The sequence below is a fragment of the Bacillus sp. FSL M7-1345 genome, from assembly GCF_038006985.1.
In the GTDB taxonomy this organism is placed as follows: Bacteria; Bacillota; Bacilli; order Bacillales; family Bacillaceae_G; genus Bacillus_A; species Bacillus_A cereus_U.
Map to the genome: position 1 here is coordinate 766544 of NZ_JBBOWG010000001.1, position 57671 is coordinate 824214.

Sequence of the window (57671 nt, forward strand, 5' to 3'; positions counted from 1 at the left end):
AATCACAAAGGGGGAATGGGTACGAACTAGAAATTATACAAACTAAGAAGTTTGAAGATTTTTGCTTAAATGTATTTCAAAAACAGACGGAAAAGATTCCAACTTCTTATGAAGAAAGAGTAGCGTATATTTTACAACGTATTTTAACGACAGATGGGTATATGAAGCTTTCACAGCTAGCGGAAGAGATTTATGTGAGTAAATCTACTGTAAACTTAATTATGAAAGATGTTACGGATATTTGTAGTCGCTATGAGTTACAGATTGAAAAAAGACCATATTATGGTATACGTATTGTGGGAGAAGAATTTAATATTCGCTCTTGTTTATCACAATATGGTTTACCACGTTATGACCATACTCCGTTTCATGAGAACTATGAGCAGACGGACACATATTTATCGTTACCCCATATTTCTCTCATCCGCTCGGTTATACTAAAGTATATCGAGGGAGGAACGATATATTTATCAGATATAGAAATTGATAATTTATCAATTCATATTGCGATTGCTTTAAAGAGATGCAGGGATGATCATTACATTCAAGCACTGCATGTGGAGGAATCTGAACTTATAATAAAGAAAGAATATAAAATTGCGAAACAGATTTTAGGGAATTTAGGGGAAGAGCTAAAACTTCAATTTCCAGAAGAAGAAATTCTATATGTGACGATGCATTTATTAAGTACAGCTGTTACAGCTAGAGATCGCTATGAAAATGTGGAAGAACTATTAGGGAAAGACGTATATGCATTCATGCAGCATATTCTTTTCAAAGTAGCGGAAGAACGGAATCTTACTTTTTATTATGATGAAGAATTATTATTTGGTTTTGGTGTTCATTTAAAAACGTTATTAAATCGTTTGAAATATAAATTAAATACGAGAAATCCTCTTTTAGCAGAAGTGAAAAAAAATTATCCATATGCTTTTGAAATTGCAGTTCTCGTTGGAGATATAATTGGTGAATATACGGGTGAATCCATTCCAGAGAGTGAAATTGGTTATATTGCCATTCACTTTGGAGGGGCGATGAGCCGTTTACAAGAAAATAATCAAAAGAAAAGATGTTTATTAGTTTGTGCGACTGGTCAAGGGAGTGCACAGCTACTGAAATATAAAATTCTATCACAGTTTCGAGATAAATTAGAGATTGTAGGTATTACAGGCTATTATCAATTGAAAGTAGAAGACCTTTATAAAGATAAAGTAGATTGTATTATTAGTACGATTCATATACCGAGTGGTTTGCCTGTGCCAGTTATAAAAGTGAATTCAATATTTGATGATAAAGAGATTAAATCGATTGGTCAGCAGTTATTTACGCATGTGAATAATAGTGTGCAGCAATATATTAAGGAAGATTTGATCTTCTTAAATCGTAGTGCTTCTACGAAAGAAGAGGTTATCCAGTTTTTATGTGAGAAAGCTGCTGCGAAAAGTTATGTACCCGCAAACTTTTATGCTTCTGTTATGGAGAGAGAGAGAACACATCTCCTACAGCGGTTGGGAATTTAGTTGCGATTCCACACCCGATGCAGTTATTAAGTGAGCAAACATTTTTGATGTTTTGTACACTTGAAAAGGCTGTTGACTGGGGAGATAAGAAAGTACAAGTTATTATTTTATTTAGTGTGAAGCGCAATAATAATGAAGATTTACAAAAGCTTTATGATTTTTTATATGATATTATGTCTAGCCAGAATACGATAGAGAACTTAACTCAGGCTGAAGTAATTGAAGATTTCCAAGAGATATTATTATCTTTATAAGAAAAGTATATAAAAACTTCCGTTACATAACGGAAGTTTTTTATGTTTAATTGTATGCGTTTTCATAATAAGATAAGAATATAGAAAAAACATAGCTTGGAGGAATTTTAAATGACTGATATGCAAACTCCATTTGCATTAATTTTACATGGTGGCAACGCTAGAAGCGCGGCACTTGAAGCGATCGCTTTTGCAAGACAAGGAGATTTTCAGAATGCGAGTGAAAAGATGGAACTTGCTAGTGAGGAAATATCATCCGCTCATCGTATTCAAACGGATTTAATTCAAGAGGAAGCAAGAGGAAACCATGCAGAAATAAGTTTATTATTAGTGCATGCACAAGATCATTTAATGAATGCCATTACAGTGAAAGAACTTGCTGAGGAATTTATTACTCTTCATAAACGAGTGGAAGAGAAAGTGACAGTATAATATGTACATTTTATTATGTTGTGCAGCAGGCATGTCAACGAGTATGGTTGTAAGAAAAATGCAAGAAGAGGCAAAGAAACAAGGGAAGGATTATAAAATTAAAGCAGTCGATTCGGAACTTGTGAAACTGGAAATAAAAAATGCTGATGTTGTTTTAATTGGACCACAGGTGAAGTATTTGTTTCCAGCGGTAGAGTTTCTTGCGAAGTCATATGATATACCAGTTGCAATTATAGAACAACGAGATTATGGCATGTGTGATGGTTTGAAAGTACTTAAGCAAGCTGAACAGTTAGTTTTAGCGTAATTATATTTTTTTAAATATAAACATTATAATGTTATAACTTTTGTTTTCGACAGATTGAACATAGGGAGGGTTATCGATGAATGGTTTTATGAGTTTTATGGAACAGAAGATTATGCCGACAACGCAAAAGATTGCAGGGCAACGACATTTATTAGCAATTCGGAATGGAGTTATTTCTACATTACCGTTAACGATTGTCGGGTCATTTTTCGTTATCTTTTTAAATTTACCAATTGATGCATATATGGAGTGGATTGCACCGTTTCGCCATATTTTAGATATTCCATTCCGATTTACAGTAGGTTTAATGGCTTTATACGCAGCATTTGGGGTAGGGGCCTCACTCGCGAACTTTTATCAGCTCAATCAGTTAAGTGCAGGATTATTATCTGTACTCGCCTTTTTACTAGCATCAGTTGAACCAATTCAAATAACAAAAGCTGTACCAGGTGTTATTGATGCAGGAAGATATATTTCAGTAGGGACATTAAGTGCTACGTCTTTATTTGGAGCTATTGTGACAGCATTAATTGCAGTTGAAATTTATCATTTCATGATTAAGCATAATATCTCGATTAAATTACCAGATAGTGTACCACCAGCAGTTGCAAATTCATTTGCAGCATTAATTCCAACTTTAGTAGTTATTCTTTTATTCTGGGGTATTCGTTACGGTTTGAAATTTGATGTAAATACAACGATCACATATTTAATTGCACCATTAAAGTCAGTATTAGTAGGAAATAATTTATTCGGTGGTTTATTAACAGTACTCCTAATCGTATTCTTCTGGTCGTTCGGTATACATGGTCCAGCGATTTTAGGACCAATCATTCGTCCGATGTGGGATTCAGCAATTCTTGAAAATATGGAAGTATTCACGGCTACAGGAAATGCACATCAATTACCAAACTTATTCACAGAGCAATTTATTCAATGGTTCGTATGGATTGGCGGATCGGGCTCAACGTTAGCTTTAGTTATTATGTTTATGTTCTCTAAATCTAAGTTCTTAAAAGAGTTAGGTAGACTATCATTCGTACCAGGTTTGTTCAATATTAACGAACCAATTATTTTCGGGGCACCAATTGTAATGAACCCGATCTTAATTATTCCATTCGTTATTACACCGTTAGTTACAACGACAGTATCATATTTCGCAGTTGTTTCAGGTATGATTCCGATGATGATGGCAAAGCTGCCATTTACGATGTTAGCGCCAATTGCAGCTATTATTAGTACGGACTGGACAATTATGGCTGGTGTACTTGTACTTATTAACTTTGTTATCTCATTCGTTATTTACTATCCATTCTTCAAAATGTATGAGAAACAACAATTAGCAGGAGAGGAGAAAACAGAATGCTCGGAGCAATTATCATCTTAATTACATTCGTAGCAGGGCAGTGCATTGCGCATTATTCAAAATGGGTACAAAGTAAATCGTTATTAGTTTTACTACTTGTGTCGATATTGTTTATCGGATGTTCAATGGGAGCTTATGTAGCATTTAGCTTACAATCACCATTCTTTATCATCGTACCAACGATTTTATGTGCGACATGTTTATCTGCAAAATATAGATTTACGAGCATGGCATTAATACAACGTGTGAAGGAGATGCAAAAGCATGGAGCGTAAATTAGGAATTTCACTTTATCCAGAGCATTCAACGAAAGAACAAGATATGGCATACATTTCAGCAGCGGCACGTCACGGTTTTTCAAGAATATTCACTTGTTTACTATCTGTTAATCGTCCGAAAGAGGAAATCGTAGCTGAATTTAAAGAAATTATTAATCATGCAAAAGAGCACGATATGGAAGTTATTTTAGATGTAGCTCCGGCTGTATTCGATCAACTTGGTATTAGTTATAGTGATCTATCATTCTTTGCAGAGTTAGGTGCAGACGGTATTCGTTTAGATGTAGGATTTGACGGATTAACAGAAGCGAAAATGACGAATAATCCATATGGTTTAAAAATTGAGCTAAACGTAAGTAACGATATTGCATACTTAGAAAATATTCTTTCGCATCAAGCGAATAAATCAGCTTTAATTGGTTGCCATAACTTCTATCCGCAAAAATTTACTGGTCTTCCGTACGACTATTTCATTCGCTGTAGTGAACGTTTTAAAAAGCACGGAATTCGCAGTGCAGCCTTTATTACGTCACATGCTGCTAACATCGGTCCATGGGATATTAACGACGGATTATGTACATTAGAAGAGCATCGTAATCTTCCAATTGAAGTACAAGCGAAACATTTATGGGCAACAGGGCTAATCGATGATGTCATTATCGGAAATGCTTATGCGAGCGAAGAAGAGTTAGAGAAACTAGGAAACTTAAATCGTTACATGTTGCAGCTGAAAGTACAATTTGTAGATGAAGCGACTGAAGTAGAGAAGAGAGCGACTCTGCAAGAATTACACGTAAGACGCGGCGACATAACAGAATATATGGTACGTTCTACAGAAGTACGTAAAAAGTACAAAGACTATGACTTCCCAGTACGCGAAAGTGTACTGCAGGAAAGAGGGCAAGTGGTGATTGGTAATAACCTATTCGGAAAGTATAAAGGTGAGCTACAAATCATTTTGAAAGAAATGCCGATAGATGAACGGAAAAATATTGTCGGTACGATTGCTGAAGAGGAGTTGTTCTTACTAGATTATGTAGGGGCTTGGACGCAGTTTACTTGTGTGGAATAGGGAAGAAAAGGAGGGGATGCGATGGCATCCTCTCCTTTTCTGTTGAAATAGTAGTCTATCGTATATAGAATTCAAAGGGATAGATTTAATTTGGACGGGAGAGAAGGAGAAAGAATGTAAGAATAATAAAAAAGAGTCAGCCTCAACAACGAGACTGACTCTTTTTTTATTAACTAGTTTAAAACTTTCACTGTAACTGTTTTACGTCCCCAGTTACTTGATGTACCTTTATCTGGCATTAAAACGTCAATTTTATTTCCTTTAATAGCTCCACCAGTATCACCAGCGATTGCTACTCCGTAACCTTCAACCCATACTTTTGAACCTAATGGAATTACACTTGGATCAACTGCAATAAGTTTCATGTTTGGATTAGCTGTTAAGTTATGGCCTAAAGCTGATTTTACTTGGTCGCCTGCTTTATAACCATTTTCAAGTGGATCTGCTGTGTAAGCTGTTGCTACAACTTGGAACTCGCGAGAAGAAGATTGTGTGTTTTTCTCAGTTTCTTTTGCAACAGGTTGTTGTGTAGCTGGTTTTTGAGCCTTATTAGCCGCTTCACGATCAGCTGCCTCTTGAGCCTTAGCTGCTTTACGAGCTTCAGCTGCTGCCTCTTGAGCCTTAGCTGCTTCACGAGCTTCAGCATCTGCCTGAGCTTTAGCCGCTTCACGAGCTTTAGCTGCTTCTTGAGCTTTAGCCGCTGCTTGAGCTTCAGCTGCTTCCTGAGCTTTAGCTGCTTCACGAGCTTTAGCTGCTTCTTGAGCTTTAGCTTCTGCTTGAGCTTCAGCATCTGCCTGAGCTTTAGTTTCTGCTTGAGCCTTAGCTGCTTCACGAGCTTTAGCTGCTTCCTGAGCTTTAACTTCTGCTTGAGCTTCAGCTGCTTCACGAGCTTTAGTTGCTTCTTGAGCTTTAGCTTTTGCTTGAGTTTCAGCTACTTCTCCAGCTTTAACTGCTTCACGAACTTTAGCTGTGTCTTGAACTTTAATTGCTTTTTCAACTTTAACTGCTGGTTGAACTTTAACTGGTGCTTTACCTGTTAAGTAAGGAACATGAACATAAGCTGTTTTTCCGTTATATTCAAATTGAATCCAGTCATTTTGCACTTCGTGTGTTGTTTCGATTACATCATCTTGTTTCAACTTACCAAGAATTTCTGAGTCTGTGTTTGCACCAGCACGTACGTTTAATACGTTTGCTGTTACGTAGTAAGTATCTTTTGTGTAGTCAGCGCTTATGAAAGCCTCTTTACCACTATTTAATTTAACTTTTGACCATCCGTTTTCTGTATGTAAAACGTTAACTTTATATCCATCTAATAACTTTCCGACAACTTGTGATTCAGTAGTTGGGTTTTCTCGTACATTTAGTACATCAGTCGTTACGATTGTTTCTGCTTTAGCAGATGTTGTGAAAATCCCAAGACCAAAAACCGCTGCTGTTGCTATACCCATAAATTTTTTCATAATAGCCTCCATTGCATTTGTTTTCGTTGACCTCATTATAGCAACCATTATTTTCTTATTTGCGAAAAACATAGAATTACAAAGCTTTCGTAACGGGGTATTAATATTCTGTAATAATTCCAGTAATATCCTGTTAACGCTTCCTTTGCGTTTTTTAGGGGATTAGAACATATGATTCATAAAATCAACACTATTTTAATTACTAATAGATTAATAATGTATCGTAAGTGTTACTAAATTGTTTCTGTAACGTTACGAAATAGGGGGATTTAACTGTTTGAATCGCAATCTAGTTATAAAAATATAATATTTTTTTGTGTGAAGTCATATATATAGGGTGAATTTTAATGAAATAGAGATATAATTGTTACAAAATAAGTTGTAGTATGGAAAAAATTACGCCTTGAATTTGTTCTTTTACATATTATTTTTGTAATAATAGGATTGCTTGATAGCTTTCGCGAGAAATGAAAGTTTAAATGATAAAAAGATATTCGTAACATGAAACATATATAATAGAAGAAACATGATTTAAAGGGACGATATCGTTATGAATTGGTTCACGAATTGCAGTAGAATTATCCCGCTATTTGTGGGCAGTAAAACTCCCATCTCAAAATTTGGCTGGAGCAAAGAAGTTAGGTGGGAGACTAACTGCCCGTAAACGCCCGATTGGTGAAGGCTAATACTCAGAGGGGGATGAACAAAACTCCCACTGAGTATAGTTTTACTTTATATAATAGAAGTTAGAGGTTCTTATTTTTGTCAAAACGTCGATAAAATTACATTTGCCTTCAATAAAATAAAAAACGTAGGAATGTAAACTCCTACGTTTTTTATTTACTCATATCGTAAACATTCAATTGGATCAAGTTTAGCAGCTTTGTTAGCTGGTAGTAGTCCGAATGCAATACCGATTAGCATTGAGATACCTACTGAAAGAAGTCCAAGTTCTTTTGAGATAACGAGTGGCCATCCGGCAAAGATTGAGACGATCCAAGCGAAGAAGATACCGAGCATGAATCCGATGAAACCACCGAGTCCTGTTAAAATACAAGATTCAATTAAGAATTGCGTTAATACTTTACCGCGCGTTGCACCAAGTGCTTTACGAATACCGATCTCACGTGTACGTTCTGTTACAGATACAAGCATGATATTCATTACACCGATACCACCAACAAGTAAGGAGATAGCAGCGATACCACCGAATACCATTTTCATCATACCGATTGATTCATCTAGTTGCTTCGTAAATTCACCCATATCTTGAGCTTCGAATTTATGCTCAAATTTAGGAGCTTTCATTTCGTTTAGAACAGAAGCGGCTTGTTTTTCTACACTTTTACGTTCTGCTGGCGAAGTTAATATTAATCTTACAGAGTCATACTCAGTTACTCCTGAGATTACAGGAGCGTTTTCAAGTGATGTATAGCCTTCTGACATCGCCATTCCGAAATCATTTTTCGTTTCATACACACCGACTACTTTATATGGCTTTCCTTTTATGTCAGTGTATAAATTTGATTCCCAGCCGTTAAATAATTTATTGAAAGCTTCTTCATTTAAAATAACAGCAGGGATTGCTTGGTTTAATTCGCTATCGTTTAATTCACGACCGTGAACTAATTTTATCTTCGAATCTGTCATAAAGGCGCCTGTTCCACCTTTTAAATCAAGAGAGACATCTTTTGAACCAGAAGATGCTTTTACTTTCATACTTACATCTGGATAAACATCTTTAACGCCTGGTACAGTTTGAAGACGTTTTAGCATATCAGGTGTGATTTTGGCACTATCAGTTCCATAATCAGGGTTGTTGTAGTAAATCGTTACTTCAGTATCTTTTCCTTGGCCTAACTCTTTTTTAAACTTTGCGTTTGTACCATCACCCATTGAAATGATAGTAATAATGGCACTAATACCAATAATAATACCTAACATCGTTAATATAGAACGCATTTTATGAGCAAAGATAGAGGAAAGGGCCATGCGTATATTTTCACTCGTGTTCAAAATTAACCTCTCCAATCTTGGACGATATTTCCGTCACGAATTACAATTTGGCGCGCTGCTGCTTCCCCGATTTCGCGGTCATGGGTAATCATAATGATTGTTGAGCCTTGTTCGTTTAGTTCGTAAAAGAGGTCCATAATTTGTGTGCTTGTTTTCGTATCAAGTGCACCCGTCGGTTCATCTGCTAAGAGAAATTTCGGGTTATTTACGATTGCACGTGCGACTGCGACACGCTGCTTTTGTCCACCTGACAATTCATTTGGTAAGTGAGTAGCACGATCAGCTAAACCTACTTTTGTTAAAGCTGCTAGTGAACGTTCACGTCGCTCTTTTTTATCAACACCTGCATAAATAAGAGGTAATTCAACATTTTGTAGTGCTGTAAGTCTTGGTAGTAACATAAAGTTTTGGAATATGAATCCGATCTCTTTATTACGAACGTGTGCAAGTTCTGTCTCAGACATGTTTGAAATGTTTTGACCAGCTAGTTCGTACGTACCTGTCGTTGGTTTATCTAAGCAACCGATAATGTTCATTAATGTTGATTTACCAGAACCAGATGGTCCCATAATAGAAGTGAATTCTCCTTGGTTCAGTGTTACATCAATTCCATGTAATATTTGAACTGATTCTGCACCGTTTTGAAAGGATTTCGTGATGCCTTTTAAGTTAATCATTCAACGACAACCTCCATACCATCTTTTAAGTCTTTTTCAGGTTTAGAGATAATTTGCTCTCCTTTTTTCACTCCAGAAACTTTTGCTTCGCTATCTGTCTCGAATTCAACAGTAACCGCTTGTTCTTTCGCTTTACCATCTTTTACAACGAAGACAACATTTTTGTCACCTTTTTTCACAATACTGCTTTTCGGAACAATCGTACCAGTTGCTTCGCCAGATTTACTTGTTACGTAAACGTGGAAGCCGTTTTGTAATTCTTCACTATTATCTAATGTGACAGTGAATTGATAGTTAGAAACAGTTTTATTTTCGTCCATGCTCTTTAATGGTGTAGAACCGATTTCTGTTACTTTCCCTGTCCAAGTCTTACCAGCGACCGTTTTTGATGAAACAGTTACTTCTTGCCCAACCTTCATACTAGCAAGTTCATATTCAGAAAGTTGACCTTTTACTTTAAATTGACCAGCGTGACGAAGAGTAATGCCACTCATACCTGTTTTTTCATCAGCAGTTTTTACGATATCGTCAATTACACCATCAGCAGGGCTTGTTACAGAAAGTGTGTTTACTTTCTCTTTTGCTACTTTAATCATTTCATCAGCTTTTTCTACTTCAAACTTCTTCATTTCAAGTTGTGATTCTAATTGTTGCACTTCGATTTCCGATGCTTTTAATGCTTCCTGAGGAAGGCCGGCATTTTTATCTTTTTGTAATTTTTGTTTCGCTGCATCAATTTGTTTTTGATATAATGTTACTTCTTTTTGTGCGATTTTCTTCTGCATTTCTGCTTCCGTTACACCTTGTTTAGCGGTAGGGTCATTATATTTAAACAGAAGCTGACCTTTTTTTACTTCATCACCTTTTTTAACAGCTAATTCATACGTACCTTTTGTTGGATCGAATGAAATTGTTTCAATTCCATTTGGAATAACTTCGCCGCCAAATTTTTGTGCATTTTCAATTTGTTTTTCCGTAACTTTATAACCGCCATATGCCATTGCTACTTCTGAACTACCGCCAGCTAAAGCAAAATATGATCCAGCTGCAATTCCGATTGCTACTACACTAGTAATTAACACTTTATTTTTCTTCTTCATCTATTTATCACCTTTTCGTTCGTTTTAGTATCTACATTAAGTATAGAAGAGGTGAAGAATCTGACAAATCGTTTTAGCTTACAATAACCTTACAGTTTTGTAAGGTATGGATATGCAAATGTAAGGTAGAGGTTGTCCTAGTGAAACTTATGCTTTAAGCAGATGAATTGACTCGTTGTTTCTTTCTTACAATAATATTGTATGAAGGAGAGGAGGAAGGAAGATGGAAGCTTATTTTAGTGCGTATCCATTAAAACCATTTATTCCATACTCAAGACAACATGCCATTATATTATTTATTGTGTTGGTGGGGATAATTTTTCTGTATCAATACCAAGATGTATTACGTCAAAGTGAGTGGAATATAACGGTTCGATATGCGATTGCATTTCTATTTGTAGGAAGTGAGATTGGACTTCATATGTGGGAATGGAAAGCGGGTATTTTTGAGCTAGGCACTTCATTACCATTTGAGTTATGTACGATAAGTTTATTGTTAGCATCGATTATGATTGTAACGAAAAGTTATAGAATATATGAGATTGTGTTTTTTACAGGAATTATCGGTGCATCACAAGCTATTTTAACGCCAAACTTGCAATACGCTTTTCCACATTTTCGCTTTATAGAATTCTTCATTGCACATGTATTACTCATTTGGGCACCGCTCTTTATGACGTGGGTAGAAGGATATAGACCGACCTTGCAATCGATTAAGCGTACGATGATATTTTTAAACATAGTAATTCCAATCGTTTCATTCGTGAATTATAAAACGGGCGGTAATTATATGTTTTTAGCTCATAAGCCAGAAACTGCTTCATTACTCGATATGCTAGGGCCGTATCCTTATTATATTATTTCATTAGAAATTGCAGCGCTTATTGGATGTTTCATTTTGTATATGCCGTTTGCGAAAAGAGAAGAGCATGTGCATAAAGAATCGCTAGGATCATAACCTAGCGATTTTTTTACGTTTAAAATATTTACAATTCAGAAAATTAAGAATAAAATTAGAGGGTAAATTATATATAGAGAGAAGGGAAAATGTGGTCAAAAAAGTTTTTCTGAATGGGATGGAAGTGACGATTCAATTTATTATTTCGATTTTGGGTATTATTTGTTTAGGGGCACTGCCGAAATTATTTTATGGATTTGAGCTGCATGTATCAAAGTACATAAAGAGTTTAAAAGAAGTATTTGCGAACTTAATGGATATCTCCAATTTGCAATATGTGAGAGATAAATTTTTATTTCCACAGTTGTTTGTCCATTATAAAGAAACGATTGTTATTTTTTTAGCTGCATTTTGCATTTCGTTATTTGTAGCATTTTGTATCGTTTATATGATTATGAGTAGTTCACCGCGTATACAACACCGAATTAAATCATTTCTCATCTTCCTAGAATCAATTCCAGACATTCTTCTTATTTTAGGATCACAAATTTTAGTTATATGGTTTTTTAAACAAACAGGTTTTTTACCTTTTCAAATTGCGTCAATCGGAGGCGAGTCGATTAGAGGATTGCCAATATTTTGTTTGAGTATACCGACTACGATTATGTTTGTAAAAATGTTAGTGCTTCGTTTTGAAAATGAGCTGGAAAAAGATTATGTACTATTTGCTAAGGCGAAAGGGCTGGATCGTTTTCATATTTTAAATCGTCATATTTTACGAAATGTGTTGCTTAGTACACTTTTCTTTGCGAAAACGAATGTTTTTTTTATGTTATCTAATTTATATATTATAGAATGGATTTTTAATACGGGTGGTATTTTTATGTTTTTGAAATCGTATGAGGGTATTAGGGTTGAGGTTTTCATCGTTAGTGTGCTGCTTATTTATATTCCGATTTTTATTTTATTCAAATTGTTTCATTATCTCATTCCAGCTGCGATGAAGGAGAGATTATAATATGTGGACGTATATAAAACGCGATAAAAGGTTTTGGATAAGCATTGGGTTTCTTCTCATATTAGTTCTTTTGAGCATCGGAAATATGATATGGAATGATGGACAGATTAAAAAAGTTACACTGCAATATGATGCGTCAGGAAACCCAGAAGTGCCACCATTTTCACCTTCATTACAATTTTTACTCGGGACAGACCGGAAAGGATATGACCTTTTACATTTAGTCATTGAAGGCGCGAAGTGGACGATTGGTATATCTATTTTAATTGCGGCACTTAGAATGGTAATAGGTGTGTTTTTCGGTGTTGTACTCGGAACATATATAAAAAGAGGCTTTTCAAAGATTGAGGCTTTTTTTGATAGTTTCACAGTTATTCCGACGGTTATGATTGCGTATTTCTTTCTTCAATCTGTGAATAGATTTGGAAGTGGAGAGGAAACAACAACTTTTTTTGAAAGGGCTTCGTTTCAAGTTGTATTACTTGTAATGCTTGTGATGCCAGTTATTGCACTGTATGTTGCGAAGGAAGTTCGTAAATTACAAACGGAAGAATTTATTGATGCCGCGCGCATATTAGGTGGATCAAGAAGACATATTGTTATAAAGCATATTTTTCCGCACCTATATATGACGTTTATACTTGTATTTCTTCAGCAGTTTACGCAGACTCTTACTATTTTACTGCACTTAGGGTTACTGGAAGTATTCTTTGGCGGAACTGTTAAGTTTTTAGGACCGGTAGAAGAAATAGACTCTTACACACATGAATGGTCAGGTTTAATTGGAGTTTATTTTAGATCATTAACAGTGCATCCGTGGATTCCTCTCGTTCCAATTACATTTTTTGGACTTACTATCTTTTCAGGAAATATGATTGTGAAAAGCATAGAAGAAGCGATGATGAAAGTAAGGTTAGGCGGTGAGATAAAGAAGACAGATGTAGAAAAGGAACAACCTGCTGTGCAGTCAAAAGAAGAGCTATTTACGTTTAAACATACGATGTGAAAATAAAAAAGAAGCAAGCATAATCAATGCTTGCTTCTTTCTATTTTGCAGAAACTTCACCTTCAGCTTCTGTTTGCGGAATAAAGTATCCGATTATACCACCGATTATTGCCGGAACGATCCAGCCGATTCCTAAGTTATAAAAAGGAATAGTGTGTACGATATTAGCGATAAAGTTTGGAATCATTCCCACATTATCAAGTGCATGAATACAGCTAATAATGAATGCCGCGATCATCGCTCCGATATAGACAGAAGGTTTACGTTTCGTATATTTATCAATAAATGATACGAAAATTAAAATGATGGTAATTGGATATAAAATAATTAATACAGGTAATGTAATTTTAATTAATAAGCTTAAGCCTAAGTTTGAAATGATGAAGCTAAAGATACAAACGTATAGTACCAGTTTCTTGTATGAAACATTCGTTAACACTGTTGCGAAATAGTTTGCGAATGCACTTACAACACCGATTGCAGTCGTTAAACAAGCGAAAATAATTGCGATACTTAATAAAACATTACCGCTTGTCCCAAAGAATTGATACATAATAGTAGCTAATAGCTGACCACCGTTTTCGAATTGTCCTAAGTTTCCGTTTGAAGCGCCAATATAACCGAGTAAGAAATAAACAATTGTTAAGAATAGGGCAGCAATGCTTCCGCAAATAATTGTATATTTCGCAATCGATTTCTTATCTTGTATACCGTTTTGACGAATTGCATTTACAACAATCGTTGATAATACGAGTGCTCCAATTGCATCTAAAGTTAAAAATCCTTCAAGAAATCCTTTGAAAAACGGGATGTCTTTGTAGTCACCGATAGGCTCAGCGAATGATCCTGGTGAAAGAATTGCTTTTGTTGCCATAATTGCAATAATTACAAGTAAAATTGGCGTTAATATTTTACCGATATGATCTACTAATTTGGATGGATTTAATGATAGGAAGTAAACGACTGTAAAGAAAATAGCGCTAAAAACTAACATAGAATACCATTGATCTGGGAAAAGTGGTGCGATTCCAATTTCGTAAGATACAGTTCCAGTTCGTGGAATAACAAATAGTGGGCCGATTGAAAGATAAATAATGATAGCGAATACTGCTGCGAATTTTGGATGAACACGGCTTGCTAAAGTATTAAAACTACCACCGGCAAGGGCAACAGCGACGATAGCAAGTAAAGATAAACCGACATCTGTAATAATAAATCCTGTAATGGAAATCCACATGTTTTCTCCGGAAGAAAGGCCGAGAAGGGGCGGGAAAATCATATTACCAGCACCGAAGAAAACTGCGAATAGCAATAAACTAATCGAAAGTATTTGCGCTGGTTTTAAAGTTGTACGCATATAAAGAAAATCCTCCTAATGAGTGTTTTTGTCGAAAATTCAAATAATTTGTCGAGTGACTGTTATTATTTTAAAGGTCTGATGACTAGAAAGCAAGAGGGAATTTTAAAAATATTTTAAAATAATGCGTAAAATTGAATAAATATACTATTTATATGTTAATGAAGGAAGGATTTGACTTTTAACGTAAAAAAACACATATCGCTAGGATATGTGTATTAAAAATAAATTTGCCTATCACGTTCTTCTTTTAAAATTTCTACAGCCTCTCGGAAACGTTGAGAATGGACAATTTCTCGTTCGCGTAAAAAGCGTAAGCTATCATTTATATCGGGATCGTCTGATAAATCAATTAGCCATTGATAAGTCGCTCGTGCTTTTTCTTCAGCTGCAATATCCTCGTATAAATCTGCGATAGGATCTCCTTTCGCTTGAATGTAAGTGGCAGTAAAAGGAACACCACCTGCATTATGATAAAACAAAGCGCTGTCATGATTCGCATAATGCGCGTCTAATCCGGCAGCTTTCATTTGTTCAGGTGTTGCATCTTTTGTTAATTTATAAATCATTGTAGCAATCATTTCTAAATGGGCGAACTCTTCTGTACCAATATCAGTTAGTAAGCCAACGACTTTGTCAGGAATAGTATAACGCTGATTTAAGTAGCGAAGAGCAGCAGCTAGTTCGCCGTCCGCACCACCGTACTGTTCAACTAATAATCTTGCGAGTGCTGGATTACAAGTACTCACTTTAACAGGATATTGTAATTTTTTTTCATAAATCCACATAGTTTCTCTCCTTTATCCCACTATTTGCGGGCAGTAAGACTCCCACCTCAAAATTCGGCTGGGGCAAAGAAGTTGGGTGGAAGCCCTGCTGCCCGTAAACGCTCGATTGGTGAAGGCTAATAATCAGTGGGGGATGAACAAAACCCCTACTGATTAAAGTTTCACTTTATATTTGCCATGGCCAAGGGCCTTTGCTCCATTCCCATGGAGCGTTAGAATAACTGTTTCCAAACTGCTGAAGTGGTCCGTATCTTTCTTCAATTTTTTGTTTTAATACTCTTCGTTTATAAGAAAAATCGTTGAATTGATTTATAGCTGCAGTATCGTCGGGATGCGTATCTAAATAGAGAGTAAGTTCAACTAATACAAAGTCTAATTCTTGCAGCTCTTCAATCCATTTGTAATATTCATCAGGCAATGTTTGTGTCACGTTTTTATTCACCGTCCTTTTTTGTAAGGATTTTCATAATAATCATAAAAAGCAGGCCATAAAGTCCCTTTTCTTAAAGCTTCTTTTGGTGTGAATTGGGGTAAATTAGTTGGTTGAAAACCCATATATAGGTGCGGGGGAGTTGAATAATATTTCTTTCCAATTGGAGGACAAGGATCGTTTGGACCATGATAAGGTATGTAGGATTTCATGAATTTATCCATGTTACACGCCTCCTTTATAAATGAAATATTCATCACTACGTATTATATTCGTACATAATTGCAAATTATGACTCATATAGAAAACTAATAGAGACAGGGGGAGTGCGGATGGGAAGTATTACAACATGCATTGTATTAGAATCCAAAAACTTAAAGGAAACATTATATTTTTATGAAGGAATTTTAGGTTTTAAACCGAGCGAGGAGAGACCACAATTACGTGTAACAGGTGTTTGGTATGATGTTGGTTCAACGAGAATTTGTTTTGTGGTAAATCGGAATTTACGAGGGCGAGAGAAGGTTGCTAATTCTTCGTGTGAATTAATAACCTTTTCAATTCTTGATATGGAAAAAGTAAAGAGAAAATTACAGTTTTACAAAATATCTTTTGCGGAAGAACAGCATGCGGATGGGGTGGTAATTACTCTTTATGATCCAGATTGCTATAAGCTTCAAATTTCATCAGAGGCATGAGTAACCATAGGGGGGATAGCGTGGATAGAATGTATGAAGAAAGCGCACTGTTTGAACATAAATTTTGGCTCAAAGTTCTCGGGGATCATGCTCAGTTTTTACTAGATGCTTTAGCTCCACAGGAGAAAGAAGATATACAGAAAGCCACCTATTTTGTAGGGGAATTCACGAAATTTTTAAATGAAATTCATACTGTAAATTTTATTGCATTTTCAAAAGATGCAGAACAAGCTGCAGAGGAGATTCGAGCATTTAAATTAAATATTATACAAAAGCAATTGGAAGGTAAAATTGTAATTCATTTTACTCCGACTTTTATTAATCATATGGTAAATGAAGTGGAGGAATATATAACAGTATTAGAATACTTAGGGAGGGGAGAAGTCCCGCCCATTTTTCATGAACTACACTATCATCTCGCGTGGTTAACGGATGCAGCAGGGCATGCTGGTTCTATTTCAGGCGGATTAGATGTTGTGGAAAAAAGATTGAAGGAGAAAAGTGATTTGTTCGCTAAACATTTTGAACAATTTTATTTAAAAGCAGTTGAAATGACAGGTTATTTACGGGCAGAACTGAAACATTTTCCAGCTTTGAAGAAGTTTACAAAAGACGTTTCACTAGAGCTAAAGTTATTCTCGCATTTCCTTCGAGAAGTAGAAGAATTAGAGTTGTCTGAGCAAATATTAAGTTCATTATCAGCCAGGATGGCGGATCATATGGCGAGGGAGGAGTGTTACTATTTATTGAAGTTAGCACAATCCTCAGGGTTAGAGATACCGAAATGTAATCCGCTTTAAAAATAGATTATAGGGAAGATTAAGCAGACAAATTGTAACAGTGATAGAAGTATGTGAACAGGTTTCATTATGAAAAAAATATTGACAAGCCCCTCCAAATATCTTAATGTGATTGTATAAAATTGTGTATCTAAAGGGGAGTAACTTATTACAGTAAAGTCGTCATTACAGGGAGAAACCCTCGGCTTTATTGGCAACGTTTTGTTGTTAGTGAGACCTTTACCAGCAATGGTAAAGGCCCCTTATTGTCTTTTTTAGGACCCTTACCATATTTGGTAGGGTCCTTTTTGTATACAAAGAGAGGAGCTAGAAAATGAAAAAACTTATTAGTAGATTAAGAGTTGTATTTCATGTCCGCCGTTTTGTTCCATTCCTATTTGACTTTTTTACTTCAAAAGAGGTTTCCATAAAGAAGAAAATTTTATCTATTGCTTTTTTAGTTGGGTATGTTGCGATGCCACTCGACTTCATTCCAGACTTCTTGCCGTTTATTGGTATTTTAGATGATATTGGAATTGTGTTATTCATTTTGAATCGAATCGTAAAGATGGCACCAGTTCAATTGCAAGAAAAGCATAATGTGAATATAGGATAGGGGGTTAAAAGTATGGAGCAAATTATTTTAGATATAATTGAGTATTTAAAGCAGTTTTCTTATTTTGGAGTTGTGTTAGCTTTAACTTTTGAGTTTATTCCAGCAGAGGTAGTTTTGCCGCTTGTTGGGTATTGGGTGTACGAGGGAGATATGAATTTTTGGCTTGCGGTGTTAGCCGGAACACTTGGTGGAACGACAGGACCATTAACGTTATATGCGCTCGGTTATTACGGCGGGCGCCCTGTATTGGTGAAATACGGTAAATATTTCTTCATTAAAGAAGAACAAATTCAAAAAGCAGATGATTTCTTTGAGAAATATGGACCGGTTGTAGCATTTGTTGGACGCTTCGTCCCGGGAGTTCGAACGCTTATTTCCATTCCATGTGGTATGGCGAAAATGAACATATGGAAATTTAGCATATATACATTTGTAGCAATGTTCCCGTTAACGACTTTGTATATTTATTTTGGAATGAAATTAGGTCCGCATTGGGAAAAAGCAGCGGGTGTTGTTGGACAATATATGTTACCGATATTACTAGTCGTGGTTATCGTTGTAGGTGGTATATTAATCTATAAATTTATGAAAAAACGAAACAGAACGGAATCTATCTAGTCATTAGCGCTATGGTTTGATTATTTTTTGAAAATAGATGAATAGTACAGGCAAAAGACTCTGAAGGACATACACATATAGGGAGTATAAAAGAGAGAGGGGAAACAACTATGTCTTGTGAGTGCTCAGGGTCAGCGTTAACTTGCTGTCCAGATAAAAATTATGTGCAAGATAAAGTGTGTAGTCCGTGGTCTGCTACTGTAGCTACAACAGCAATTGATAATGTTCTCTATACAAATAATATTAACCAAAATGTAATTGGTACTGGCTTTGTTAAATATGATGTTGGACCAGGCGCGATTACCGTAGAAGCACTTGATTCTGCTGGGAATACAATTGATACACAAACGTTAAACCCAGGAACGAGTATTGCTTTTACGTATCGCCGCTTTGATAGTATACAAGTTGTATTACCTGCAACACCTGCTGGAACGTATCAGGGAGAATTTTGTATTACGACACGCTATTCACTTTCGTAGAAGAATAGGAGAGGATCGAAATGGGAATGAGAAGCTCCAGTTTGTCTTGTTGTTCTAATAAAACACTTGTGCAAGATCAAGTATGTGCAGACTGGTCAATTACAGGTGCGGGTACTCAAATTGTATATACGAATAATCTTACACAAGAAATATACGGTTCAGGTTATGTAAAATATGATACAGGTGCGAATCCAATTACAGTGGATTTTTTAGTAGGTGCTACAGTAGTCGATACGATTACTGTACAACCGCAAAGTAGTGGTACTTTCACAGTGAGGCACTTTACTACTGTTCGAATTACAACGACGGGAACGACTGTTAATCAAGGAGAGTTTTGTATTACAGTACGTTACTCAATTTCATAAAAAGGCATACCTTAAATGGTATGCTTTTTTGAATAGAGGGAGTAATGAAATATTTATTTTATAAGCAACATGTAAATTGGCAACAGTACTTGCCTTCTAAATATAGAGAAGGATTACTTTGTATATTAATAATACTGACGGATTGTAAATCTTTACCCATATAAGATATTGTATTACCAGGAAATACAGTGAAAATATTGGTTACTGCTCCGACGATTTGAATTGTAATTACTTCGGTGCTACTAGTACTATTGTAAAACGAGACAGTACCTGATATAAGTAGTATCCCATCACTTTGCCACAGTATCATCGATTGTGATGCATCTTTAGTAGAGAGAATGGTGTCATTAGTTATGAGGAAGTTCCCAGCAAATTCATTTGTTACTAGTTCACAATGGGGATTCGGAGGAGGGGATGGTGGACAAGGGTCTGGGCAAATGATAGATAAGGGAGCGAAACAGCCGATATTTTTTTTGTTTTTCAAACGAACCCCTCCTTTGCAAGTTTTTCTTTTACTATTATTAAATGTAAAAGCATGGCCGATGTGTTAAGAATGGCCGAAAAAATTAAAAATTATGATTGTCTAATAAGCTTAAAACCTTATATTAGTTTTTATTATATAGAAAAGATTATATGTAAAGGGACATTAGAAAAGAATGATTATACTCTTTTAGACAAAATGTGGTTGTTTACAATAATACAAGTAATGTTGGAGTTAATGATTAATTAACTGTATATTTACAAAAGTCTAATAAAATTAATTTGTCATTCAAACGGAGTTAATATGTTTTCGTTACAATAACCCTTGTAATTAATCAATTATTATGAGGAGGATTTACGTGGAAAGAACTGCTTTAAGAAAAGTAAAAGGACTTATTGGATTATTAATGGTTTTTGTATTAGCATTCGTGTCATTTCCGTGGAGTGCGTCGGTTAAAGCGGAAGATAAAAAGCAAGAAAAGGCACCAAGTGAGAAGAAAATCGTTTTTCCAGTTGTAAGTGATGTGCATATTAAAGATAGTGGAACAGATGATACGTTCCGCTGGAAACGAGCGATTGAGCAATTTAATACGCTTGCACCAAAGCAAGATGCGTTTGTCATTGTAGGTGATTTTACTGATTCGGGTTCAGTAAAGCAATATGATCGTTTCATGCAAGTGTATAACGAAAATGCAAATAAAGATGCGGTACGAATGAATTCTCTTGGTAATCATGATTATTGGAACGGCTTATCTGTAGAGGGAGCACAGAAGCGTTTCTTAGAAAAGACAGGAATGGAATCGATTTATTATCATAAAGTGGTAAAAGGGTATCATTTCCTTGTTATGTCTCCAGAGGATGGTACAACACATGGCTATTATTCGGACAAGCAAATTAATTGGTTAAAAGAAGAAATGGCAAAGGCACAAAAAGATGATCCAGAAAAACCGATTTTTGTGTTTTTACATCAACATATTAAAGATACAGTGTACGGTAGTCAAGAATGGGGAACGAAAGATAGTGCAAAAATTAATGCGGTATTAAAAGAATACCCACAAGTAATTACGTTTTCAGGTCATTCACATTATCCGTTAGATGATCCGAGATCGATTCATCAAAAAGACTTTACGTCTGTTGGAACATCTTCTGTAAGCTATATGGAAGTTGAAGGCGGTAAAGTACAAGGGAATATCCCCCCAGGAGCTAGCACATTAAGTCAAGGTTTATTAGTAGAAGTAGATGATAAAGAAGTAACAATTAATCGCCGTGATTTCCATACAAATTCTTGGACAGGCGAGCCATGGAAAATTCAGTTGCCATCAAAGAAAGAAACATTTACGCATGTAGAAGATCGTGATAAAGAAAAGCCATCTTTTGCGAAAGATGCGAAATTGTCAGTATCAAATGTAACGGAAAACGCAGCAACAGTAACATTCCCACAAGCGGTGGACAACCTTCTTGTTCATTCTTATCGTGTACAAGCGAAGGATAAACAAACAGGTGAGATTAAAAATAAGTTATTAGCATTCTCAGAGTTTTATCGTGATCCAGTTCCAAAAGAACTTACATTTACACTTGCAGGATTAGATGGCGGGAAATCATATACACTTGAAGTAGTTGCGATTGATTCGTTTGGCAATGAAAGCGCGCAGCCGTTAACGGCTGAAATTACTACGAAAAAAGATAATATTGATCCGAATGTAAAAGTGCCAAAGGCAGACGTTTTTGATGTGAATTTCTTAGATGGTACATTTAAAGATAACTCACCGTTTGGAACAAAAGGTGATGTGAAAGGGAATGTATCTATTGAATATGATAAAGCGTTGAAAACAAATGTAATGAAATTAAATGGAAAAGCAAATACATTTGGGTATCTTCCATTTTCAGCAGCACAAAAAGAAAAAGTAGCAAATTCATTTACGTTAGAAACTGTATTTTCAATGAATGAAATTCGCGGACAAGGTATTTTGCAAAATACAGAGAGTGGTGGAATTGGTTTTGAGTCTACAGGAAGTGGCTATGTAGAATTATGGGCTCATATTGGCGGAAGCTATAAACGTGTTGGCGTTCAATTAGAAGCAAACAAAACGTATCATTTAACAGGAACGTATAACGGAAGTGAAGTAGCAATTTATGTAGATGGTAAAAAAGTAAATAGTCAGCCAGCTAGTGGGAAAGTGTATCATCCGAACGTGCCATTTGCACTTGGTGCAGATCCAGACAGCAACGGAAATGGTGGTATTCCGTTAAACGGACAAATTGCATTAGCAAAATTATATAGTAAAGCATTAAGTTCTTCAGAAGTAGTAGCAGCATATAACGAGTTTTCTAATCGTACAAAATTAGAGCAAGTAAATGCGTTATATGAAGAGATTGCGAAAGTGAAAGAAGTATTGGCAGGTACTTATGAATTTGGTGAAAAGCCAGGTCAATATTCACAAGAAGCTTTCAAAGAATTACAAAAAAACTATGACAATGCTAAGAAAGTGTTTGGGAATATGACAAGTACAGGAGAACAAATTGTTCAAACGTATAATGAATTAAAAACAGCAAACCAAACATTTGTACAATCAAAAGTGGCAGAAGAACAGCCAAAAACACCGAAAGAAAAATTACAAGTGAATGTAGAATTTGCAAAAGCTTTAGTAAAGAAAGCGCAAGATGGAAATATAAAAGACGGTTCAGCTAAATCATTAAGCCAAAAAATTACAGTTGCAGAAGCTGTATTAAAAGATGTGAAAGTAAAAGATGCACAGGTAGAAACGATGAATCGTACGTTAGAGCACGCTATTTCACTGGTTGAAAAAAGTATCAACAAGTAAGGTATAAGAAAAAGAAGCTTATCATGATAGGCTTCTTTTTTGTTATACTAAAAGTAGTATAGAAAAAGGGAGCGAATAATTTGGAAGAGAAAAAGCTAAAAAGAATTCTTGAATATGTATGGATCGCCGTTGTGCTCCTTGTAGGATATTATTTATTAAAAGATAAAAGTATATGGGTTCTATTTTTAATGACATTTTTATTAGCGGGATTAGGAACGTTATTTATTAACTTTTTCTTTGATAGTGTAAACGCATGGAGAAAGAAAAAGAAAGAGGCGAAGTAAGGGGGAAGAAGTATACAAAAGTTGCAGGTTATGTACGAACTTGCATCGGTATATTTTTCCCGCTATTAACGGGCAGTAAGACTCCCACCTCAAAATTTGGTGAATACGAGGAAGGTAGTGGGGAGACAACTGCCCGTAAGAGCCCGATTGGTGAGGGTTAATAATTAGTGGGGGATGGACAAAACCCCTCGCTGATTAAAGTTTCACTTTATCATTTTCCAGTCGTTAACGAAAAAACATAATAGAACGTGAAAATAGCTCGCCTTTATTATAGGCGAGCTATTTTTTATGCTTCTTTTTTCTCATCATTTGTTTTTTCAGTAGCTAAATGACTATGTTTTCTAGAGTAGAAGAAGTAGACGCATAAACCGACTATAAGCCAGACTGCAAAGCTGATCCATGTCGTTTTAGACAAATTAAGCATTAAATATAAACAACAAATAATAGCGACAACTGGTAGTGCAGGTACGAGTGGTGTACGAAAGCCTCGTTTTAAATCAGGATGAGTTTTCCGTAAAATAAGTACAGCAAAACAAACGAATGAGAAGGCTGTTAACGTACCGATGTTTACTAAATTTGCTAGTAAATGTAGGTCTAAAAGTCCTGCTAATAAAGCTGCAAATACCCCAGTAATCCATGTGTTTAGTAAAGGGATTTTTACTTTTTTATTTACGCGTGATAACGCTTTTGGGAGTAAGCCGTCTCGGCTCATTGCATAAGAAACACGAACTTGTCCATACATAACGACCAAAAGAACGGTTGTCATTCCTGTCATCGCACCAACTGCAAGCAGCCCCGCAATAGTATCTTCGCCAACGAAATGTAGTGCAAATGCAACTGGATCAGAAACATCTAATTGCGTATAAGGAACCATACCTGTTAAAACGAAAGATACGATCATGTATAAAACTGTACAAATAAGAAGGGAACCGATAATGCCAATTGGTAAATCACGCTGCGGTTTTTTCGTTTCTTCTGCCGCAGTTGCGATTGCATCAAAACCTAAAAAGGCGAAGAAGACAGTGGCAGCACCAGTAATAATACCGTCGTACCCGAATGGAATGAACGGTGTCCAATTTTCAGGCTTTACATATTTTGCGCCTGCTACGATAAAGGCGATAATAACTGCTAATTTTATAAGGACCATAATATTATTAATGCGTGCGCTTTCGCGTATACCAAAACTTAAAAGACCAGTAATGAGAAGTAAAATACAAACAGCCGGTAAATCAATGAGACCACCTTTTCCTGTTCCAGGGGCCGAGGAAATAATGGCGGGAAGGTGTATATTGAACCCTTGAAGCAATGATTGTAAATATCCAGACCAGCCAACAGCTACCGCTGCAACTGCGAGTAAATATTCGAGCATTAAACACCAACCAACGATGAAGGCGACAACTTCTCCTACGGTCATGTATGCATAAGTATAAACACTTCCTGAGACTGGTATAGAAGAAGCGAATTCGGCATAACAAAAAGCTACACAAGCACAAGTAAATGCAGCAATAAGGAATGATAGCATAATACCAGGACCAGAATGTTTTGCTGCTACAATACCTGTTAATACAAAAATCCCTGTTCCAATTACGGCGCCGATTCCTAAAAACGTTAAATCGAGTGCCGTTAATGTTCTATCTAGCTGCCGTGGTGATTCAGTACTAAGCGCTTTTTTTCGTAATAATGACTTCACTTTGAACTCTCCTCCTTTAGTTTTCATCTCCATAACTGCGAATATAGTACGAGCCCATCGGAAAAGAGTACGTAAGTGAATGTAGGTACAGTTATGGTATGTAATTTTTTGAAATTTCTGGATTAATTTTATTATAATTCAGAATATTTTGTCAAATAAAACTTTAACAAATAAAATGCCGGTTGTAAGGAGAAACTATGTGCAGACATAGATGCAGGTTAACAAAAAGATTTACTTTATATAGTAGGAGAAGATGCTATGTTATTTTATTTTGAACTTGTCGTCATTTTACTTTGTACGAAATTAGCTGGTGATATTAGCGTTAGACTCGGTCAGCCTTCTGTACTGGGTAAATTAATTGTTGGTATTATTATCGGTCCTGCGGTGCTAGGTATTATTAATAGTTCAGAACTTATTGATGAGCTTAGTGAAATTGGTGTTTTGCTACTTATGTTTATGGCGGGACTCGAAACAGATTTAGAAGAGTTAAATCGGAATTTAAAATCATCATTTGCAGTAGCGGCTGGTGGAATTATTTTTCCTTTCATCGGTGGTTATGTGGCAGGGTTGTTGTTTGGATTAATGCAATCTCATGCAATTTTTATAGGGTTATTACTTTGCGCAACATCGGTTAGTATTACAGTGCAAACGTTACGTGATTTAGGGAAGATGAATACGAGAGAAAGTACTACGATTTTAGGTGCTGCCGTATTTGATGATGTAATTGTCGTTATTTTATTAGCGTTTGTTATGAGCTTTTTAGGAACGCAAGATGTGAATATAACACTGGTTATCGCAAAGAAACTTATTTTCTTTGTAAGTATTGTTTTTATCGCATGGAAAGTTGTTCCGTGGATTATGAAAATGCTCGTCCCGCTTCGCGTGTCGGAAGCGTTAATTAGTGCGGCTCTTATTATTTGTTTTTCATTTGCTTATTACAGTGAACAAATGGGGATCGCCGGTATTATTGGGGCATTTGTAGCAGGAATTGCAATTTCTCAAACAGAGTATAAGCATGAAGTAGAACATAAAATTGAACCGATTGCTTATGCGATATTTGTACCAGTGTTCTTCGTAAGTATCGGAATGGAAATTACATTTCAAGGTATCGGAAGTCAACTTTGGTTCATTATCATTATGACGCTCATTGCAATATTCACAAAGTTAATTGGATCAGGTTTAGGAGCAAGATTAACAGGGTTTAATTTACAATCTTCTATTAGTATTGGTGCAGGGATGGTGTCGCGCGGAGAAGTAGCGCTTATTATCGCAGCAAATGGATTAACTGCGAATTTATTAGCGAAAGAAAATTTCACAGCTATTGTCATTGTTGTTATATTGACAACGATTATTACGCCGCCACTTTTGAAGAAGTACTTTGTATAGAAAGGGCTTATCTGATGTAGGTAAGCTCTTTTTTTTATCGCAAAAAAGCAATGGTTATGCAGCATGAACAGGTTGTAATTATGGTAAAATCTACGTATATGCTAGGGTAAGGAGAGAAATACATGAAGATTACGAGGGGAAAAGTTATAGGTGTAGTCATACTTCTTATACTTTGCATACCATTTGTTGTAGGAAAAGAATCAAAAGTGAAAGGTTTTCCGGTTTCTATTTTTTCTTCCTATGTGGAAGGGGATAATCCGAAAGAACATAAGTACACCGCATTTTTACCTGACTTCGCAATTTGGATAGACGGATGGGAAAAACAGAGATCTGAAGGTGAAATAACTGCATATAAAAAAGGGAATCGAACTGTAATTGTTCATCATCCTCCTGGTGATGATGGCTATTATCTCCATGAAGAAGAATATGCGAAATAAAAAGCAGCTGTAAGAAGTGGAGGTTAAATGGTGAAAGCTTCAACATTACTATTTAAAATTGAAAATAATATGGATCAATTTTCACCAGCTGAAAAGAAGGTTGCCATGTACATAATGGAGAACGCAGAGATTGTTCCAAATTTAACGACAAAAGAAGTGTCTACAAATGCGGGATCGAGTGAGGCGAGTGTTGTACGTTTTTGTAAAACAATCGGTATTGGAAGCTTTAAAGCATTTAAGATAGCGCTCGTTCGTGAATTAACAATTGTTGATTATAATATTAACGATTTTTCAGTGATGAATACAGAAGATGGACCGTACGATTTGTTTAATAAAGTTACATATGTGAATAAAGCTGCAATTGAGGCGAGTGTTACTGCGATAGATAAGAAGGAACTTGAGAAAGCTGCAGATAGTATTGTAAATGCTAATAAGATCATATTTTATGGTGTAGGTGGATCAGCTACACCGGCGATGGACGGAGCTTATAAATTTACTAGGCTTGGATTTACTGCAATGATGCTATCCGATTTTCATATGATGTTGCCACTCGTAACAAATTTAAAAGAGGGAGATATATTTGTGGCGATTTCAACTTCTGGGAGGACGAAAGATGTGCTTGAAATGGCGCAATATGCGAAAAGACAAGGTGCTACAGTTATTGCGATTACGAAGCTAGATCAATCATCTCCTCTATATAAAGCGGCAGACATTCGCCTTTGTATGCCGGATGTAGAGCAAGATCATCGCATTGCAAGCATTGCTTCACGAATGACGCAACTGAATATGATTGATGCTTTATACGTTATTACTTTTAACCGTATTGGCAATAATGTGATAGATCAATTTATGGAGACGAGAGAAGAAGCTCTGCGGTTACGGAAGTTAAAGTGAAAAGATGGGGCAACCCATCTTTTTTGTGTGGCTGGACATAAATTTGTCATGAAAAGAAATAAAATTTCATAAAATAAGAGAGTAATATTGATTTTTAATTTCTTAAAGTTATAATGAAAGTATGAAATTAAATTTCAAAGAAGGTGACAATATGTTAGAAAATTTATCTACAGAACATCGTAATGAGAAGACGATGAATTTAGATGAGATGAGCATAAAAGAAGTTTTACAAAGTATGAATCAAGAAGATCGAACTGTTGCGTTAGCAGTTGAAAATGAAATAGAAGAAATTGAAAAGGTTGTACAGATTGTTATTAAATCTTTTGAAGAAGATGGACGATTAATTTATATTGGGGCTGGTACGAGTGGTCGTTTAGGCATTTTAGACGCAGTGGAATGTCCCCCGACATTTGGAACAGATGACAAAATGGTTCAAGGATTTATAGCAGGTGGATTGAAAGCGTTTACTAAAGCGGTGGAAGGCGCCGAAGATCGTGAAGAGTTAGCAGAAGAAGATTTAAAAAGTATTGGATTAAACGAGAAAGATACGGTTATTGGAATTGCAGCAAGTGGTAGAACACCTTATGTAATTGGCGGATTGAAATACGCAAGTAGCGTGGGAGCGAGTACAGCTAGCATTTCCTGTAATAAAAATGCTGAAATAAGTAAATATGCAAAACTAAATGTGGAAGTGGAGACAGGCGCAGAAATATTAACAGGCTCAACACGATTGAAGGCTGGCACAGCGCAAAAGTTAGTACTGAATATGATTTCTACAGCGTCTATGATTGGTGTAGGGAAAGTATATAAAAACTTAATGGTAGATGTTCAATCTACAAATGCAAAATTGGTAGAACGCTCAAAACGAATTATTGTGGAAGCGACAGGCGCTAGTTATGAAGTAGCTACAGAGTATTATGAGAAAGCAAATCGAAATGTGAAAGTTGCAATCGTTATGATATTACTACAGTGTGAATATGGGGAAGCACTAGAAAAATTAAAAGATGCGAAAGGATTTGTGAAGAAGGCACTTTAAACTATGGGGAGGGGGATTCTATTATGAAGAAAGAAGAGATAATGGCGAGTAGGATTACGGAGCAACTTGGGGGAGTAAAAAATATTCGTGGCATTGCTCATTGTATGACGAGGTTACGACTAACGCTTCATGATGAAAGTAAAGTGAACATGGACCTTTTGAAAAAGGTTGAAGGCGTTATGGGTGTGATTGAAGATGAAACACTTCAAGTTGTCGTTGGTCCAGGAACGGTAAATAAAGTAGCAGCAGAAATGGAAGTTTTAACAGGACTCAGAATTGGTGAAGTGGCAGATCATCACCTTGAAGATCTTGGGCAAGAGATGAAGTCAGAGATTAAGAAGAAAAATAATACACCAGTGAAAAACTTTTTAAGAAAAATAGGAAGTATTTTCATTCCGTTAATACCTGGTCTTGTCGCATCAGGAATTATAAATGGGGTCGCTAACTTTGCGAAAAATGCAGGTGCTGACCCGAATGCAACATGGCTGCAAATGTTACTTTTAATTGGCGGCGGTATCTTTACATTCTTAGGTATTTTAGTCGGCTGGAATACAGCGAAAGAATTTGGCGGGACGCCAGTTCTTGGGGCAATTGCTGGTATTTTAATTTTCAACCCGGCGATGGCGAATGTAAAATTATTTGGTGAAGCGCTAGTACCCGGACGGGGCGGATTATTTGCAGTTATTTTTGCAGCATGGCTTATGGTTGTAGTTGAGAGACGAGTACGAAAAGCGGTGCCAAATGCAGTTGATATTATCGTAACACCACTTATTACTGTATTAGCTGTAAGTATAGTAACGATGTTAGCGATTCAGCCAGTAGCGGGATTCTTATCTGATGGTATTACGAGTGGTATTAATGCAATTTTAAATGTTGGTGGAGCGTTTGCGGGAGCTGTGCTTGCAGGAACATTTTTACCTCTCGTTATGGTCGGGTTACATCATGGTTTAACACCAATTCATATGGAATTCATTAATCAAACACATGTAACACCTTTATTACCAGTACTCGCAATGGCTGGCGCTGGGCAAGTAGGAGCAGCGATTGCGATTTATGTAAAAACAAAAAATAAACGACTTCGTAATGTGATTAAAGGTGGATTGCCAGTTGGATTTTTAGGAATTGGCGAACCGTTATTATATGGGGTTACATTACCACTTGGGAAACCATTTATTACTGCTTGTTTAGGAGCGGCTGTCGGTGGTGCATTCCAGGCAGTAATGAAAACGGCTTCACTCGGAATCGGTGTATCAGGATTATCTTTAATTCCGTTAATTGCTGATAATAAATATTTATTATATTTCTTAGGGTTAGTGATTGCATATACTTTCGGATTTATCTTTACGTACTTCTTCGGCTTTAAAGAAGAAATGGCAGAAAACATATAGAGAAAGGGATTCCTTTCTCTTTTTTTTATATTAGTAGAAGGAGAGATTTATATGTTAGGAGTTTCAATTTATCTTTCAAAAGAGCGAGTGGACAAACAAGAAGCATGGTTAAAAATAGCGAAAGAAAACGGATTTTCATCTATTTTTACATCTCTTCACATTCCAGAAGATGATCCGAATACGTATAAAGAGTTAATTCAAATACTTGGGAAACAAGCTCTCGAAAATGAAATGGAATTAATGGTCGATGTCTCTCCAAAGTCGTTACATCATTTAGGAATAACGTATGAAAATGTGGAAGAATTATTGGAGTGGGGCATTACTGGTTTACGAATGGATTACGGCATCGCGCCCAAAGAAATTGCGAGTGTATCTCATAAGATGAAGGTAGCGTTAAACGCAAGTACGATTACAGAATCATTTTGGAAAGAGTTAATTGCGGAAAATATACGAGTAGATCGTGTAGAAGCGTGGCATAATTTTTACCCGCGTCCAGAAACAGGACTAGCAAAGTCATTTTTACAAAAACAAAATAAGTATTTACATGATTGCGGAATAAAAACGATGGCATTTATTCCGGGAGATGGTGAAAAACGAGGTCCTTTATATGAAGGTTTACCAACGTTAGAAAAGCACCGCTATATGCGTCCGCTTGAAGCGTATTTAGAACTTGTTCAAGAGTGTGACGTCGATAAAGTGCTAATTGGAGACATAAGCGCGAGTCTAGAAAGTGTACAAGAAATCGCGATGGCGAGTAATGGGATTATTCCGCTGCGATATGAGCCATTTACAAATGAAATGGAAGTATTGAAAGTGGTAGAGAAAGTGCATACGAATCGGCTTGATCCAGCTCGTGATGCCATTCGTTCTGTAGAATCGCGCGAAGAAAATAAAGTTGTATTACAGCCGATGAATACAATTTCAAGAAAACGAGGCAGTATTACAATTGATAATGAATTGTACGGTAGATATGCTGGCGAAATGCAAATTGTTATAAATGATTTGCCTGAAGATAAGAAAGTAAATGTTGTTGGAATGGTGATGGAAGAAGATGTGTCTTTATTGTCTTATATAGGCGCTGGGAAAAATTTTCAACTTATTCTAAGTAATAGAGCGAAAGCTTGAATTAGCACTATTTTGTAAAAAACATTATCCGTAAAGGGGATAATGTTTTTTGGTTTCTTTAAAAAAGTATTTGACGAATGAAAAGAAATACCGTATTGTTTTGTCTTGTGAATAAATGTTCACCATAACAAAACAAGTGAGGAGAGTTCAGAATGAATCAATATATTGGTAATGTAATTATTCGTATCGTGTTAGGAGTTACGTTTTTTGCACACGGTTTAGCAAAGTTTCAATCAGGTATCGATAACGTAGCAGGATGGTTTACAAGCATCGGCTTACCAGGTGGTCTTGCATACGGCGTAGCAACAGTTGAATTAGTAGGTGGTATATTATTAATCATCGGTTTAGGTGTACGATATGTAGGATTGTTATTCGCTTTTATTTTAGCTGGAGCTATCGTAAAGGTAAATGGAGCAGCAGGCTTATTAGGAGATGGAAAGAATCCGGGATATGAATTAGATCTTGCATTATTGTCAATGGGTGCGTATTTATTCGTTGTAAAAGCAGAAGGATATGTAGATCGTTTTTTAAAAGAGAAAGTAATGAAAACGAAGTAAATCTCATTTTTTAAGTGTTGACTTGACGACTTAGTGTAACTATAATGATTACACTAAGTCGATTAGTAATAAAATGATTCGTATATTTTTTTATTCTAGTTGTAACTAAAATAGTTACAACTAGAATAAAGCTTAAAGAATAAAGGAATATAAAAGAGTAAATAAAAAGTGGAGGAAATAACATGTCAAAATTACATTTAGAGGTTTTTACAGGATCTGAGCAAGCATTTCAAGTTACATCCACAATTGTATACGGAGAAAAAGATGCAATTCTTATCGATGCACAATTTTTATTAAGTGATGCACATCGTTTAGCAGCTCAAATTATTGAAACAGGAAAGAATTTAGCTCATATTTATGTAACTCATTTCCATCCAGATCATTATTTTGGATTAAATGTATTACATGAAGCATTTCCAAAAGCGAAAATTGTAGCGTTGCGAAATACAGTAGAAGATATTCGCAATACGTTTGAAAAGAAAGTGGAACAATGGAAACCATCTATTGGGCATAATGTTCCTCATCAACCAATTGTTCCAGATGAATTAACAGAAGAGAAATTGATTTTAGAGGGAAATGACTTAATCATTAAAGGTGGTCTACAAGGTGATACACCTAATAATAGTTACGTATGGATTCCGTCATTAAAAGCAGTAGTTACAGGAGATATCGTGTATAACAATACTTTCGCATGGACGTTAGAAACAGATGCTGAAGCTCGTCATAAATGGTTAGAAACATTAAGTGAAATTGAAAATCTTCATCCTGAAATTGTTGTAGCTGGACATCGTGATTATGATGCACCAAATACAGCAGATGCGATTAAGCATACTCGTAAATATTTAGTAGCATTTGATGAAGTTCTTGCAGGAAATCCTTCAAGTGAAGAAATTCAAACGGCAATAAAGGAACGATTCCCGCACGTTAAAGCGTTAGAAATTGGACTTGTTTTAGCGGCAAACGCATTTGGGGTGAAAAAATAATGGTACAAAAAACAAATTTAGAAATTGTTCGAAGCACATATGAAGGACCATCTTCTTCAAATGCAAAACATTTAGCGGAAGCCCTCTCTGAAAAAGTAGAATGGACAGAGGCAGAAGGTTTCCCATACGGCGGAACGTATATAGGTACAGAAGCTATAATGGAAAATGTATTTAGTCGTTTAGGATCAGAATGGGATAATTATAAAGCGAGTGTAAATACGTACCATGAAGTAAACGGAAAAGATGTAATCATTGCTGAAGGTATGTATTCTGGAGTTTATAAAGAAACGGGAAAATCATTTGAAGCAGAATTCGTTCATATATGGCAGCTTGAAAATGGAAAAATCGTAAAATTCAAGCAATATGTGGATAGTTATATTGTGCGAGCAGCGATGAAGGTTTAAAATGAAATAAGGAAACAAATGGAATCGGCTGTGCGCAGGCGATTCCATTTATTTATGTGATTATTAGGGGAATGGGGAATACATAATATGAAAAAATGGATTATAGGGACAATTACAATGATTGTAATTGCGATAGGAGCTGTATTCGGTGTTACTAAACTGCTTAATTATATAGAAGAAGAGGAGAAGAGTCTTAAAGCACAAAATGTAATGGGGCAACAAGGGAAGAAAGCAAAGGAAGAGAAGCAACAAGCTAGTGAAGATGAAATTATTTCTACAATGCATAGGATGGTACATCAAAAAGTGAAATCCTCTGAAAAATGGGGATTTATTGAAATGACAAATAAGGAAATTCGTAGTGCGAAGAACGCAGTAGAAAGCAGTACGAATTTTAAACATAAATCAAAGCTACTTTCTACTTTGGAGCGTTGGGAGAAAGGAGACTTTTCACAAACGGTTGAGGAGCATAACTTTTTGTGGGAAATTCAAGGTGGTGATACCGGAAAGGCAACAGAACGCTTATCGCCAGAAGAAGAAAAACAGTATGTGAAAGAAATGAAAGGGAAATAAAAACATCGCCACTCTGGTGGCGATGTTTTTTCATTAAGAATGCTTTCGCACGAAAGTTCTAGTCGGCTGAGAAGCAACGGTTTTAAAATGAGAAAATAAATAACATCCTGTCACGACGATAATTGTCCCGGAAATTTGAATCCATGTTAGTTCTTCTCCAAGGAAAATAAATGCTAAAATAGCTGTGAAAATTGGATTGAAATTTAGAAAAATACCCGATGTAGTAGCTCCTAATTTCTGTACACCAATGTTCCAAAATACCATACAAAGGACCGTTGAAACGAGTCCTGTATATAAAAGTGATGTTATGAAGGAAGAATTAATATTGGAAACAGTGAAGTTGCCTATGTTAAATGGAAGCAATAAAATGACGCCGAAAATACCAGAATATAACGTCGCCATTAGCGGTGTAACTGTTTTTGTCGCCCATTTACTGCAAACAGAGTAAATACCCCAAATACATACTGCCGCCATCATCCATAAATCTCCGCTATTAAAATGTAGTGAAAATAAAAGTGCGAAATTTCCTTTTAAAAGGACGAGCATAACCCCGAAAAATGAAAGAATCATAGAAAGAATTTGAAGTGTATTTACTTTTTCTTTTAGAAATAGCACAGAAAATAATGCAATCGAAATAGCGTTCAATGTAGAAATAAGACCTACATTCGTTGCGGATGTTTTTTCTAGTGCTAAGAATTGAAAAATGTTAAAAAGAACGACTCCTGAAATTCCCATAAGTATTAACGGAAGTATTGCAGAGCGTGGTGGAATGATTTTCTTCTCTTTAAACCATACCATTGGTAATAAACAAATGATCGCAATTAGCCATCTTAAACTTGTCAGTGTCATCGGAGATGCATGATCGACGAGTGATTTCCCAACGACGAAATTTCCTCCCCATAATAAGCTTGTTAATAATAGTAAAAAGACATAAAAATAAGGCATGCTAAAAACCCCTTTGTTGAAATAAGAATGAACTGTAAATAATTTTAGCATTTTTCTTTATTGTCTAATATATTCTTTTGTATAATGGTAAAAATACGATAAAATATTTCGTTAGAAATCTCATTTACAGAAAAATATTCAGTTTTATATAAACTATGAGATGTTTCTTCGAATAATCATCGGTAAGAAAAAAGGAGGAATTTTGATGGAGTCATCTGTTATTAAAGTGCTTGATGATTTGGATGTGAAAATTTTAGATATATTGCAGAAAGAGTCACAAGTAAGTAATGCAGAGTTAGCACGCCGTGTTAATTTATCACCAGCTGCTATGCATGCAAGAATAAAAAGATTAGACGGGGAAGGATTCATTGATAAGCAAGTAGCAATTTTAAATCAAGAAAAGCTTGGATTTGATTTATTATGTTTCATTTTTATGAGCACGAATATTCATCAGTCGGAAAAACTTGAAGTGTTAGAACGAGAATTAGAATCTATGCCTGAAGTGTTAGAATGTCACTGTTTAACAGGCGAATATGATTATTTATTAAAAGTTGCGAATCGTGATCGTAAGGAGTTAGAGCAGTTTATTAGAAAGTTAAATAAGCTAGGCATTACACGTATACAAACGAGTTTAGCACTTCGTGAAATTAAATATTCTACGGTATTGCCGATACGGAATGAGGAACCGAGCATCGATTAAGTTGCTTGGTTTTTTGTTTATATAAAATTCAGAAAAGTGATTGACGGAGAGAAAAGAGAGATGTATTATTATATGAAATTATGAATTAAAATTCATCTAATGTTATAAATATTAACACTGGGGGCAAGGGGATATAATATGAAAATCTTTAATGCGGTTACAAGTGATGTGAAAGAAATTTATAATCTCATTGAAATGTATGCAAAAGAAGGAGTTGTTTTGCCGCGTGCTCTTTTGTCTCTCTATCAATATTTACAATGTTTATATGTTATGAAAGAAGGAGAGGAAGTCGTTGAAGTTGCTGGTTTACATGTGTTAGGAGAGGATCTTGCAGAAGTACGATCGTTAGTAGTTTCGCATACATATGCAGGAAAAGGGATAGGGCGTAAGTTAGTGAATCATGTAATGAATGAGGCGGCAAAGATAAAAGTGAACAGGGTAATTTCTTTAACATATGAAACGGAATTTTTTCAAAAGTGCGGGTTTGATTTTGTGAATAGAGAAGCATTACCAGAAAAAGTGTGGATTGATTGTAGACATTGTCCAAAAGTTGATTATTGTGATGAGGTGGCGATGATACGGTATGTTGGGTGAAATTTTTAGAGAGAAAAAAGGCCCACTATTATTTAAGAAATAGTGGGTATCTATATTTTAGTCAGAAATGAGATGTTGTTAAGAATTTGAATTCGTTTGTCTTACTGTAAAATTATAAAGCGGATCTCTAAGCTCAAAGTTATACGTAGAACCATCGACAAGTCCTACAACTTTATCGTTATCATAAAGGTCAAGCATAAATTGTGCCATTTGTTTTGCAGTATGAAATTTCGGTACAACACCATCATATTGGAACTCATCAATATTAAATGAACGTTTCGCAAATTCTGTTTCAGTTGCAGCAGGAGCTAAAACTTTTGCTTGTAGTTTTGCACCTTGTTCTTTCATTTCGTGAGATAGTCCTTCTGTAAATGCACTTACATAAAATTTCGTAGCACAGTACGTAACAGCATTAGCCACAATCGTGTATCCACCGCCCGATGAAACGTTAATAAGCTGTGTTCCATCAACCATTGAATAATCTCGAACGAAAAGAGAAGAGAGTATTGTTAGTGCTTCTATATTTACATGCAACATCGTCTCTATTTTATTTAAATTTTGTTCAGCAATTGAGGCGAAATTACCAAAACCTGCGTTGTTAATCCACGTTTCAATTTGAAAACTTTGTAGACTTTCATAAAATTTATAAACTTCTTCAGTGACGGATAAATCAGTTCTTCGAATGACAACATCCAACTCTGGATGCATTTCGTTAATTTTTAATTTTAATCCGTCTAATTCTTCTTGTCTTCGAGCTACAAGTACTAAATTTTTTCCGCGAGATGCAAAGGCTAAAGCTGATTCATAGCCAATTCCGGAACTTGCACCAGTAATAACAGTATATTTCATATAAAATCCCCCTAAGTTCAAATTAATTTAGTATGGTTAGATTCTATTTGTTAGAGTATACTCTAAGTCAAATGTTTTTTATAAAGCAGTTAAATATATGATGATAAATGGCATGTGGAGGGAGTATGAGTATGTACACAATTAGCCAGGTAGCTAAATTATTAGGAGTGAGCACACATACATTACGTTATTATGAAAAAGAGAACATATTAATTGCAAATCGCGATATAAATGGAAATCGACTGTATGAAGAATCGCATATAAAGTGGTTGCAGTTTGTAATGAAATTAAAACAAACGCAAATGCCGATAGCGAAAATAAGAGAATACGCTAGATTATATACAGAAGGGGAACATACAACCGAAGTTCGTTTACAACTTTTGGAAAATCATAAAAAATCTATTCAAACTCAAAGAGAAAACTTAGTAATTACAGAGAAGATGCTTGAAAATAAAATTATTGCATACAAAGACTCGTTGGAAAGTAAATAGCGTACAAAATATTTCGTTCTTTGTTGCATGTTGAAAAGGGAGTACAGGTCTTTGTTTTGGAATTTATCTATGAGTATTTTATTATAATGTGCCGATAAATTAAAAAAAGAGCAGTTAGCTAAAAGCAACTGCTCGATTCAAGGGATCTCCAAGGGGGGAATGGAGAAAATATTTTGTTACTACCATTATTGACAGATTATTAAGAAATATACACGTGGATTTAAGAAATCTAAAATATTTTTTGGTTAAGAGAATCCGGGTGTTGACACTTTATCAATTGGTCATGTAGAATATTTATGAATGACATTCAGTCATTTTTTTTATGTGAAAGGGTGTAGATAAGCAACTTGTATATGTAGTTAGCTTAATGACGGAACAAATATAAGGATAAATGAGGATGATATTGGCTTTTTAAATAGTAGTTAGCGTGAGATTATATTTTTTTAATCAAAAATGACTGACGGTCAGTCAGTGTATAATAGAAGGTGAGAGATATGAAAAATAAAGCTTGGTTATATGTCATATTAACATGTATTTTTGAAGTCTTTTGGGTGTTTGGTTTTAATACAGCTCATACTTGGTGGCATTGGTTCATTATTGTAGGAGTTATCGCTGTTGATTTTCACTTCCTTTCTAAAGCGTGTGAACATCTTGCGACAGGGACAGTATATGCGGTGTTTGCTGGGGCTGGTACTGTAGGAACTTTCTTAATGGATGTTTTTCTTTTCGGTGGAAGTTTTAGTTTAGGAAAATTATTCTTCATTGTGATGGTTGTAGCAGGCGTTATCGGTTTAAAATTGGCTGATAATAAAGCAGAGACTGTGGAAGAAACTATGGAAGGAGCTGCTTAAAAATGGGTTGGTTTTTCGTATTTTGTGCTGCAATTAGTGAAATAGTCGGTGTGATAGGCCTTAAGATGTATAGTAAAGATAAGACGTTAGCAAATGGAGCGATTTATATAGGTGGATTTGCAACTTCCTTCGCATTTTTATACACATCTTTCTTGTTCTTACAAGTAAGTGTGGCTTATGCGGTTTGGATTGGCATTGGAACAGCAGGCGCAGTTTTATTAAATATGTTTCTGTTTGGTGAATCGAAAAGTAAGGCACGTTTGATTAGTGTAGCTCTTATCGTATGTGGAGTTACGGGATTAAAGGCTCTTTCATAAGAAATTGATATGAAAGTTGAATCTCCTAACGATTTGTTGGGAGATTTTTATTATGAAAAGTGCACTATAATTGACAGTACAGCTAGTTATTTTATAAAATGAGTGACAGTCATTCAATACGCGTGTGAAAGGGTTTAGATGATGAATAAAAAAGAGAAAATTGTCTATGCAGCTATTGAAGTGTTTCAGGAAAAGGGCGTTGAAAAAACGAAGATTTCTGATATCGTAAAATTGGCTGGCATTGCACAAGGAACTTTCTATTTATATTTTCCTTCTAAGTTATCTGTTATGCCTGCAATAGCAGAAGTGATGGTTGAGAAGATGATACTTGCAGTGAAAGAAAAAGTACAGAACGATGCACCTTTTTCAAGTAAAGTTGCGCAAGTAATAGATGCAGTGTTTAACTTTATAGCTGAATATCGTGAAATACAAGCATTAATGTATGCGGGCCTTGCATCTACTGAACATATAAAAGAATGGGAAGCTGTATATGAGCCTCTTTATATGTGGCTAAGTGAATTTTTAAGTGAAGCAAAAGAAGCTGGTGAAATTCGTGATTCGGTTCATGCAGAGAGAACAGCGAAGTTATTTATTGCTCTTGTTGAATCAGCAGCGGAACAAGTTTATTTATATGATCATAAAGATGATGAGCAAGTCGAGCTACAAAAGGCAGAAGTACTAGATTTTTTAACACATGCACTACATATAAAGTGAAACTTTAATCAGTGGGAGGGTTCATCCCCACTGATTATTAGTTGAACCAATCGGGCATTTAAGGGCAGTTATCTCCCACCTAACTTCCTCGCATTCGCTGAATTTTGAGGTGGGAGTCTTACTGCCCGTTAATGCGGGATAAAGAAATAGTAAGGTGAACCTGTCTGAAAAAGTAGGTTCATTTCTGCGGGAAACTGAATGATAGTCATTCACCCTGTATTTATGTATGTGTGGAAGGATAGAGTGAAATTCTAATGAGTAGGGGCATCTTCACTCATTATTAGCCCACAAATAGCAGGATAAAGAAAAAGTTTCTTGGGCATTATTTTTGAGAGGAACTTACGGGAAGAGGTGTTAAAAATTGAAGAAACCGATAAAAGAACAAAAGATGGTATTGATCATTCTTTTGAGTAATATATTTATCGCTTTTTTAGGGATTGGATTAATCATTCCGGTTATGCCATCCTTTATGAATGATATGAATTTAACAGGAAAGACGATGGGCTATCTCGTTGCAGTATTTGCAATGGCTCAGCTTATTACTTCACCTATTACGGGTCGTTGGGTCGATCTTTACGGTAGGAAGAAAATGATAATCATTGGATTATTTATTTTTGGTGTTTCAGAGCTTCTTTTTGGATTAGGAAAAGATGTGTGGATGCTTTATGCAGCGAGGGTGTTAGGCGGGATTAGTGCTGCGTTTATTATGCCGGGTGTTACGGCATATGTTGCTGATATTACCTCTATTCAGGAACGTCCAAAAGCGATGGGATATCTTTCAGCAGCTATTAGTACCGGATTTATTATAGGACCTGGAATTGGTGGGTTTATTGCAGAATATGGTATACGTGTACCTTTCTTTGTGGCAGCAGTGATTGCTTTTGTCGCATGCGTGATTTCTATATTTATTTTGAAAGAGCCGTTAACGAAAGAAGAACTTGCAGAGATTTCTGCTAATACGAAAGAATCAAGTTTTATCGGGGATTTAAAGAAATCTTTAAATCCAATGTATGCAATCGCATTTATTATTGTATTTGTACTCGCATTTGGATTATCAGCATATGAAACTGTGTTTAGCCTGTTCTCTGATCATAAATTTGGCTTCACACCGAAAGATATTGCTGCAATTATTACGATTAGCTCAATCTTTGGGGTAGTTGTGCAAGTATTTATGTTTGGAAAATTGGTAGACATGTTCGGTGAGAAAGTATTAATTCAAATATGTTTAGTTGTAGGAGCAGTGTTAGCATTCGTTTCAACTGTAGTCTTTAATTATTGGAGTGTACTTCTCGTTACTTGTTTTATTTTCCTAGCATTTGATTTACTTCGTCCAGCTTTAACGACATTTTTATCAAAAGCAGCTGGAAAAGAGCAAGGATTCGTTGCTGGTATGAATTCAACGTATACGAGTTTAGGAAATATCGCAGGACCTGCTATGGGCGGAATATTATTTGATATAAATATTCATTATCCATATGCATTTTCAGGTGTTGTTTTAATCGTTGGTCTCGGCATTACATTTATGTGGAGAGAGAAGCAGCTGGCTGAAAGTTTTGCGAAGTAATTTAGTGAGTAAATTAAAACCCCTTACCGTTGTAAGGGGTTTTTGTTTTATCCCGCTATTTGCGGGCTAATAATCATTGGGGGATGGACAAAACCCCCAATGATTATAGTTTCACTTTACAAACTTAATCCAAATCGCTTTAATTCAATAAATATCCCCTCTAATTGCTTTCCTTTATCCGTTAAGGTGTACTCTACACGAGGCGGAACTTCTGGATATACTTTTCTCGTTATAATCCCTTGTGCTTCTAATTCTTTTAGTCGAAGCGATAATGTTTTCGGACTAATCCCATCCATTGATTTTTGTAAATCACTAAATCGTAACGTTCCTTCGATAAGAAGGTCTCGAATAATTAAAAATGTCCATTTTGTACTAATTACGTCAAGCGTTTTAGCGATAGGACATGGGATGCCAGGTAAACCTTTCGTTAATACAACCGGATCTATATTGTTCATGGAACTAGCCTCCATAAAAATTTTTTGAATGAATTTGCTTTATCGTATCACAAAACTATCTTTTCGGTAACTATATGAAAAAAATATCACTACTTCCATATAGGAAGTTAGTGTATATACAATAGCAATAGGAAATACAAAGGGTTTGTATGAGGAGGAGGTGATTTCCATGGTTATAAAAAAGTTGTTTGCGTTCCTTAGTTTTTTTGTCATTTGTATTGTGCTTGCAGCGTGCAGTGGGGAGCAAAAAACTGAAATTCAGTTTTTAAAAGAAATGCCGAAGCCAAAAGCAATGACAATGGATTCTTCATTAAGTAAAAAGGAGGCGACAGAAATTGTTCATGCAGCTCAGCGTTTTTACGCATTTTGGGATACAGGTAAGGAGGAACTTATTCCGCAGACTGTTACTGAAAAATTCTTCGATAATACATTGCCGAAAGGCCGTCCACAAGGCATTGAAGGATTAAAGTTTGCAGCACAAAATTTTCGTAAAGTCGTTCCAAATATACATTGTGAGATTGAAGATTTATTAGTCGTTGGTGATAAAGTAACAGCTCGTCTTTCTTTTGCAGGAACTCATAATGGTAAAAACATTCGTTTTTTTGCAATTGATATTTTACACGTGAAAGACGGAAAGATAACGGAAGATTGGCATTTAGAAGATAATCTTACGCTGAAGCAGCAACTGGGCTTAATAGCTGAAGAGTAGATCATATAAGGGAGAGAAAAGCGATGGGAAATATATTGATTATAAATGGACATGAAAAATACGGTTCAAAGGAAGGACGATTAAATAAAACGTTAGTTGATTATATGGTAACTGTATTAAGCGAAAATCATCATGTGAAAACAACAACGATTCAAGATGGATATAGTATTAAAGAAGAACAAGAGAAGTTTTTATGGGCCGGTGTTGTGGTTTATCAAACACCAATTTATTGGTTTAGTGTCCCGGGATTATTTAAAACGTATATGGATGAAATATATGAATACGGCTTGTTCTTTAAAGGTGCAGATGAATACGGAACAGGTGGTTTATTAAAAGAGAAGCAGTATATGTTTTCCACAACTTGGAATGCACCTGAAAAAGCATTTGGAGATAAGACGAAGTTCTTTGAAGGAGAAAGTTTAGAATCAACGCTTAGTCATTTACATCGTGTGCAGAAGTTTCTCGGTATGAGTCCATTAAAGAGTTTTGCTTGTTATGATGTGGTGAAGAATCCGGATATAGAGCAATACTTATTAAACTTGAAAAATCATTTGGATGAAGTAATTAAATAATAGTTTGCATCTTTGTGTGCAAGAAGGTTCCTCTTTAAAAATGTAAAAGAAGGTATTACTAAGGATGTAATACCTTCTTTTACATTCGCGAAAATTGCTTAATTCTTATTGGTTTAAAGTCTTCATAAGCGGAATCTAGTATTTTATCCCACATCCCCCACTGATTATAGTTTCACTTTATGAAATACGTTGAAAATCTTTACTCATACAGGACTGTTTTAGTTTTTTTGATTTAATCAAATATTTAATATCAGAGATGTTATCATATGAAAGCTGAATATGATAATAGTTTATATACTCAAATAATGCAAAAACATAAACAAATAGTGCGAATGATAGCCCGCCTAAAGGTAATTGAGGATACCAAATTACAAAATCAATAATAAACATAATAAGTCCTGTGATAATCAATCCTATATTTATCTTTTTTAGTCTTTTTAAATATTTAATAATCACAATAGGTGTAACAGATGTTTTCTCTTTTTTTAGTCGTTTCCACTTTACGTACCAGTAAACAGTTCCTTGTAGTAAGAGAAACTCTAAAAGAAGAAATGAGATCCAAAAAGAGTATAGGGAATATAAATGTAGTGTAGGATAAACATAATTAATTACATAACTTGTAAAAATAAAAGTAATGACTGAAAATAACTCACCTGTGTATAGATAGGAAAGCCTTTTTTCTAGGTTGCTTTTCATGGTTTTTCTCCTTTTATAAAAAACTACACATTTTAATACGGGGATGGCTGTATCCATAACTTCGCAAAATTCGCCCAACCGAATGAATCTATTGTTACATTTTTTAGAGAAGAGGGATATGTTTTTCTTTTTAAAACGTGATAGTTAAATAAAATGATGTGTTCTGCTTGTAAAAAATCTTCGATTTCATACATGAGCTCATAGCGCTTGTCTTTATTTTCTTCTAATAAAAAGGTATCTAGCAAACAATTAATTTGCTGCGCATAGTGCGGGTCCAAGAATCGATTGATAAAACAACTTTTATTTTTAAATACGTTTAAAAATGCCATTTCATGCTCGGCGGCAAAAACTTCTCCCATTAAAATAATATCGGCATGTTTATCAATAGAACGATCCATATAATCTGAAACGAGAAATGGATGAAGCTCTACTTGTATGCCTAAACGGTCGCAACGTTTCTTTAGGAAGACTGTGTCATTTGCACTATCTTTAAACGCGAAGAAGTAAATATGTATCGTTTCACCTTTGTATGTGCTCTTCTTCAAATATTCTTTCGCCTTTTCTAATGAATAGGGTCTTCCCTGAGCTTGGCGACTTCTTTCAGGAAAGAAGCTTGATGCAGTGAGTGTTCGATTTCCTTCTAAATCACGGAGGATCGTTTCAACGTCATATATTTCTCTCCAAGCTTTACGAAAGTAAATGTCGTGGTGGGGACCAGGTTTTGTAAAGTTGAAGCTAGCATAAATACAGCCTATTTCTTCTATTTGTATGTCATGTCTTTCATTTTCATTCTCATTTGGTAATTCATAATCAGAATGTATTTTCACATGATCTGGAATACGCCAAAACTCAATACGATCTAGTAATGCACGTTCTTTAAAATAATGCGTGAAAGCTTCTAGTACGATATTATCTTCAGAATAATGATTAAGTTTAAAAGGTCCAGTACCTATATAGTGATGATTTTGGATTACCGTATCATAGGGCAAAATTGCGAGTTGTATTGAACTTACATAATGTAAGAAAAACAAATTCGGTTTTGCTAAATGGAACCGTACTTGCAGTGGTGACGGTGTTTCAATTTGGACAATTTCCTGTGTTAACCATGCGTAAGGAGATTGAGCTTGCTGCAATCTTTCAAATGAAAATTGAACATCTTTAGAAGTTAAAAGAGTTTCATTATGAAAATGTATATCTTTTCGTAAATAAAACGTCCACGTAAGTTGATCCTGACTTAATTCCCACGTATGAGCAATGTGCGGTTCCATTTTTTCTGTAATATCGTTATAAATGACTAATGTATCAAAAATTTGGCTAATAAGATGACCCTCTGTTGTTACAGCCACAAAAGCGGGATCTAATGGTAATATCTTTCTTGATATAGGGATCTTTAATATGTCGTACATATCATTTGAAGGTTCGTATCCAAAATGATGATGTAGTTTATTTTCTATCTTTTTTTGAAGTGCAAGAGGAAGGGGTTCTTTTAAAAGAAGAAAGATATCTTTTAATTTTTCTTGCGCTAACAGTTCATCTGTATAGCATTCAATTGATTCTACTAAACTATGTACAAATATAATTTCAGTTTTATTCCCGCGGCCTCGCCCTGGAGTCCAGTAAATTAGTTGTTCTTCGCTCATTTTCTTTAATAAAATCTTCACGTTTTTCGTACTGCAATATAAAACATCCGCTAATTCTTGTAAGCTATTTCGCATATGTTGCTGATCTTGTGAATGTAACCTTAAACGAATGTAATAGTCCATAATTTTCATATGTGTACACTTCCTTCTATATAAAAGGGGAAACTCTTTAGAATATTCTAACCTTTTTCTTCCTCTTTTTCAAAGTAAAATGAATAAGCATAAGGAGGGGAAAACGATGGGGTTTTGGAGTATGCATCGAAATATAAAAATTAGAATTATAACATCATTTTTAACACGAGCTGTATCAACGATGATTTTTCCGTTTATGGCAATTTATTTTTCAATAAAGTTAGGTAGTGCGGTTGCTGGTGCTTTACTACTAATTAATGTAATAGCTTCATTAGTAATTGGTTTATATGGCGGGTATATTGGAGATCGGCTCGGTCGTAAAAAAGTAATGATTATTGGCCAAAGTATACAAGTCGTTTCCATTGCTTGTATGGGAATTGCGAACTCAGATTATGTAGATTCACCGTGGTTAACGTTTTTATTTATGCTCGTGAACAGCTTAGGATCTGGACTTATGAATCCAGCGACCGAAGCGATGTTAATCGATGTGAGTACACCTGAAAATCGAAAAGTGATGTACAGCATTAACTACTGGGCGATTAATTTATCAATTGCTATTGGAGCGATATTTGGCGGATTACTATTTGAAAACTATAGATTACAATTGTTTATCGTATTAACGGCTGTGGCGGTCATTACTTTATATGTGATGGCTATATATATGGAAGAAGTGTATGTGGCGCGAAAAACTGTAGAGAAGAAAAACGTATTAAAGGATATGGCGGATAGTTATAAGGTTGTGATGAAAGACCGAGCGTTTTTAATTTTTTGTGCAGCAAGTATATGTACATTATCTTTAGAGTTTCAAATTAATAATTATTTAGGGATACGTTTGCAGAAGGAATTTGAAACGATTCACTTTTTCTTCGGAAATGGTTTTACGTTTGATTTAACAGGTATTCGAATGCTGAGCTGGATATCTACAGAGAATACAATTTTAATTGTATTATTTTCGGCGCTTGTTATTAAAATGTTGAAGAGCTTCAACGATTTAAAAATCTTATATGTAGGCTTATTCATTTATACAATTGGATTCACCATACTTGGAACGAGCAATAGCTTATGGATTTTATTAATTGCGGGGCTTTTCCAAACTGTAGGAGAGATGATGTATGTGCCGGTTCGTCAATCTATAATGGCGGATATGGTGCCAAATGAGGCGCGAGGTTCTTATATGGCGATTAACGGAATGGTATTTCAAGTGGCGAAAATGAACGGTGCATTAGGTGTTATGTTAGGTTCATTTATTGCATCTTGGGGAATGAGTGCGCTGTATTTTATCGTTGGTATGAGCAGTATTTTATTATTTATGAAGGCGATTGGAAAAGAGAAGTATCAAGATGAACGAAACGTTTCTAAGATTGGATAAAGCTATCTAAAAAGCGAACCGGTTATGCTGGGACTCGCTTTTTAGATAGCTTCTAAAACGGATCAACTTCAGCTAAATTAGGATTGGCATTTGGATTTGTTAATAAGGTTTTTAGTTCACCCACTTCTGAGAGAGCGACGAGAATATAACCACTAATGAGGACGATGAGTCCGATGACTCGTAATGTTTGCAATTTAATGTCACGGCTATTTTCCTCTGAGGTGTTTTGGGGCGTTGCAGGCGGATTGTTGTTCATAATAGAGCTCCTATCTTTTTTATTTATATGTGCGAAATCATTATTTAACGTATGGATAGGGATTGTATAGTCATTTTCACTATATGAGAAATGCCTACGAAAAGTGATTAGAAATTTTAGGACGAGAAAAGAGGCTGCTATGTGCAGCCTCTATTTTAGTTATAAAGAAGAAATACGTTTCTTCGTTTTTGGTACAACAATAAACTTTATCCAAAGTACGCCGATTAACATAATAATCAAAGCATATAGTAATTGTCCTGTAGCAACGAGTATAACACTTGAAAATACAATGAGTTGAATACTTAGTAATGTGAGAATTAAGCTGAGAAATTGATTTATTCTTTCTTCAGTAGCAATTGGATATAATGCCACGATAATATTTCCTGAAAAATATTTCCACAGCGAACGAAGCTGCATAGAGATCATGTATAGGACGATGTAAGCGATAGCGCCTTTTACATATAGATTCGGTACGAAATATACGATAAAGGAACCGATTAACCCCAAGCGAATATATATACCAAAATAATCATTCCCACGTAAAAACGATAGTGTATGTAAATAGAAGAAAGTAGCTTGTTTTTTATGTAGTAAAGGTTCGATCCAATTTGTAAGCCATTTTCTGCCGTTTACTTGTTTTTTTAGCTGCGGAACATCAGTGAAGATGCTAGCGAATTGATAAAAGCGTATGTCCATTTTTTCTTCTTGTTCGATTATGTATTCCCACGGTATTCGCTTTGTGGGCTGTTTTTTTGTATATAGGAGTAGGAAGGCAAGAAGTAATAGTAAGCCACCTAGCACAATGATATTTGCAACATAAAACAGCATGTAAATGATAAGTGCATTACAAGCAACACGAATGATAAGCCATATGCTTTTTTCATAACTATCACGCCACATCCAGTGTATGTACATGTTCCAAGCTTTCGTAATCATTAAAACGATAAAGATTGTACATAAAAAAGGTACGGTTAATTGTAATGATTGCATGGCAAGCGGTACGATAATAAGGAACATAAATACAAGCGGGAAAAGTTGAATGATGTAATTATATAGAAGAGATTTTTTAAAATAAGATGTTAATTTCTCTTCTAGCGCTAGTAAATAGACAGCATCAGGTTTTTGAATAAATGTACGAATTGGGCATCTCGTTATAATGAGTGTAAGTACGATTGTGATGAGTAATAAAGATATTCCTTTAGAAGGATCCGTTTTAAGAAACTTGGCGTAATAATATGCACCTACACATGAGACGAAGATGAAGCTATATAGCAAACCGTTAATCATACGTGCAAAGTATGTGATGGCATTTTGAATATGTTTTTGAAAGCGAGAGCTCCATAGTGATTCGATTGACATGTTTTTCACCTCTTTTTTCTATTATATATGTTTTATTAAGCAAAAAACGAGCAAATTGCGTTATGCAACTTGCTCGTTTTTCTTTTCGTTATTTTTTTTCTGATCACGATTCATTAATGGATAGAAGGCAAAGCCAATTACGAATAAACCAATCCCGAGAAGGAATGTTTTTATATCGGATGCGCCTGTTTTAATAACCCATAGTGCATAGCAAAGTGCGATCGCTGCGACTATGCCATCTGTAATTCTTGCCCGCATTTCATTTTTGTATGTTTCACCAGTTGCGACTAGCTTTAACTGGAAGATTGGTGAAACGAGATATGGAATGAGGTAGGCTAAAGTTGATACTGTAATAACGAATGTATAAGCTTCCGCAATTGTTCCTGATAATGTTGAGAATAAGAACACTTGCGACATAATGTTTGTTAATCGTAGTGAATGAATTGGACTTCCTTTTTTATTTGTTTTTGCGAAGAAGGAAGGGAAGAAACCTTCTTTTGCTGCTTGATAAGGCACTTCTGAGCTTAATAAAATCCAGCCTAATATGGAACCGAATAGGGAAGTAAGAGCAAGTAATGCCATAAGTTTCCCGCCGCCGTGACCCATTGCAGCGTTTAATGCATCTGCTAATGGACGTTCAGAAGCTTGTAATTTATCAACGTGAAGTACACCCATTGTTAAAATTGTAATTCCTAAGTAAATTGCAACTGTTATTAGTAAACCGGCAACTGTTGCACGTTTTACCGTTTTGGGAGAAGTAGCTCGGTTTGATAAAAGAACGGCTGATTCAATCCCGATAAATGCCCAAAGTGTTGTAAGAGCAGCTAAATTTACTTGTGAAAGGAGACCGTGTGATACGCCTTCTTTATCGATCATTGGTGTGTACCATTGTCCGAATTTTGAAGCTTCGAACGCAAATAACGTAACAATGATGAATAGAAGGAATCCAGTCACTTTCGTTGTTGTTGCTAAGAAGTTAAGTTTCCCAGCTCCGCTTACACCGTTTGTTAAAATTAAATGAGTGCCCCATAGTAAAACAGAACAAATAGTAAATGTAAGTAGTTTTCCAACTTCTATATTGAAAGAGCCGATTGAAAACAATAGTCGTGTATCTTTCATAATCGGGAAGAAGAGCGATAAATATCCCGCGAAAGATGTAATGATGGCAACGTTACTTGCCCAGTTTGCAACCCAATATCCCCATACTATGCTGAAACCAGCCATTTTTTTCTTTTTTGGTGATGAGAATAAAGCATATGCATGACTTTGTGGTCCTGTCGTTAAATCAGGACGACGAATTGCTAAATTACCGAAAACAAGAGCTAGCATTAAAACACCAAACCCTGTTGTTAACCAAGCTAAAGTGACACCGAGAGGGCTAGCTGTTTGTGCCAACGTACTTGGCACCATGAAAATACCAGCGCCAACCATGTTACCGACAACGAAAGCTGTTAGTACCCAAAAGCCCCATTTTTTTTGTTGCATAGAAAATACCTCCAAAGTTAGTATAACCAAGTCAAGCGAGGAGATATGTATGTCTTCCTAAGTAAGGAAGAGAAGTCCCAAACAAAACAAAAAAAGCACGTAATTTGCCGCTACATGCTTTCTATCTTATAAGAAACCCACGACATACCTCTCGATAGCTCTCCACAAACGAAACGTTTGTGACAGTTCTGCACTTATTAAATGCAGACCCAGCAAGCGTGCATGGTGGACACGACTTACTTCGGCAACCATTCCTTTCTCATTCCTTCATCAATGCCACTACATCTCCTGAAATGATACTTTTAATGATTGCAACCTCTACCTCACCGAGATACGAATGAGGATTTAAATATTAAATTAACGTATTTAAGAGTAACAAATGTATTTTTATACGTCAATGGATATGGTAATAATCAGATTATAGAGAAGAGTTTGTGATTAAAAGTGAGAGGGATTGTTATACAATATTTGAATTTTCGTAATATAATACATGTTATTAGCGCTAGAAGATTGAGAAGGGGATGAAGTATATGTCTGTATGTAATAAAAATTCCGTAATAGGTGTACTAGATTCAGGGGTCGGGGGATTAACAGTTGCTAGTGAGATTATGCGTCAATTGCCTAAACATTTACTATATTGGTGATAATGAGCGTTGTCCGTATGGGCCAAGAAGTGTAGAGGAGGTACAATCTTTCATATTTGAAATGGTTGAGTTCCTCAAACAGTTTCCATTAAAAGCTCTAGTGGTAGCATGTAATACTGGTGCAGCTGCTGCATTGACTGATTTGCAAGAAGCACTTTCCATTCCAGTTATTGGCGTTATACATCCGGGAGCAAGAGCTGCAATTAAAGTGACAAAGAAAGGAAAAATAGGGGTAATTGGAACTGTAGGTACGATAAAATCTAACATGTACGAAAAAGCATTACACGAGCTTGATACATATTTGGAAGTGCATAGTCATGCGTGTCCGACTTTAGCTACAGTTGTAGAAAATCACTTAGAAGATACAGCATATGTAACGCAGCAAGTGAAACAAGCTTTACTGCCATTAACGAAAGAAGATATAGATACGTTAATTCTTGGGTGTACGCATTATCCACTTTTAGAGTCCTATATAAAAAAGGAGTTAGGAGAGGCTGTGACAATTATTAGCTCTGCAGAAGAAACAGCGATAGAGTTAAGTACCATTTTACAGCACAAAGGAATTTTGTCTGACAATCTTAATCCGAAGCATCGATTTTTTACAACAGGCTCTGTTTTATCGTTTGAACATATTGCTGAGCGTTGGCTAGGGTATCAAATTTCTGTAGAATGTGTGAATTTACCTATGGAAAAACAACTCGTGAACTAAATTGTATAAAAAGAAGCTGATCTAAAACTAGATCAGCTTCCACATATAAGATTAAACTAAGTTTAATACAGTTACTTTTTCACGTGTCATAGATTCAAGGCTCTTATGAATACCTTGTGCGCCCATACCTGAACCTTTTATACCGATGAATGGGAAGTGGTCAGGGCCGCGCTCTGTGCGTCCGTTAATTTGAACAGAACCAGTTTCGATTTTGTTAGCAATTGCAAACGCTTTGTTAATGTCTTTTGTGAAGACACTTGCTTGTAGGCCGAAGTCTGATTTGTTAGCAATTTCAATCGCTTGTTCGTCAGAAGAAACACGGATGATTGGAAGGATTGGGCCGAATGGCTCTTCCCAAGCAACTTTCATTTCTTCTGTTACGTGGTCGATTAATGTTGGGTAAATTAAGTTGCGCTCACGTTTGTTACCGATAACGATTGTTGCACCCTTTTCTACAGCATCATCAACTAAACCTTGAACGAAGTCAGCAGATTTGTCGTCGATTAATGGGACGATTGTGCTGTCTTGTTCTGGAGATCCAACTGATAATTTAGCTACTTGCTCTTTTAATAAGCCAACAAGCTCGTCTGCTACATTTTCGTGTACAAGTACACGTTTAATAGCTGTACAACGTTGACCAGAGTAAGAGAATGCACCGCTTACGATATGATTTGCAGCATCTTGTAAGTCAGCATCTTCACGAACGATACCAGGGTCTTTACCACCAAGTTCTAATACAAGTGGAATCATTGCAGCTTTTTTCGCTAAATGTTTACCTGTGTTTGTACCACCTGTGAACGATACCATATTGATGCCAGGATGTTCTACTAAGTAGTCACCAATTACAGAACCGCGTCCTGTAGCTACGTTTACAAGACCTTTTGGAAGGCCAGCTTTATGAAGTGCTTCAACCATTTTAACACCGCTAATTGCACCTTGAGTTGCTGGTTTGAAGATAACAGCGTTACCCATAATAAGTGCTGGTGCAAGTTTTGCAGCAGATAAGTTTACTGGGTAGTTAAATGGTGCGATTGCTAATACAACACCAAGTGGTGCGCGTTGGATAATCGCAAGTTTAGATTTCGTTCCGCCAGGGAAGCTATCGCCCATCATGCTTTCTCCGTGCATATGAAGAGCTTCTTCAATAGTGTAACGAATGAAGTCAGCTGTACGAACAACTTCTTTTTTCGCATCTTTATATCCTTTACCGACTTCTTTCATAATGATATCGGCAATTTCATCTTGCATATTTACGAGCTCATCAGCCCATTTATATAAATATTTTGCTCGATCTTGTAGAGAAGCTTCAGCCCATGATTTTTGAGCTTCTTTTGCAGATGCAATTGCTTCATCCACTTCTCCTTGAGTAATTGCTTGTACTTGCCCAATTACTTCGTGTAAGTATGGAGATGGAATGTCGATTGTTTGACCAGAAGAGCTTTCTCTCCATTCTCCGTTTAAATAAAATTTGTACGTATTGCTAGTTGTCATGATTAGTCCTCCTAAAATAGCAACTTGTAAGAGTGAGTATAAGGTGATTGTAGGTGGTTTGATAATATTTTTCAAATGAAATGTTTGTGAAAACGATTTCTTATTATTTTTTTATTTTGTATGCCCTTTCTTACAGAAGATTCTCTTATTTCAAACTGAATTATAAGTAGAATGCATCACTTTCATTTTTTGTGATAAAAGATTATTTTATTCTAAAGCGAAAAAAATAATTGACAGAATACTCAATAAAGTTGTAAGATTATAAATGGAAAATAAATGAAGGGGGTGTGCGTAATGATTGTAATCGTAAATGTAATGGGCTTAGCTCTGTTAAATGGCGGAAAACATTCATATCATTACGCAACCCGTGCGGATATATAGGACCTTTTTGTCTTATGAGAAGCGTACGTTGCGTATATCGTAACGTACGCTTTTATGCATTCTATTGCATATCGTCAAGCGGCGGTATGCTTTTTTTTGTTTATTTTCCTCGTTACTATAAAAAATCAGAATTTGGAAGGTGGAAAAATGTGATGAAATACTGTGGTTTTCAAAATGTGAATGTGATGGATTTGGATAGCGGATAAAGAAATGTGAATCAAATGAGAACGAGAAAGGAGAGGTTATATTGTTTTCAGTATTACTAAAGTTAAGCTGGTTTTTTAGGGAGCATTGGAAAAGGTATAGTATCGCAATTGGGGTACTTTTAATTGTAAACGTGGTAGAGGTAATTCCTCCGAAAGTGTTAGGAATTACAATTGATAATATTAAAACGGGAGCCTTAACGAACGAGGCGATTATGCAATATATTTTTATTTTACTTGGGGTAACGATTGGTGGGTATGTGCTTACTTTCATTTGGCAGCACCAACTATTTGGAGGTGCGTTCGTACTTGAGAAAACGATGCGTTCAAAATTTATGGGGCATTTACTTAAGATGACACCGACGTTTTATCAAAAAAATCGTACTGGCGATTTAATGGCGAGAGCGACAAATGATTTAAAAGCAATTTCCATGACAGCAGGTTTTGGTATATTAACGCTCGTTGATTCTAGTCTATATATGCTTACAATCGTTTGTATGATGGGCTTTTCAATTAGTTGGCAGTTAACATTTGCTGCGCTTATACCGCTTCCGATTATGGCGTATGCGATGAATAGATACGGAAAGAAATTGCATGAAAGATTTACTGTCGCACAAGATGCGTTCGGAGATATGAACGATAAAGTGCTGGAATCAATTGCGGGTGTACGCGTGATTCGTGCATACGTACAGGAGAATGCTGATCAAGAAAGGTTCCATCATTTAGGAGATGACGTATACGAGAAAAATATGAGAGTAGCAAGAATCGATGCATTATTCCAGCCGACTGTGAAAATGCTCGTCGGTCTTAGTTATTTAATTGGTTTAGTGTACGGTGCATATCTCGTATTCCAATCAAAGGTGACACTCGGTGAGCTCGTTTCTTTTAACGTCTATTTAGGGATGATGATTTGGCCGATGTTTGCAATTGGTGAATTGATTAATGTTATGCAAAGAGGAAATGCTTCGCTCGATCGTGTAAATGAAACGTTAGCTTATGAACCGGATGTAAAGAATCCGAAAGATCCAAAGCTTGTACAAGAGCCAGATTACATTCAATTTGATAACGTTACTTTTTCATATCCTTCATCAATTGAAACAAATTTAAAAAATGTTTCGTTCTCATTAAAACAAGGAGAGACACTTGGAGTTGTTGGGAAAACAGGAAGCGGGAAAACGACGCTTGTACGTCAGCTTCTTCGTCAATATCCACTTGGAGAAGGGGATATTGCAGTTTCTGATGTGAAGCTAGATAAAATTCCGAATGATAACGTACTTGGCTGGATTGGGTACGTACCTCAGGAACACATTTTATTTTCAAAAACAGCGAAGGAAAATATTTTATTCGGAAACAGAGAAGCGACTGAAGAAGAACTTGAAAAAGCGATTGAAATAGCTGCGTTTAAAAAGGATTTAGAGTTTTTACCAGAAGGTTTAGAAACGCTCGTTGGGGAAAAAGGTGTTTCTTTATCAGGTGGGCAAAAGCAAAGGATTTCGATTGCGAGGGCTGTTATTCAAAATCCGGAAATTTTAATTTTGGACGATTCTTTATCAGCTGTTGATGCTCGTACGGAAGCGGCAATTATTGAAAACATACGAACAGAAAGAAGCGGGAAGACGACGATTATAACGACGCATCGCTTGTCAGCTGTGCAGCACGCGGATTGGATTCTCGTTATGGATAACGGTGAAGTTATTGAAGAAGGTTCGCATGAAGCGCTCATTCGAAATGGGGGCTGGTATGCAGAGCAGTTCGATAGACAACAAGGTGAAAGTGAAAGTGCGGATAGTGGGGTGAAAATATGAGTGTTTCAAAACGATTGTTTCAATATGCAATGAAAGTGAAGGGGCCGATCTTTGCAGCGATGGCGATGCTATTTGTTTTCGTCATTGCAGAACTCGCGGGTCCTTTCGTCGCAAAAACGATGATTGATGAGCATATCGTTGGAATAGAGAGACCTTGGTATGAAACAGAAAAGAGTGAGGATGCTGTTTCATATAATGGCGCCTTGTATAAGCGAAGTGATCGCTTTGAAGAAGGTGAGAAAAAAGGGAAAGAAGTCCGAGTGATTCAAGTTGGTTTTCAGTACTATTTTGTGCCGAATAAAATAACGCTTGAAGGAAGTCGTTCTGTTAAGGGTGATGTGCTTACAGTACAAAGTGGTAAGGCTGTGCAAGTGTATAAAACGAAAGCCTTAACGAAAGAAGAAGTATTTGCGTTTTATAAACCGGAAATAAATCGTTTACTATTACTTGGCGGTGGTTATTTCGCTTTACTAGTAGTCGTATCATTATTTGCATACGGAAAGCAGTTCTTCTTACAGAAGGCGGCAAACAAAATTATTCAAATTATGAGGGAAGACGTCTTTTCCCATATTCAAACGTTGCCAATTCGTTATTTCGATCATTTACCAGCAGGGAAAATTGTATCGCGTGTAACGAATGATACAGAAGCGATTCGTGATTTATATGTAACAGTGCTTGCGACATTCGTCTCTAGTATCATCTATATTATCGGGATTTTCGCTGCACTATTTTTACTTGATGTAAAACTGGCGGCACTATGCTTACTTATCATCCCAATTTTAATTGTTTGGGCGATTATGTATAGAAAGTATGCGTCTGTATACAATCATAAAATGCGTTCGCGTTTATCGGATATTAACGGAACAGTGAATGAATCGATTCAAGGGATGCCAATTATTCAAGCATTTCGTCAAGAACATGAAACGAAGAAGGAATTTGAAGAACTCAATGGTGATTATTTTAAATATCAAAATAAAATTTTAAATTTAAATGCAGCAACTTCGCATAATTTAGTGTCTGTATTAAGAAACATCGCTTTTACAGGTGTAATTTGGTATTTCGGTGGTGCTTCATTAAGCGCTTCGGGCATCGTTTCACTCGGGATACTATATGCTTTCGTCGATTATTTAACGAGATTATTCTCGCCAATTACGAATATGGTGAACCAACTTGCTAACTTAGAGCAATCGCGTGTTGCATCAGAGCGTGTCTTCGAATTGCTAGAGGAAAAAGGAGAGGCAGTAGAAGAAGAACGTATGCCTCGCTTAACCGGAAATGTGAAATTCGATAATGTTTCGTTTTCTTACAATGGAAAAGATGAAGTGTTAAAAAATATTTCTTTTGAAGCGAAACAAGGGGAGACAGTGGCACTTGTCGGCCATACTGGATCAGGAAAAAGTTCCATTATGAATGTGCTCTTTCAGTTTTATGAATTTCAAAAAGGGAAGCTTACGATTGATGGTCACGATGTAACAGAGATGCCGAAACAAGCAACACGTGAACATATGGGAATTGTATTGCAAGATCCGTTTTTATTTAGCGGGACAGTGGCATCCAATGTAAGCTTAGAAAATGAAAAAATTTCAAAAGATCGCATTGTAAAGGCATTACGTGATGTTGGTGCTGAAAGGTTTGCAAACAACATAGATGAAAAAATTACGGAGAAAGGAAGTACACTTTCAACCGGAGAACGTCAGCTTATATCGTTTGCTAGGGCACTTGCTTTTGATCCGGCGATTTTAATTTTAGATGAAGCGACTTCCAGCATTGATACTGAAACAGAAGCGATGATTCAACAAGCGCTAGAAGTTGTGAAGAAAGGACGAACGACGTTTATTATCGCTCATCGCCTGTCAACAATTAAGAGCGCTGATCAAATTATTGTGCTTGATAGAGGAACGATTTTGGAAAAAGGATCGCATGATGAATTAATGAAAAAGCGTGGGCGCTATTACGATATGTATAAAACGCAAATGGAAGGAAACCAGAGCGCTTAATTTTTAGAAGAACTTGCGATTTTCGCAAGTTCTTTTTTGATTGGATTGTCCGCTCAGAAGTTAATATATTTCACCGGCAGAAAAACTTATAAATAAGTAAGTATTGTTTTACCTTTTTCTTTATAAATGCTATATTAAAAAATGTTACTTATTTTTTGTATGTAGCAGTATTTTTCCGTTTTGTTTGATTATGAAGAAAAAGGATAAACTAAATAAGAACATTTTTATTGAAAAATTGTTCGAAATTGCATACAATCAATATAGTTTTTAAATTCCTATCAGAATACTTGGAGGACTACTATCATGAAAAAATTATTTTCAGTGCTTGCAGTAACTACATTAGCGATTGGGATTGTAGCGGGTTGCGGCAAAGAAGAGAAAAAAGATACAGCTAGTCAAGATGCGTTACAGAAGATAAAACAAAGCGGTGAGCTTGTAATTGGTACAGAAGGTACATATCCACCATTTACGTTCCACGATTCAAAGGATAAATTAACTGGATTTGACGTTGAATTAGCAGAAGAAGTTGCAAAACGTTTAGGTGTAAAACCTGTATTTAAAGAAACACAATGGGATAGTTTACTTGCAGGAGTAGATGCAAAACGTTTCGATATGGTTGCGAACGAAGTTGGTATTCGTGAAGAGCGCCAAAAGAAATATGACTTCTCTAGTCCATATATTTCTTCTTCAGCAGCATTAGTTATCGCAAAAGATAAAGACAAGCCTGCTACATTTGCTGATGTAAAAGGATTAAAAGGAGCACAATCTTTAACGAGTAACTACGCAGATATCGCTAAGAAAAACGGTGCGAACATCGAGGGTGTAGAAGGATTTAGCCAAGCTGCAGAATTATTAAGTTCTGGCCGCGTTGATTTCACAATCAATGATAAATTATCAGTATTAAACTATTTAGAAACGAAAAAAGATGCAAAAATTAAAATTGTAGATACAGAAAAAGAAGCATCACAAAGTGGTTTTCTATTCCGCAAAGGTAGCGACAAGCTTGTACAAGAAGTAAATAAAGCGTTAGAAGATATGAAAAAAGATGGTACGTACGATAAAATAACGAAAAAATGGTTCGGTGAAAATGTTTCTAAGTAGTGCAGTGGTCTCAGATCGATTGTCTACATGGATAGATATTATGCAGACT

Annotated in this window: 60 protein-coding genes, 2 pseudogenes and 1 riboswitch (2 of these 63 running past the window's edge); of the genes and pseudogenes, 43 read left to right on the plus strand and 19 right to left on the minus strand. The window is 35.8% G+C overall.

All coding sequences use genetic code 11. The features are described 5' to 3' along the window. The 6 genes and pseudogenes from MHB76_RS03975 to MHB76_RS04000 all read left to right on the plus strand — a co-directional run. Positions 1 to 1774, plus strand: a pseudogene (locus tag MHB76_RS03975) (BglG family transcription antiterminator); it begins 169 nt to the left of the window's first position. A gap of 111 nt (positions 1775 to 1885) precedes the next feature. Beyond that, positions 1886 to 2206, plus strand: coding sequence for a PTS lactose/cellobiose transporter subunit IIA (locus MHB76_RS03980; protein ID WP_002125414.1), 321 nt, complete (start codon positions 1886 to 1888; stop codon positions 2204 to 2206). Between the two features lies 1 nt (position 2207). Further along, positions 2208 to 2513, plus strand: a complete 306-nt coding sequence (locus MHB76_RS03985) for a PTS sugar transporter subunit IIB (protein ID WP_002087440.1) — start codon at positions 2208 to 2210, stop codon at positions 2511 to 2513. A gap of 76 nt (positions 2514 to 2589) precedes the next feature. After that, positions 2590 to 3900, plus strand: coding sequence for a PTS sugar transporter subunit IIC (locus MHB76_RS03990; protein ID WP_078174046.1), 1311 nt, complete (start codon positions 2590 to 2592; stop codon positions 3898 to 3900). Further along, a complete protein-coding gene (locus MHB76_RS03995) occupies positions 3876 to 4154 on the plus strand; it encodes a hypothetical protein (protein ID WP_002150399.1) in 279 nt (92 codons plus the stop codon). The genes MHB76_RS03990 and MHB76_RS03995 overlap by 25 nt, the downstream gene beginning before the upstream one ends. Next, complete coding sequence (locus MHB76_RS04000; RefSeq protein ID WP_078174045.1) at positions 4144 to 5229, plus strand: DUF871 domain-containing protein; 1086 nt, start codon at positions 4144 to 4146, stop codon at positions 5227 to 5229. The genes MHB76_RS03995 and MHB76_RS04000 overlap by 11 nt, the downstream gene beginning before the upstream one ends. A gap of 173 nt (positions 5230 to 5402) precedes the next feature. Here the strand turns inward: MHB76_RS04000 and entC are convergent, their stop codons facing one another. The 4 genes from entC to MHB76_RS04020 form a co-directional block, all read right to left on the minus strand. After that, entirely contained in the window at positions 5403 to 6815 is a 1413-nt protein-coding gene (entC, locus tag MHB76_RS04005) for a cell wall-binding protein EntC (RefSeq protein ID WP_078174044.1), read from the minus strand. A 717-nt stretch (positions 6816 to 7532) separates the two neighbouring features. Then, positions 7533 to 8684 (minus strand): ABC transporter permease, encoded by a 1152-nt coding sequence (locus MHB76_RS04010; protein WP_439823128.1) that lies wholly within the window; start codon positions 8682 to 8684, stop codon positions 7533 to 7535. A 26-nt stretch (positions 8685 to 8710) separates the two neighbouring features. After that, positions 8711 to 9385, minus strand: a complete 675-nt coding sequence (locus tag MHB76_RS04015) for an ABC transporter ATP-binding protein (protein WP_078174042.1) — start codon at positions 9383 to 9385, stop codon at positions 8711 to 8713. Then, entirely contained in the window at positions 9382 to 10485 is a 1104-nt protein-coding gene (locus MHB76_RS04020; protein WP_078174041.1) for an efflux RND transporter periplasmic adaptor subunit, read from the minus strand. The genes MHB76_RS04015 and MHB76_RS04020 overlap by 4 nt, the downstream gene beginning before the upstream one ends. A gap of 223 nt (positions 10486 to 10708) precedes the next feature. On the opposite strand from MHB76_RS04020, the gene MHB76_RS04025 reads away from it, so the two are divergent. The 3 genes from MHB76_RS04025 (at position 10709) to MHB76_RS04035 (ending at position 13407) form a co-directional block, all read left to right on the plus strand. Next, entirely contained in the window at positions 10709 to 11443 is a 735-nt protein-coding gene (locus MHB76_RS04025) for a YwaF family protein (protein ID WP_078174040.1), read from the plus strand. Between the two features lie 91 nt (positions 11444 to 11534). Beyond that, positions 11535 to 12401, plus strand: a complete 867-nt coding sequence (locus tag MHB76_RS04030; protein ID WP_078174039.1) for an ABC transporter permease subunit — start codon at positions 11535 to 11537, stop codon at positions 12399 to 12401. Between the two features lies 1 nt (position 12402). After that, positions 12403 to 13407 carry an ABC transporter permease gene (locus tag MHB76_RS04035; RefSeq protein WP_078174038.1) on the plus strand — a complete coding sequence of 335 codons (1005 nt, stop codon included), beginning with the start codon at positions 12403 to 12405 and terminating at the stop codon, positions 13405 to 13407. A 40-nt stretch (positions 13408 to 13447) separates the two neighbouring features. On the opposite strand, the gene brnQ2 is transcribed toward MHB76_RS04035, so the two are convergent. From brnQ2 to MHB76_RS04055, 4 genes are all read right to left on the minus strand, one after another. After that, positions 13448 to 14764, minus strand: a complete 1317-nt coding sequence (brnQ2, locus tag MHB76_RS04040; RefSeq protein WP_078174037.1) for a branched-chain amino acid transport system II carrier protein BrnQ2 — start codon at positions 14762 to 14764, stop codon at positions 13448 to 13450. Between the two features lie 218 nt (positions 14765 to 14982). Beyond that, complete coding sequence (gene cotJC, locus MHB76_RS04045; protein WP_002140479.1) at positions 14983 to 15552, minus strand: spore coat protein CotJC; 570 nt, start codon at positions 15550 to 15552, stop codon at positions 14983 to 14985. Between the two features lie 166 nt (positions 15553 to 15718). Then, on the minus strand, positions 15719 to 15982 hold the full coding sequence (locus MHB76_RS04050; RefSeq protein WP_000194952.1) for a spore coat protein CotJB: 264 nt from the start codon (positions 15980 to 15982) through the stop codon (positions 15719 to 15721). Positions 15983 to 15990: 8 nt separating this feature from the next. Beyond that, positions 15991 to 16206, minus strand: coding sequence for a spore coat associated protein CotJA (locus tag MHB76_RS04055; RefSeq protein WP_000357172.1), 216 nt, complete (start codon positions 16204 to 16206; stop codon positions 15991 to 15993). A 108-nt stretch (positions 16207 to 16314) separates the two neighbouring features. Between MHB76_RS04055 and MHB76_RS04060 the strand changes: the two genes are divergently transcribed. The 6 genes from MHB76_RS04060 to MHB76_RS04085 all read left to right on the plus strand — a co-directional run bounded on the left by MHB76_RS04060 (position 16315) and on the right by MHB76_RS04085 (position 19537). Next, positions 16315 to 16680 carry a VOC family protein gene (locus tag MHB76_RS04060; protein WP_002159171.1) on the plus strand — a complete coding sequence of 122 codons (366 nt, stop codon included), beginning with the start codon at positions 16315 to 16317 and terminating at the stop codon, positions 16678 to 16680. After that, positions 16677 to 17480 (plus strand): DUF2935 domain-containing protein, encoded by an 804-nt coding sequence (locus tag MHB76_RS04065; RefSeq protein WP_078174036.1) that lies wholly within the window; start codon positions 16677 to 16679, stop codon positions 17478 to 17480. The genes MHB76_RS04060 and MHB76_RS04065 overlap by 4 nt, the downstream gene beginning before the upstream one ends. Positions 17481 to 17793: 313 nt before the next feature. After that, positions 17794 to 18075: a YkvA family protein gene (locus MHB76_RS04070; RefSeq protein WP_002159169.1), complete on the plus strand. Its 282-nt coding sequence runs from the start codon at positions 17794 to 17796 to the stop codon at positions 18073 to 18075. A 12-nt stretch (positions 18076 to 18087) separates the two neighbouring features. Next, positions 18088 to 18693 carry a DedA family protein gene (locus MHB76_RS04075; RefSeq protein WP_002159168.1) on the plus strand — a complete coding sequence of 202 codons (606 nt, stop codon included), beginning with the start codon at positions 18088 to 18090 and terminating at the stop codon, positions 18691 to 18693. 110 nt (positions 18694 to 18803) lie between these two features. Further along, positions 18804 to 19172 (plus strand): DUF3992 domain-containing protein, encoded by a 369-nt coding sequence (locus MHB76_RS04080; protein WP_078174035.1) that lies wholly within the window; start codon positions 18804 to 18806, stop codon positions 19170 to 19172. A 20-nt stretch (positions 19173 to 19192) separates the two neighbouring features. Then, positions 19193 to 19537: a DUF3992 domain-containing protein gene (locus MHB76_RS04085; protein WP_002169096.1), complete on the plus strand. Its 345-nt coding sequence runs from the start codon at positions 19193 to 19195 to the stop codon at positions 19535 to 19537. Positions 19538 to 19595: 58 nt separating this feature from the next. On the opposite strand, the gene MHB76_RS04090 is transcribed toward MHB76_RS04085, so the two are convergent. Continuing rightward, positions 19596 to 19979 (minus strand): S-Ena type endospore appendage, encoded by a 384-nt coding sequence (locus MHB76_RS04090; protein ID WP_254866013.1) that lies wholly within the window; start codon positions 19977 to 19979, stop codon positions 19596 to 19598. Between MHB76_RS04090 and MHB76_RS04095 the strand changes: the two genes are divergently transcribed. From MHB76_RS04095 to MHB76_RS04105, 3 genes are all read left to right on the plus strand, one after another. Then, positions 19891 to 20088 carry a hypothetical protein gene (locus tag MHB76_RS04095; RefSeq protein ID WP_254866011.1) on the plus strand — a complete coding sequence of 66 codons (198 nt, stop codon included), beginning with the start codon at positions 19891 to 19893 and terminating at the stop codon, positions 20086 to 20088. The two genes, MHB76_RS04090 and MHB76_RS04095, sit on opposite strands and share 89 nt — an antisense overlap. A 288-nt stretch (positions 20089 to 20376) precedes the next feature. After that, positions 20377 to 22839 carry a LamG-like jellyroll fold domain-containing protein gene (locus MHB76_RS04100; protein WP_078174033.1) on the plus strand — a complete coding sequence of 821 codons (2463 nt, stop codon included), beginning with the start codon at positions 20377 to 20379 and terminating at the stop codon, positions 22837 to 22839. A gap of 80 nt (positions 22840 to 22919) precedes the next feature. After that, complete coding sequence (locus tag MHB76_RS04105; RefSeq protein WP_002201657.1) at positions 22920 to 23123, plus strand: hypothetical protein; 204 nt, start codon at positions 22920 to 22922, stop codon at positions 23121 to 23123. A gap of 286 nt (positions 23124 to 23409) precedes the next feature. Here MHB76_RS04105 and MHB76_RS04110 read toward each other — a convergent pair whose 3' ends face one another. Then, entirely contained in the window at positions 23410 to 24813 is a 1404-nt protein-coding gene (locus MHB76_RS04110; RefSeq protein ID WP_002203335.1) for an amino acid permease, read from the minus strand. A 258-nt stretch (positions 24814 to 25071) separates the two neighbouring features. Here MHB76_RS04110 and MHB76_RS04115 point away from each other — a divergent pair, with 258 nt between their 5' ends. The 10 genes from MHB76_RS04115 (at position 25072) to MHB76_RS04160 (ending at position 33593) form a co-directional block, all read left to right on the plus strand. Then, positions 25072 to 26199, plus strand: a complete 1128-nt coding sequence (locus tag MHB76_RS04115; protein WP_078174031.1) for a cation:proton antiporter — start codon at positions 25072 to 25074, stop codon at positions 26197 to 26199. A gap of 122 nt (positions 26200 to 26321) precedes the next feature. Continuing rightward, entirely contained in the window at positions 26322 to 26636 is a 315-nt protein-coding gene (locus MHB76_RS04120) for an outer surface protein (protein ID WP_078174030.1), read from the plus strand. 30 nt (positions 26637 to 26666) lie between these two features. Next, the gene (locus MHB76_RS04125; RefSeq protein ID WP_033710460.1) at positions 26667 to 27530 is read left to right on the plus strand and encodes a MurR/RpiR family transcriptional regulator; all 864 of its coding nucleotides are present in this window, start codon (positions 26667 to 26669) and stop codon (positions 27528 to 27530) included. A 151-nt stretch (positions 27531 to 27681) separates the two neighbouring features. After that, positions 27682 to 28566, plus strand: coding sequence for an N-acetylmuramic acid 6-phosphate etherase (gene murQ / locus MHB76_RS04130; protein ID WP_078174029.1), 885 nt, complete (start codon positions 27682 to 27684; stop codon positions 28564 to 28566). 23 nt (positions 28567 to 28589) lie between these two features. Next, positions 28590 to 29954, plus strand: coding sequence for a PTS transporter subunit EIIC (locus tag MHB76_RS04135; protein WP_016103814.1), 1365 nt, complete (start codon positions 28590 to 28592; stop codon positions 29952 to 29954). 51 nt (positions 29955 to 30005) lie between these two features. Next, positions 30006 to 31079 (plus strand): DUF871 domain-containing protein, encoded by a 1074-nt coding sequence (locus MHB76_RS04140; RefSeq protein WP_078174028.1) that lies wholly within the window; start codon positions 30006 to 30008, stop codon positions 31077 to 31079. 152 nt (positions 31080 to 31231) lie between these two features. Continuing rightward, positions 31232 to 31636 (plus strand): DoxX family protein, encoded by a 405-nt coding sequence (locus MHB76_RS04145; protein WP_078174027.1) that lies wholly within the window; start codon positions 31232 to 31234, stop codon positions 31634 to 31636. 182 nt (positions 31637 to 31818) lie between these two features. Further along, positions 31819 to 32619, plus strand: a complete 801-nt coding sequence (locus tag MHB76_RS04150; protein ID WP_078174026.1) for an MBL fold metallo-hydrolase — start codon at positions 31819 to 31821, stop codon at positions 32617 to 32619. Continuing rightward, the gene (locus MHB76_RS04155) at positions 32619 to 33023 is read left to right on the plus strand and encodes a nuclear transport factor 2 family protein (RefSeq protein WP_070127964.1); all 405 of its coding nucleotides are present in this window, start codon (positions 32619 to 32621) and stop codon (positions 33021 to 33023) included. The genes MHB76_RS04150 and MHB76_RS04155 overlap by 1 nt, the downstream gene beginning before the upstream one ends. Positions 33024 to 33110: 87 nt before the next feature. Next, complete coding sequence (locus tag MHB76_RS04160; RefSeq protein ID WP_002159153.1) at positions 33111 to 33593, plus strand: PRK06770 family protein; 483 nt, start codon at positions 33111 to 33113, stop codon at positions 33591 to 33593. A gap of 33 nt (positions 33594 to 33626) precedes the next feature. Here the strand turns inward: MHB76_RS04160 and MHB76_RS04165 are convergent, their stop codons facing one another. Next, positions 33627 to 34538: a DMT family transporter gene (locus tag MHB76_RS04165; RefSeq protein ID WP_078174025.1), complete on the minus strand. Its 912-nt coding sequence runs from the start codon at positions 34536 to 34538 to the stop codon at positions 33627 to 33629. 205 nt (positions 34539 to 34743) lie between these two features. Between MHB76_RS04165 and MHB76_RS04170 the strand changes: the two genes are divergently transcribed. Together MHB76_RS04170 and MHB76_RS04175 are read left to right on the plus strand one after the other, a co-directional pair. Beyond that, a complete protein-coding gene (locus MHB76_RS04170) occupies positions 34744 to 35238 on the plus strand; it encodes an Lrp/AsnC family transcriptional regulator (protein ID WP_016103820.1) in 495 nt (164 codons plus the stop codon). Between the two features lie 138 nt (positions 35239 to 35376). Further along, complete coding sequence (locus tag MHB76_RS04175) at positions 35377 to 35832, plus strand: N-acetyltransferase (protein ID WP_078174024.1); 456 nt, start codon at positions 35377 to 35379, stop codon at positions 35830 to 35832. 78 nt (positions 35833 to 35910) lie between these two features. Here MHB76_RS04175 and MHB76_RS04180 read toward each other — a convergent pair whose 3' ends face one another. Further along, a complete protein-coding gene (locus tag MHB76_RS04180; protein WP_078174023.1) occupies positions 35911 to 36681 on the minus strand; it encodes an SDR family NAD(P)-dependent oxidoreductase in 771 nt (256 codons plus the stop codon). Positions 36682 to 36812: 131 nt separating this feature from the next. Between MHB76_RS04180 and MHB76_RS04185 the strand changes: the two genes are divergently transcribed. The 5 genes from MHB76_RS04185 to MHB76_RS04205 all read left to right on the plus strand — a co-directional run bounded on the left by MHB76_RS04185 (position 36813) and on the right by MHB76_RS04205 (position 40618). Further along, the gene (locus MHB76_RS04185; protein ID WP_340988125.1) at positions 36813 to 37172 is read left to right on the plus strand and encodes a MerR family transcriptional regulator; all 360 of its coding nucleotides are present in this window, start codon (positions 36813 to 36815) and stop codon (positions 37170 to 37172) included. Positions 37173 to 37666: 494 nt separating this feature from the next. Further along, a complete protein-coding gene (locus MHB76_RS04190; RefSeq protein ID WP_002114907.1) occupies positions 37667 to 38023 on the plus strand; it encodes a DMT family transporter in 357 nt (118 codons plus the stop codon). 2 nt (positions 38024 to 38025) lie between these two features. Next, positions 38026 to 38340, plus strand: a complete 315-nt coding sequence (locus tag MHB76_RS04195) for a DMT family transporter (RefSeq protein WP_000539672.1) — start codon at positions 38026 to 38028, stop codon at positions 38338 to 38340. A 138-nt stretch (positions 38341 to 38478) separates the two neighbouring features. Then, entirely contained in the window at positions 38479 to 39054 is a 576-nt protein-coding gene (locus MHB76_RS04200) for a TetR family transcriptional regulator (RefSeq protein WP_002159146.1), read from the plus strand. Between the two features lie 361 nt (positions 39055 to 39415). Further along, positions 39416 to 40618, plus strand: coding sequence for an MFS transporter (locus tag MHB76_RS04205; RefSeq protein WP_078174021.1), 1203 nt, complete (start codon positions 39416 to 39418; stop codon positions 40616 to 40618). Positions 40619 to 40734: 116 nt separating this feature from the next. Here the strand turns inward: MHB76_RS04205 and MHB76_RS04210 are convergent, their stop codons facing one another. Continuing rightward, a complete protein-coding gene (locus MHB76_RS04210) occupies positions 40735 to 41073 on the minus strand; it encodes a winged helix-turn-helix transcriptional regulator (protein ID WP_001059473.1) in 339 nt (112 codons plus the stop codon). Positions 41074 to 41242: 169 nt separating this feature from the next. Here MHB76_RS04210 and MHB76_RS04215 point away from each other — a divergent pair, with 169 nt between their 5' ends. Continuing rightward, on the plus strand, positions 41243 to 41782 hold the full coding sequence (locus MHB76_RS04215) for an ester cyclase (protein WP_078174019.1): 540 nt from the start codon (positions 41243 to 41245) through the stop codon (positions 41780 to 41782). Positions 41783 to 41805: 23 nt separating this feature from the next. Continuing rightward, positions 41806 to 42354, plus strand: coding sequence for an NAD(P)H-dependent oxidoreductase (locus MHB76_RS04220; protein ID WP_078174018.1), 549 nt, complete (start codon positions 41806 to 41808; stop codon positions 42352 to 42354). A gap of 177 nt (positions 42355 to 42531) precedes the next feature. Here the strand turns inward: MHB76_RS04220 and MHB76_RS04225 are convergent, their stop codons facing one another. Both MHB76_RS04225 and MHB76_RS04230 read right to left on the minus strand, forming a co-directional pair. Continuing rightward, positions 42532 to 43050, minus strand: coding sequence for a general stress protein (locus MHB76_RS04225; protein WP_078174017.1), 519 nt, complete (start codon positions 43048 to 43050; stop codon positions 42532 to 42534). Between the two features lie 32 nt (positions 43051 to 43082). Then, positions 43083 to 44822, minus strand: coding sequence for an SgrR family transcriptional regulator (locus MHB76_RS04230; RefSeq protein ID WP_078174016.1), 1740 nt, complete (start codon positions 44820 to 44822; stop codon positions 43083 to 43085). Between the two features lie 106 nt (positions 44823 to 44928). Here MHB76_RS04230 and MHB76_RS04235 point away from each other — a divergent pair, with 106 nt between their 5' ends. Then, positions 44929 to 46191 carry an MDR family MFS transporter gene (locus MHB76_RS04235; protein WP_016103827.1) on the plus strand — a complete coding sequence of 421 codons (1263 nt, stop codon included), beginning with the start codon at positions 44929 to 44931 and terminating at the stop codon, positions 46189 to 46191. Between the two features lie 52 nt (positions 46192 to 46243). Here MHB76_RS04235 and MHB76_RS04240 read toward each other — a convergent pair whose 3' ends face one another. The 3 genes from MHB76_RS04240 to MHB76_RS04250 form a co-directional block, all read right to left on the minus strand. Next, a complete protein-coding gene (locus tag MHB76_RS04240) occupies positions 46244 to 46447 on the minus strand; it encodes a hypothetical protein (protein ID WP_002114883.1) in 204 nt (67 codons plus the stop codon). A gap of 159 nt (positions 46448 to 46606) precedes the next feature. Next, positions 46607 to 47806, minus strand: coding sequence for an ABC transporter permease (locus MHB76_RS04245; protein ID WP_078174015.1), 1200 nt, complete (start codon positions 47804 to 47806; stop codon positions 46607 to 46609). Positions 47807 to 47866: 60 nt separating this feature from the next. Further along, positions 47867 to 49291: an amino acid permease gene (locus MHB76_RS04250; protein WP_002114879.1), complete on the minus strand. Its 1425-nt coding sequence runs from the start codon at positions 49289 to 49291 to the stop codon at positions 47867 to 47869. Positions 49292 to 49438: 147 nt separating this feature from the next. Then, a riboswitch (Lysine riboswitch) is annotated at positions 49439 to 49620 on the minus strand. 201 nt (positions 49621 to 49821) lie between these two features. On the opposite strand from MHB76_RS04250, the pseudogene racE reads away from it, so the two are divergent. Further along, positions 49822 to 50644: pseudogene (racE, locus tag MHB76_RS04255) on the plus strand (glutamate racemase). A 51-nt stretch (positions 50645 to 50695) separates the two neighbouring features. On the opposite strand, the gene gapN reads toward racE, so the two are convergent. Then, positions 50696 to 52135: an NADP-dependent glyceraldehyde-3-phosphate dehydrogenase gene (gene gapN, locus MHB76_RS04260; protein ID WP_002159137.1), complete on the minus strand. Its 1440-nt coding sequence runs from the start codon at positions 52133 to 52135 to the stop codon at positions 50696 to 50698. A 628-nt stretch (positions 52136 to 52763) separates the two neighbouring features. Between gapN and MHB76_RS04265 the strand changes: the two genes are divergently transcribed. From MHB76_RS04265 to MHB76_RS04280, 4 genes are all read left to right on the plus strand, one after another. Beyond that, the gene (locus tag MHB76_RS04265) at positions 52764 to 54524 is read left to right on the plus strand and encodes an ABC transporter ATP-binding protein (RefSeq protein WP_078174014.1); all 1761 of its coding nucleotides are present in this window, start codon (positions 52764 to 52766) and stop codon (positions 54522 to 54524) included. Further along, the gene (locus MHB76_RS04270; RefSeq protein WP_078174013.1) at positions 54521 to 56521 is read left to right on the plus strand and encodes an ABC transporter ATP-binding protein; all 2001 of its coding nucleotides are present in this window, start codon (positions 54521 to 54523) and stop codon (positions 56519 to 56521) included. The genes MHB76_RS04265 and MHB76_RS04270 overlap by 4 nt, the downstream gene beginning before the upstream one ends. 303 nt (positions 56522 to 56824) lie before the next feature. Further along, positions 56825 to 57622, plus strand: a complete 798-nt coding sequence (locus tag MHB76_RS04275) for an amino acid ABC transporter substrate-binding protein (RefSeq protein WP_340985749.1) — start codon at positions 56825 to 56827, stop codon at positions 57620 to 57622. Further along, positions 57609 to 57671: the 5' portion of an amino acid ABC transporter permease gene (locus MHB76_RS04280; RefSeq protein ID WP_002114865.1), read on the plus strand. 636 nt of this gene lie beyond the right edge of the window; 63 of the gene's 699 nt are visible here — the first part of the coding sequence; the start codon lies at positions 57609 to 57611; its stop codon lies beyond the right edge, outside the window. Before MHB76_RS04275 ends, MHB76_RS04280 begins: the two co-directional genes overlap by 14 nt.

Excerpts from the sequence above, each read along its gene's own strand:
- MHB76_RS04230 (WP_078174016.1), bottom strand. The coding sequence starts at position 44,822 with ATGAAAATTATGGACTATTACATTCGTTTAAGGTTACATTCACAAGAT.
- MHB76_RS03985 (WP_002087440.1), top strand. The coding sequence starts at position 2,208 with ATGTACATTTTATTATGTTGTGCAGCAGGCATGTCAACGAGTATGGTT.
- MHB76_RS04200 (WP_002159146.1), top strand. The coding sequence starts at position 38,479 with ATGATGAATAAAAAAGAGAAAATTGTCTATGCAGCTATTGAAGTGTTT.
- MHB76_RS04135 (WP_016103814.1), top strand. The coding sequence starts at position 28,590 with ATGAAGAAAGAAGAGATAATGGCGAGTAGGATTACGGAGCAACTTGGG.
- gapN (WP_002159137.1), bottom strand. The coding sequence starts at position 52,135 with ATGACAACTAGCAATACGTACAAATTTTATTTAAACGGAGAATGGAGA.
- MHB76_RS04025 (WP_078174040.1), top strand. The coding sequence starts at position 10,709 with ATGGAAGCTTATTTTAGTGCGTATCCATTAAAACCATTTATTCCATAC.
- MHB76_RS04225 (WP_078174017.1), bottom strand. The coding sequence starts at position 43,050 with ATGAAAAGCAACCTAGAAAAAAGGCTTTCCTATCTATACACAGGTGAG.
- MHB76_RS04210 (WP_001059473.1), bottom strand. The coding sequence starts at position 41,073 with ATGAACAATATAGATCCGGTTGTATTAACGAAAGGTTTACCTGGCATC.
- MHB76_RS04065 (WP_078174036.1), top strand. The coding sequence starts at position 16,677 with ATGAGTAACCATAGGGGGGATAGCGTGGATAGAATGTATGAAGAAAGC.
- MHB76_RS04020 (WP_078174041.1), bottom strand. The coding sequence starts at position 10,485 with ATGAAGAAGAAAAATAAAGTGTTAATTACTAGTGTAGTAGCAATCGGA.
- MHB76_RS04150 (WP_078174026.1), top strand. The coding sequence starts at position 31,819 with ATGTCAAAATTACATTTAGAGGTTTTTACAGGATCTGAGCAAGCATTT.
- MHB76_RS04165 (WP_078174025.1), bottom strand. The coding sequence starts at position 34,538 with ATGCCTTATTTTTATGTCTTTTTACTATTATTAACAAGCTTATTATGG.
- MHB76_RS04145 (WP_078174027.1), top strand. The coding sequence starts at position 31,232 with ATGAATCAATATATTGGTAATGTAATTATTCGTATCGTGTTAGGAGTT.
- MHB76_RS04160 (WP_002159153.1), top strand. The coding sequence starts at position 33,111 with ATGAAAAAATGGATTATAGGGACAATTACAATGATTGTAATTGCGATA.
- MHB76_RS04060 (WP_002159171.1), top strand. The coding sequence starts at position 16,315 with ATGGGAAGTATTACAACATGCATTGTATTAGAATCCAAAAACTTAAAG.
- MHB76_RS04195 (WP_000539672.1), top strand. The coding sequence starts at position 38,026 with ATGGGTTGGTTTTTCGTATTTTGTGCTGCAATTAGTGAAATAGTCGGT.
- MHB76_RS04245 (WP_078174015.1), bottom strand. The coding sequence starts at position 47,806 with ATGTCAATCGAATCACTATGGAGCTCTCGCTTTCAAAAACATATTCAA.
- MHB76_RS04240 (WP_002114883.1), bottom strand. The coding sequence starts at position 46,447 with ATGAACAACAATCCGCCTGCAACGCCCCAAAACACCTCAGAGGAAAAT.
- cotJC (WP_002140479.1), bottom strand. The coding sequence starts at position 15,552 with ATGTGGATTTATGAAAAAAAATTACAATATCCTGTTAAAGTGAGTACT.
- MHB76_RS04250 (WP_002114879.1), bottom strand. The coding sequence starts at position 49,291 with ATGCAACAAAAAAAATGGGGCTTTTGGGTACTAACAGCTTTCGTTGTC.
- MHB76_RS04075 (WP_002159168.1), top strand. The coding sequence starts at position 18,088 with ATGGAGCAAATTATTTTAGATATAATTGAGTATTTAAAGCAGTTTTCT.
- MHB76_RS04270 (WP_078174013.1), top strand. The coding sequence starts at position 54,521 with ATGAGTGTTTCAAAACGATTGTTTCAATATGCAATGAAAGTGAAGGGG.
- MHB76_RS04220 (WP_078174018.1), top strand. The coding sequence starts at position 41,806 with ATGGGAAATATATTGATTATAAATGGACATGAAAAATACGGTTCAAAG.
- MHB76_RS04170 (WP_016103820.1), top strand. The coding sequence starts at position 34,744 with ATGGAGTCATCTGTTATTAAAGTGCTTGATGATTTGGATGTGAAAATT.
- MHB76_RS03995 (WP_002150399.1), top strand. The coding sequence starts at position 3,876 with ATGCTCGGAGCAATTATCATCTTAATTACATTCGTAGCAGGGCAGTGC.
- MHB76_RS04095 (WP_254866011.1), top strand. The coding sequence starts at position 19,891 with ATGAGGAAGTTCCCAGCAAATTCATTTGTTACTAGTTCACAATGGGGA.
- MHB76_RS04000 (WP_078174045.1), top strand. The coding sequence starts at position 4,144 with ATGGAGCGTAAATTAGGAATTTCACTTTATCCAGAGCATTCAACGAAA.
- MHB76_RS04115 (WP_078174031.1), top strand. The coding sequence starts at position 25,072 with ATGTTATTTTATTTTGAACTTGTCGTCATTTTACTTTGTACGAAATTA.
- MHB76_RS04120 (WP_078174030.1), top strand. The coding sequence starts at position 26,322 with ATGAAGATTACGAGGGGAAAAGTTATAGGTGTAGTCATACTTCTTATA.
- brnQ2 (WP_078174037.1), bottom strand. The coding sequence starts at position 14,764 with ATGCGTACAACTTTAAAACCAGCGCAAATACTTTCGATTAGTTTATTG.
- MHB76_RS04015 (WP_078174042.1), bottom strand. The coding sequence starts at position 9,385 with ATGATTAACTTAAAAGGCATCACGAAATCCTTTCAAAACGGTGCAGAA.
- MHB76_RS04070 (WP_002159169.1), top strand. The coding sequence starts at position 17,794 with ATGAAAAAACTTATTAGTAGATTAAGAGTTGTATTTCATGTCCGCCGT.
- MHB76_RS04155 (WP_070127964.1), top strand. The coding sequence starts at position 32,619 with ATGGTACAAAAAACAAATTTAGAAATTGTTCGAAGCACATATGAAGGA.
- MHB76_RS04035 (WP_078174038.1), top strand. The coding sequence starts at position 12,403 with ATGTGGACGTATATAAAACGCGATAAAAGGTTTTGGATAAGCATTGGG.
- MHB76_RS04055 (WP_000357172.1), bottom strand. The coding sequence starts at position 16,206 with ATGGATAAATTCATGAAATCCTACATACCTTATCATGGTCCAAACGAT.
- MHB76_RS04215 (WP_078174019.1), top strand. The coding sequence starts at position 41,243 with ATGGTTATAAAAAAGTTGTTTGCGTTCCTTAGTTTTTTTGTCATTTGT.
- MHB76_RS03980 (WP_002125414.1), top strand. The coding sequence starts at position 1,886 with ATGACTGATATGCAAACTCCATTTGCATTAATTTTACATGGTGGCAAC.
- MHB76_RS04275 (WP_340985749.1), top strand. The coding sequence starts at position 56,825 with ATGAAAAAATTATTTTCAGTGCTTGCAGTAACTACATTAGCGATTGGG.
- MHB76_RS04140 (WP_078174028.1), top strand. The coding sequence starts at position 30,006 with ATGTTAGGAGTTTCAATTTATCTTTCAAAAGAGCGAGTGGACAAACAA.
- MHB76_RS04080 (WP_078174035.1), top strand. The coding sequence starts at position 18,804 with ATGTCTTGTGAGTGCTCAGGGTCAGCGTTAACTTGCTGTCCAGATAAA.
- MHB76_RS04185 (WP_340988125.1), top strand. The coding sequence starts at position 36,813 with ATGTACACAATTAGCCAGGTAGCTAAATTATTAGGAGTGAGCACACAT.
- MHB76_RS04175 (WP_078174024.1), top strand. The coding sequence starts at position 35,377 with ATGAAAATCTTTAATGCGGTTACAAGTGATGTGAAAGAAATTTATAAT.
- murQ (WP_078174029.1), top strand. The coding sequence starts at position 27,682 with ATGTTAGAAAATTTATCTACAGAACATCGTAATGAGAAGACGATGAAT.
- MHB76_RS03990 (WP_078174046.1), top strand. The coding sequence starts at position 2,590 with ATGAATGGTTTTATGAGTTTTATGGAACAGAAGATTATGCCGACAACG.
- MHB76_RS04190 (WP_002114907.1), top strand. The coding sequence starts at position 37,667 with ATGAAAAATAAAGCTTGGTTATATGTCATATTAACATGTATTTTTGAA.
- MHB76_RS04010 (WP_439823128.1), bottom strand. The coding sequence starts at position 8,684 with ATGGCCCTTTCCTCTATCTTTGCTCATAAAATGCGTTCTATATTAACG.
- MHB76_RS04180 (WP_078174023.1), bottom strand. The coding sequence starts at position 36,681 with ATGAAATATACTGTTATTACTGGTGCAAGTTCCGGAATTGGCTATGAA.
- MHB76_RS04235 (WP_016103827.1), top strand. The coding sequence starts at position 44,929 with ATGGGGTTTTGGAGTATGCATCGAAATATAAAAATTAGAATTATAACA.
- MHB76_RS04085 (WP_002169096.1), top strand. The coding sequence starts at position 19,193 with ATGGGAATGAGAAGCTCCAGTTTGTCTTGTTGTTCTAATAAAACACTT.